57 protein-coding genes (1 of these 57 cut by a window edge) are annotated in these 57,202 nt (G+C 44.0%); 25 read left to right on the forward strand and 32 right to left on the reverse strand.

The window, feature by feature from the left end:
• Positions 1-314: 314 nt before the first annotated feature.
• On the reverse strand, positions 315-1,859 hold the full coding sequence (locus tag E2R66_RS21535; protein WP_133234647.1) for a Fic family protein: 1,545 nt from the start codon (positions 1,857-1,859) through the stop codon (positions 315-317).
• Positions 1,860-2,141: 282 nt separating this feature from the next.
• On the opposite strand from E2R66_RS21535, the gene E2R66_RS21540 reads away from it, so the two are divergent.
• From E2R66_RS21540 to E2R66_RS21555, 4 genes are all read left to right on the forward strand, one after another.
• The gene (locus E2R66_RS21540; RefSeq protein ID WP_133234649.1) at positions 2,142-3,572 is read left to right on the forward strand and encodes a DUF262 domain-containing protein; all 1,431 of its coding nucleotides are present in this window, start codon (positions 2,142-2,144) and stop codon (positions 3,570-3,572) included.
• The gene (locus E2R66_RS21545) at positions 3,565-5,517 is read left to right on the forward strand and encodes a DUF262 domain-containing protein (protein ID WP_133234651.1); all 1,953 of its coding nucleotides are present in this window, start codon (positions 3,565-3,567) and stop codon (positions 5,515-5,517) included. The genes E2R66_RS21540 and E2R66_RS21545 overlap by 8 nt, the downstream gene beginning before the upstream one ends.
• Positions 5,518-5,560: 43 nt before the next feature.
• Positions 5,561-6,034 (forward strand): hypothetical protein, encoded by a 474-nt coding sequence (locus tag E2R66_RS21550; protein WP_133234653.1) that lies wholly within the window; start codon positions 5,561-5,563, stop codon positions 6,032-6,034.
• A gap of 151 nt (positions 6,035-6,185) precedes the next feature.
• On the forward strand, positions 6,186-6,935 hold the full coding sequence (locus E2R66_RS21555) for a hypothetical protein (RefSeq protein ID WP_133234655.1): 750 nt from the start codon (positions 6,186-6,188) through the stop codon (positions 6,933-6,935).
• A 113-nt stretch (positions 6,936-7,048) separates the two neighbouring features.
• On the opposite strand, the gene E2R66_RS21560 is transcribed toward E2R66_RS21555, so the two are convergent.
• The 12 genes from E2R66_RS21560 to E2R66_RS21605 form a co-directional block, all read right to left on the reverse strand.
• Complete coding sequence (locus E2R66_RS21560; RefSeq protein ID WP_133234657.1) at positions 7,049-8,185, reverse strand: hypothetical protein; 1,137 nt, start codon at positions 8,183-8,185, stop codon at positions 7,049-7,051.
• Between the two features lie 143 nt (positions 8,186-8,328).
• Positions 8,329-8,502 (reverse strand): hypothetical protein, encoded by a 174-nt coding sequence (locus tag E2R66_RS28710; protein WP_192902000.1) that lies wholly within the window; start codon positions 8,500-8,502, stop codon positions 8,329-8,331.
• An 11-nt stretch (positions 8,503-8,513) separates the two neighbouring features.
• Positions 8,514-9,317 carry a PRTRC system ThiF family protein gene (locus E2R66_RS21565; RefSeq protein WP_133234659.1) on the reverse strand — a complete coding sequence of 268 codons (804 nt, stop codon included), beginning with the start codon at positions 9,315-9,317 and terminating at the stop codon, positions 8,514-8,516.
• Entirely contained in the window at positions 9,314-10,030 is a 717-nt protein-coding gene (locus E2R66_RS21570; protein WP_133234661.1) for a PRTRC system protein B, read from the reverse strand. Before E2R66_RS21570 ends, E2R66_RS21565 begins: the two co-directional genes overlap by 4 nt.
• Positions 10,027-11,118 carry a hypothetical protein gene (locus E2R66_RS21575; RefSeq protein ID WP_133234663.1) on the reverse strand — a complete coding sequence of 364 codons (1,092 nt, stop codon included), beginning with the start codon at positions 11,116-11,118 and terminating at the stop codon, positions 10,027-10,029. Before E2R66_RS21575 ends, E2R66_RS21570 begins: the two co-directional genes overlap by 4 nt.
• Positions 11,119-11,172: 54 nt before the next feature.
• Positions 11,173-11,388, reverse strand: a complete 216-nt coding sequence (locus tag E2R66_RS21580; protein ID WP_133234665.1) for a PRTRC system protein C — start codon at positions 11,386-11,388, stop codon at positions 11,173-11,175.
• 17 nt (positions 11,389-11,405) lie between these two features.
• Entirely contained in the window at positions 11,406-11,972 is a 567-nt protein-coding gene (locus tag E2R66_RS21585; RefSeq protein WP_133234667.1) for a PRTRC system protein E, read from the reverse strand.
• 11 nt (positions 11,973-11,983) lie between these two features.
• Positions 11,984-12,652, reverse strand: a complete 669-nt coding sequence (locus E2R66_RS21590; RefSeq protein WP_133234669.1) for a hypothetical protein — start codon at positions 12,650-12,652, stop codon at positions 11,984-11,986.
• A gap of 4 nt (positions 12,653-12,656) precedes the next feature.
• The gene (locus E2R66_RS21595; protein ID WP_240049416.1) at positions 12,657-13,004 is read right to left on the reverse strand and encodes a penicillin-binding protein; all 348 of its coding nucleotides are present in this window, start codon (positions 13,002-13,004) and stop codon (positions 12,657-12,659) included.
• A 41-nt stretch (positions 13,005-13,045) separates the two neighbouring features.
• On the reverse strand, positions 13,046-14,074 hold the full coding sequence (locus tag E2R66_RS21600) for a DUF932 domain-containing protein (RefSeq protein WP_133234671.1): 1,029 nt from the start codon (positions 14,072-14,074) through the stop codon (positions 13,046-13,048).
• Positions 14,075-14,119: 45 nt separating this feature from the next.
• Positions 14,120-14,290, reverse strand: coding sequence for a hypothetical protein (locus E2R66_RS28490; RefSeq protein ID WP_158288474.1), 171 nt, complete (start codon positions 14,288-14,290; stop codon positions 14,120-14,122).
• Positions 14,291-14,506 (reverse strand): single-stranded DNA-binding protein, encoded by a 216-nt coding sequence (locus tag E2R66_RS21605; RefSeq protein ID WP_133234673.1) that lies wholly within the window; start codon positions 14,504-14,506, stop codon positions 14,291-14,293. It lies immediately after the preceding gene.
• Between the two features lie 748 nt (positions 14,507-15,254).
• On the opposite strand from E2R66_RS21605, the gene E2R66_RS21610 reads away from it, so the two are divergent.
• Positions 15,255-15,443, forward strand: a complete 189-nt coding sequence (locus E2R66_RS21610) for a hypothetical protein (RefSeq protein WP_133234675.1) — start codon at positions 15,255-15,257, stop codon at positions 15,441-15,443.
• A gap of 138 nt (positions 15,444-15,581) precedes the next feature.
• Here E2R66_RS21610 and E2R66_RS21615 read toward each other — a convergent pair whose 3' ends face one another.
• Positions 15,582-16,370, reverse strand: a complete 789-nt coding sequence (locus E2R66_RS21615; protein WP_133234677.1) for a hypothetical protein — start codon at positions 16,368-16,370, stop codon at positions 15,582-15,584.
• Between the two features lie 377 nt (positions 16,371-16,747).
• Here E2R66_RS21615 and E2R66_RS21620 point away from each other — a divergent pair, with 377 nt between their 5' ends.
• The 9 genes from E2R66_RS21620 to E2R66_RS21660 all read left to right on the forward strand — a co-directional run bounded on the left by E2R66_RS21620 (position 16,748) and on the right by E2R66_RS21660 (position 27,161).
• A complete protein-coding gene (locus E2R66_RS21620; protein ID WP_133234679.1) occupies positions 16,748-17,494 on the forward strand; it encodes a hypothetical protein in 747 nt (248 codons plus the stop codon).
• Between the two features lie 28 nt (positions 17,495-17,522).
• Positions 17,523-19,970, forward strand: coding sequence for a hypothetical protein (locus tag E2R66_RS21625; protein ID WP_133234681.1), 2,448 nt, complete (start codon positions 17,523-17,525; stop codon positions 19,968-19,970).
• Positions 19,967-20,620, forward strand: coding sequence for a hypothetical protein (locus E2R66_RS21630; protein WP_133234683.1), 654 nt, complete (start codon positions 19,967-19,969; stop codon positions 20,618-20,620). The genes E2R66_RS21625 and E2R66_RS21630 overlap by 4 nt, the downstream gene beginning before the upstream one ends.
• Positions 20,621-20,805: 185 nt before the next feature.
• The gene (locus E2R66_RS21635; protein ID WP_133234685.1) at positions 20,806-21,510 is read left to right on the forward strand and encodes a hypothetical protein; all 705 of its coding nucleotides are present in this window, start codon (positions 20,806-20,808) and stop codon (positions 21,508-21,510) included.
• A 213-nt stretch (positions 21,511-21,723) separates the two neighbouring features.
• The gene (locus E2R66_RS21640; protein ID WP_133234687.1) at positions 21,724-22,176 is read left to right on the forward strand and encodes a hypothetical protein; all 453 of its coding nucleotides are present in this window, start codon (positions 21,724-21,726) and stop codon (positions 22,174-22,176) included.
• Between the two features lie 62 nt (positions 22,177-22,238).
• Positions 22,239-23,639, forward strand: coding sequence for a hypothetical protein (locus E2R66_RS21645; RefSeq protein ID WP_133234689.1), 1,401 nt, complete (start codon positions 22,239-22,241; stop codon positions 23,637-23,639).
• A gap of 54 nt (positions 23,640-23,693) precedes the next feature.
• The gene (locus E2R66_RS21650; RefSeq protein WP_134737953.1) at positions 23,694-24,527 is read left to right on the forward strand and encodes a hypothetical protein; all 834 of its coding nucleotides are present in this window, start codon (positions 23,694-23,696) and stop codon (positions 24,525-24,527) included.
• A 61-nt stretch (positions 24,528-24,588) separates the two neighbouring features.
• A complete protein-coding gene (locus tag E2R66_RS21655) occupies positions 24,589-26,568 on the forward strand; it encodes a hypothetical protein (RefSeq protein ID WP_133234693.1) in 1,980 nt (659 codons plus the stop codon).
• 35 nt (positions 26,569-26,603) lie between these two features.
• Positions 26,604-27,161: a hypothetical protein gene (locus E2R66_RS21660; RefSeq protein ID WP_133234695.1), complete on the forward strand. Its 558-nt coding sequence runs from the start codon at positions 26,604-26,606 to the stop codon at positions 27,159-27,161.
• 62 nt (positions 27,162-27,223) lie between these two features.
• On the opposite strand, the gene E2R66_RS21665 is transcribed toward E2R66_RS21660, so the two are convergent.
• Both E2R66_RS21665 and E2R66_RS21670 read right to left on the reverse strand, forming a co-directional pair.
• Complete coding sequence (locus E2R66_RS21665) at positions 27,224-27,475, reverse strand: hypothetical protein (RefSeq protein ID WP_133234697.1); 252 nt, start codon at positions 27,473-27,475, stop codon at positions 27,224-27,226.
• Positions 27,476-27,519: 44 nt separating this feature from the next.
• The gene (locus tag E2R66_RS21670; protein ID WP_133234699.1) at positions 27,520-27,759 is read right to left on the reverse strand and encodes a hypothetical protein; all 240 of its coding nucleotides are present in this window, start codon (positions 27,757-27,759) and stop codon (positions 27,520-27,522) included.
• Positions 27,760-27,882: 123 nt separating this feature from the next.
• Between E2R66_RS21670 and E2R66_RS21675 the strand changes: the two genes are divergently transcribed.
• From E2R66_RS21675 to E2R66_RS21695, 5 genes are read left to right on the forward strand one after another with little or no spacing between them, the layout of a single operon-like run.
• Positions 27,883-28,179: a hypothetical protein gene (locus E2R66_RS21675; RefSeq protein ID WP_133234701.1), complete on the forward strand. Its 297-nt coding sequence runs from the start codon at positions 27,883-27,885 to the stop codon at positions 28,177-28,179.
• A 10-nt stretch (positions 28,180-28,189) separates the two neighbouring features.
• A complete protein-coding gene (locus E2R66_RS21680) occupies positions 28,190-28,915 on the forward strand; it encodes an ImuA family protein (RefSeq protein ID WP_133234703.1) in 726 nt (241 codons plus the stop codon).
• The gene (locus E2R66_RS21685; protein WP_133234705.1) at positions 28,908-30,410 is read left to right on the forward strand and encodes a Y-family DNA polymerase; all 1,503 of its coding nucleotides are present in this window, start codon (positions 28,908-28,910) and stop codon (positions 30,408-30,410) included. Before E2R66_RS21680 ends, E2R66_RS21685 begins: the two co-directional genes overlap by 8 nt.
• Positions 30,411-30,418: 8 nt before the next feature.
• Positions 30,419-33,622, forward strand: coding sequence for an error-prone DNA polymerase (locus E2R66_RS21690; protein ID WP_133234707.1), 3,204 nt, complete (start codon positions 30,419-30,421; stop codon positions 33,620-33,622).
• Positions 33,623-33,677: 55 nt separating this feature from the next.
• Positions 33,678-34,532, forward strand: a complete 855-nt coding sequence (locus E2R66_RS21695) for a M43 family zinc metalloprotease (protein WP_133234709.1) — start codon at positions 33,678-33,680, stop codon at positions 34,530-34,532.
• 6 nt (positions 34,533-34,538) lie between these two features.
• Here E2R66_RS21695 and E2R66_RS21700 read toward each other — a convergent pair whose 3' ends face one another.
• Genes E2R66_RS21700 through E2R66_RS21710 form a run of 3 tightly spaced genes read right to left on the reverse strand, consistent with a single transcriptional unit; the run spans position 34,539 to position 36,111 of the window.
• Entirely contained in the window at positions 34,539-35,036 is a 498-nt protein-coding gene (locus E2R66_RS21700) for a hypothetical protein (RefSeq protein WP_133234711.1), read from the reverse strand.
• A gap of 2 nt (positions 35,037-35,038) precedes the next feature.
• The gene (locus tag E2R66_RS21705) at positions 35,039-35,860 is read right to left on the reverse strand and encodes an SOS response-associated peptidase (protein ID WP_133234713.1); all 822 of its coding nucleotides are present in this window, start codon (positions 35,858-35,860) and stop codon (positions 35,039-35,041) included.
• Positions 35,809-36,111: a hypothetical protein gene (locus E2R66_RS21710; protein ID WP_133234715.1), complete on the reverse strand. Its 303-nt coding sequence runs from the start codon at positions 36,109-36,111 to the stop codon at positions 35,809-35,811. Before E2R66_RS21710 ends, E2R66_RS21705 begins: the two co-directional genes overlap by 52 nt.
• A 306-nt stretch (positions 36,112-36,417) precedes the next feature.
• On the opposite strand from E2R66_RS21710, the gene E2R66_RS21715 reads away from it, so the two are divergent.
• From E2R66_RS21715 to E2R66_RS21725, 3 genes are read left to right on the forward strand one after another with little or no spacing between them, the layout of a single operon-like run.
• Entirely contained in the window at positions 36,418-37,554 is a 1,137-nt protein-coding gene (locus E2R66_RS21715; RefSeq protein WP_133234717.1) for a radical SAM/SPASM domain-containing protein, read from the forward strand.
• A gap of 8 nt (positions 37,555-37,562) precedes the next feature.
• A complete protein-coding gene (locus E2R66_RS21720; RefSeq protein ID WP_133234719.1) occupies positions 37,563-38,906 on the forward strand; it encodes a B12-binding domain-containing radical SAM protein in 1,344 nt (447 codons plus the stop codon).
• A 1-nt stretch (position 38,907) separates the two neighbouring features.
• Positions 38,908-39,939, forward strand: coding sequence for a Gfo/Idh/MocA family protein (locus E2R66_RS21725; protein ID WP_158288475.1), 1,032 nt, complete (start codon positions 38,908-38,910; stop codon positions 39,937-39,939).
• On the opposite strand, the gene E2R66_RS21730 is transcribed toward E2R66_RS21725, so the two are convergent.
• The 6 genes from E2R66_RS21730 to E2R66_RS21755 are packed head-to-tail and all read right to left on the reverse strand — an operon-like array spanning position 39,936 to position 44,271.
• Complete coding sequence (locus E2R66_RS21730) at positions 39,936-40,928, reverse strand: DUF6687 family protein (protein WP_133234723.1); 993 nt, start codon at positions 40,926-40,928, stop codon at positions 39,936-39,938. The genes E2R66_RS21725 and E2R66_RS21730 overlap by 4 nt on opposite strands.
• 7 nt (positions 40,929-40,935) lie before the next feature.
• On the reverse strand, positions 40,936-41,202 hold the full coding sequence (locus E2R66_RS21735) for an HPr-rel-A system PqqD family peptide chaperone (protein ID WP_133234725.1): 267 nt from the start codon (positions 41,200-41,202) through the stop codon (positions 40,936-40,938).
• A gap of 3 nt (positions 41,203-41,205) precedes the next feature.
• Positions 41,206-41,730, reverse strand: coding sequence for an ATP/GTP-binding protein (locus E2R66_RS21740; RefSeq protein ID WP_133234727.1), 525 nt, complete (start codon positions 41,728-41,730; stop codon positions 41,206-41,208).
• Entirely contained in the window at positions 41,727-42,338 is a 612-nt protein-coding gene (locus tag E2R66_RS21745) for a dTMP kinase (RefSeq protein WP_133234729.1), read from the reverse strand. Before E2R66_RS21745 ends, E2R66_RS21740 begins: the two co-directional genes overlap by 4 nt.
• Positions 42,322-43,581: a histidine--tRNA ligase gene (gene hisS, locus E2R66_RS21750; RefSeq protein WP_262710316.1), complete on the reverse strand. Its 1,260-nt coding sequence runs from the start codon at positions 43,579-43,581 to the stop codon at positions 42,322-42,324. The genes E2R66_RS21745 and hisS overlap by 17 nt, the downstream gene beginning before the upstream one ends.
• A gap of 3 nt (positions 43,582-43,584) precedes the next feature.
• Complete coding sequence (locus E2R66_RS21755; RefSeq protein ID WP_133234733.1) at positions 43,585-44,271, reverse strand: hypothetical protein; 687 nt, start codon at positions 44,269-44,271, stop codon at positions 43,585-43,587.
• Positions 44,272-45,031: 760 nt separating this feature from the next.
• Between E2R66_RS21755 and E2R66_RS21760 the strand changes: the two genes are divergently transcribed.
• Complete coding sequence (locus E2R66_RS21760; protein WP_133234735.1) at positions 45,032-45,295, forward strand: hypothetical protein; 264 nt, start codon at positions 45,032-45,034, stop codon at positions 45,293-45,295.
• 494 nt (positions 45,296-45,789) lie between these two features.
• The gene (locus E2R66_RS21765; RefSeq protein ID WP_133234737.1) at positions 45,790-47,163 is read left to right on the forward strand and encodes an aspartate kinase; all 1,374 of its coding nucleotides are present in this window, start codon (positions 45,790-45,792) and stop codon (positions 47,161-47,163) included.
• A gap of 93 nt (positions 47,164-47,256) precedes the next feature.
• Here the strand turns inward: E2R66_RS21765 and E2R66_RS21770 are convergent, their stop codons facing one another.
• Genes E2R66_RS21770 through E2R66_RS21785 form a run of 4 tightly spaced genes read right to left on the reverse strand, consistent with a single transcriptional unit; the run spans position 47,257 to position 53,380 of the window.
• Positions 47,257-47,841, reverse strand: a complete 585-nt coding sequence (locus tag E2R66_RS21770) for a TetR/AcrR family transcriptional regulator (RefSeq protein WP_133234739.1) — start codon at positions 47,839-47,841, stop codon at positions 47,257-47,259.
• Between the two features lie 56 nt (positions 47,842-47,897).
• Positions 47,898-49,190 (reverse strand): TolC family protein, encoded by a 1,293-nt coding sequence (locus tag E2R66_RS21775; RefSeq protein WP_133234741.1) that lies wholly within the window; start codon positions 49,188-49,190, stop codon positions 47,898-47,900.
• Positions 49,191-49,201: 11 nt separating this feature from the next.
• Positions 49,202-52,309, reverse strand: a complete 3,108-nt coding sequence (locus E2R66_RS21780) for an efflux RND transporter permease subunit (protein WP_133234743.1) — start codon at positions 52,307-52,309, stop codon at positions 49,202-49,204.
• A 9-nt stretch (positions 52,310-52,318) separates the two neighbouring features.
• On the reverse strand, positions 52,319-53,380 hold the full coding sequence (locus E2R66_RS21785) for an efflux RND transporter periplasmic adaptor subunit (protein WP_133234745.1): 1,062 nt from the start codon (positions 53,378-53,380) through the stop codon (positions 52,319-52,321).
• Between the two features lie 252 nt (positions 53,381-53,632).
• Here E2R66_RS21785 and E2R66_RS21790 point away from each other — a divergent pair, with 252 nt between their 5' ends.
• Positions 53,633-54,223: a TetR/AcrR family transcriptional regulator gene (locus E2R66_RS21790; RefSeq protein ID WP_133234747.1), complete on the forward strand. Its 591-nt coding sequence runs from the start codon at positions 53,633-53,635 to the stop codon at positions 54,221-54,223.
• A gap of 36 nt (positions 54,224-54,259) precedes the next feature.
• Here the strand turns inward: E2R66_RS21790 and queD are convergent, their stop codons facing one another.
• From queD to E2R66_RS21805, 3 genes are all read right to left on the reverse strand, one after another.
• The gene (gene queD / locus E2R66_RS21795) at positions 54,260-54,616 is read right to left on the reverse strand and encodes a 6-carboxytetrahydropterin synthase QueD (RefSeq protein WP_133234749.1); all 357 of its coding nucleotides are present in this window, start codon (positions 54,614-54,616) and stop codon (positions 54,260-54,262) included.
• Between the two features lie 244 nt (positions 54,617-54,860).
• On the reverse strand, positions 54,861-56,033 hold the full coding sequence (locus E2R66_RS21800) for a PepSY-associated TM helix domain-containing protein (protein ID WP_133234751.1): 1,173 nt from the start codon (positions 56,031-56,033) through the stop codon (positions 54,861-54,863).
• Between the two features lie 5 nt (positions 56,034-56,038).
• On the reverse strand, positions 56,039-57,202 hold the 3' end of the coding sequence (locus tag E2R66_RS21805; protein ID WP_133234754.1) for a TonB-dependent receptor. 1,305 nt of this gene lie beyond the right edge of the window; 1,164 of the gene's 2,469 nt are visible here — the last part of the coding sequence; its start codon lies beyond the right edge, outside the window; the stop codon is at positions 56,039-56,041.

Raw genomic sequence — 57,202 nt, forward strand, 5'->3', positions numbered from 1 at the left:
GCCTTGCAAATGAAAAACTAACGCTTATCTTTACCCTACCTAACGTTCTTTATAGCACCTCAAAAGTGCAAAACGGAAAACAGCCAAAAACATAAAAACTTTATGGCAGCCAATACGATTATGGCGCGAAGCGCCATAATCGCAGAGGGTATTTAGTACCTATGAGGGCATAAATGGCCGAAATTATCTTTGATGCGACCGGCTAAAAAAATTCCCGGATTTTCGTTAAAGTTAATTCCGGAATGATGTTTTTACCCATTTTAAAAAGGTTTTATTTTCCCCTTTATAATGAAAAATGACAAGTGCAGGCAGGGCTAAATATGTGCCTCCGGATGACCTTGCATACCAAGTTCAACGAGGTGCGCAAGGAATGTTACGAAAGGTTTAATATCCTGTTCTGCGCTTGCTTTTTCTAAAGCTTCCATATAAAGAGTTCGTTTCTCTACAGGAATAACCGTCCAGGGATACCCCCCTGAAGCCAGCATGGCATTCATTAAAAACCTGCCTATCCTTCCATTACCATCCATATATGGATGAATAAACACAAATATAAAATGTCCTAAAACTGCCCTGACTGAAGCTTCAGGTTCCTGCTCAAGCAATTCAAAAAATATTGGCATAACGTCACGCATCGCGTCAACACTTAGCGGCACATGTTTCGAACCACCTATATATACCTGGTTATTACGATAGCCCGCCAAATCGGATGCTCTTAATATACCTGCGGCAACGCTCGGATCAAATAGCTCCCGGTACCATTTACTATGATCTTTATAAAGCTGTTTGCCGGGGTTTGAACCATTCAGTATGGCATGTATCGTCGTTTTGACTTCCTGAAATGCCTGCCAGTACCCTCTCGCGGCCATAGCGTCCTTCTGTTGTTTATCCTCCTTATTCTCATCTTTATCCCACTCCCCGCTGCGCACCCGTTCTATCAGTTCAGGAGTTACCCGGTATCGTTCTATCGAAAGGGAATGATAAGCATCAGTGACATAGATATCATCAACTTTTTTAATATAAGCTGCGACCTCTTTTGGTAAACCGGGGGCCTTTGGGAAATTTGCAATGACCAACTCCCGCATTTCTTTCCAAATCAATTTGATCCTGTTTACTTGCGGTGAGCGTTCACGGGATGAAAGTTCAACGTCCAACTGATAACTGAAAGGGTCGCTCTCACGAGTATCAAATCCTGCGGATTTCATCGCATCTATGATGTCTTTACCAATCTGCTCACGGCCAATGTTCCGGAATGCTCCTGCTAAACGTCCTGCTATCCGGGTATGTCCGTTGTCCAGCAACAAAGGCAGTAATTCGGATGCATCTCTGATCATGGATAATGCCGTCCGTGCATCTATCGGGTTGCTCACAAAAATTGCGGGTGAGCTGTAAACCAATGCAGCCTGTGGCAGGTACATTCTGATCCCATTAATTACGGTCGTGGTATCCTCCGGAAATTCAGCCTTTAAATTAAATAGTGAACTGTGATGCGGCAATTGCATCGGCGTATTATTCGCTTTCGCGGAACGGACAATGAGTTGAGTTGGCACAGACCAATTACCCGCGTGAATTAACAAGGATTGTTCGGGAGAGATACTCCAATCGCTTCCATACCTGTTTTCTAAAAACTTGGCAAAAAATTCCCAGTATGAACTATACCAGGCCGTACTATCACCAGGATTTTGCTGAGGGTCGGCAGGAATGTACCAGCCTTTGGAAATCTCCTTTAAAAAACCCTGTTTGACCAATAACTTCCGATGTTCGTTTGGCAATTCACTGGTGTGCAATGCAACCTCACCGGTATCCTGTAATTTTTTAAGGCTGTGTAATGCCTCCGCTAATTTCTCTCTTGGAGTTGCCATTTCTCAATGATTTAAGGAGCTGTAGTAATTAGTCGCGTTTCGCAGGAATTTACGTTTACATCCGATCAATAACAATTATATACCGATGTACAAATACAATTATATTCAAATGTACAAATACAATTACTAATCATAGAATATTTTTTAATGCGGTACCCCAATTATCCTTTATAACAGCATTCTCCTATTTAAAAAAACATATTATTGGAGATAAAGCAGTAAAAATGTAAATTCATCAACTTATCCTAATTTACCGAAGCTTAATTATAAACCAACCTATAGATGCCTGTTAACGCCAAAGAGATTAGAGTTGATGTTGTTTCTTTTAATCAGCTGTTCAATGGCAAAAAGTCGGTCATCATCCCGGAATACCAGCGCCCTTATGAATGGGGTAAATCAAAAACCGCTGAATTATTAAGCGATCTGAAAGAGTATTTCCTCGACAGTGATCCGCAATCACCCTATTACATGGGTTCAGTGCTTTTTTATTACGATCAAAAAAATAAAAAATTCGAGATCATCGACGGACAGCAACGCATTACCACGCTGCTGATCTTAAAAAACATTATCCATAAATCAGTTGCAGAAAACGAGAACATCGTTTATAATTCGCATATGTCATTTGCGGCGATCCGGGAAACTACGGAGTACGCGAAAAGCGAAGAACCTCTGCTAAAGCGCCTGGCTACGAAGAACTTTTTAAACCAGCTTGAATTTACGCAAGTGATCACTTATTCGCAGGATGATTCCTTTGCATTTTTTGATACCCAAAACAATCGTGGGGTTTCATTAGGCGCGACTGATTTTTTAAAGGCTTATCATTTGCGAGAGATCAGCTCCGCAAAATTACAGGAGGCCAATGCGGTCAAATGGGAAAGCGCAGCAGTAAAGTGGGAAGATGGTGATTTTCTGAACTTTCTTTTTAATAAAGTGCTTTTCAGGGCCAGGGCATGGAAAAGCAAAAACACACCATTTGAAAATAAGGATGCCGTATTGGATGTGTTTCAAAAGAATACCATCAAGCCGGATCAGGACATGACCTACCCGCTCTTTTCAAATAACCAGAACCGGCAGGCAACATACCGAACCTATAATGAAGATGGCCAATTTACTACCGCCTTAAACGGGGAAAGGAAAACGGAACCAGCGCAATTCCCATTCAATCTCAGGCAGCCGGTTTACAAAGGCCTCAACTTCTTTCATTACACTGAAAAATACGCGGCCATCCACGAGCGCATCTTTGGAAGCAAGGAATCAAAATCAGGGGAACTCGCAGAAGTCCTTCGTTTTTACAATGAAGTTTATGACGATGACATGTCCGTTTATTTGAGGCATCTTTTCAAGCTGGCTATCATCATGTACTATGACGTATTTGAGGAAAACCAGTTATTGAAATTCGCTTATCATCTCGATTATTTATTGGGCAGCATCAGGATCGGCAAATCCCTGGTCAAAAAGGAATCCGCGCAAAAATGCTTTACAGAACCTGATTACAATTTGCTGGACATCATAGCCTATGCGTATGCACCGGAAGAAGTCACCCGGTTTTTGAAGGAATTGCCAAAACTTGAAGATATTTACAAGCGCATTTATAAAAAGGAACAGGAATTGCCAAAGGAGGGTGTACAAACCAGGTACAGGGAGCGGGTATTCAATTATTTTGAAAAAACAAAAAAGGATTTTAAATACCGTAAACAATGGTTAGATGAGTAATAGTGTCGCATCAGGGATCTTCTCGATAAACGATATTATAGCAACGGACACCATCTATAATATTCCAAGGTACCAGCGCTTATACGTCTGGACCAATGACCAGGTAACAACATTACTGGAAGATATCCAGCACGCCTGTTTTACCGAAAGGCCTTTATTTTATTTAGGCGGTGTGCTGATCGTGCGAACATCTGATACGCTCCCGCACTTTGACCTGATCGACGGACAGCAACGATTTACAACCCTATGGCTGCTCTGCCTTACGCTCGGACTGGAATTATCCGGGTTTTTAGAGGTTGAGGAAAAATCCCGTCTGACCTTTTCCATCAGGCAAGATGTTACCCGATATTTTGATGCGATCCGAAAAAACAAAGAATTTAAAGGAAAACTAAACGGGCAACTGGAAGCCGGTAGCCTGACTAAGATCATCAATGCAAAAAACCTGATCAGGGGCTTTGTCGCCACAGAATTTAAAGATCAGCCCGAACGGCTCGAAAAATTCAGAAACTATATTAGGTACCAGGTCAAAGTAATCATCAGCACGGTGCCGGTGAAAACGAACCTGAATAAGTTATTCGAGGTCATTAATAACCGTGGATTACAATTACAGCACCATGAGATCTTAAAGTCATTTATCCTTTCGAAAATCACAAGCGATAAAAAGGTAAGGATTCGGTACGGCAAGATCTGGAACGCCTGCGCCGATATGACCGACTATATCGAAAGGAACCTATATTATGAAGCCGGCCGAAGCGTTGTTGAATTTTATACGCTACATAATGGCAAATTTGACTTTACCGGGCTCCTTAAAATAATGGATGGTAAGGATACAGTTGCTTCCCCAATGACGTTATCTGCGATCATCGAATCCAGGCCTCCCAAAAATAACGAGTTTAAAACACCGAGGGAATTAGAGGAACATCCGGAAACCAAAGACGATGAATATGAAAGTGTAAGGAGTATCCTGACCTTTCCGCAATTATTGCAGCACACGCTCCGAATCGATCTGTTCAGATCGGGCAAAAAGGATATTCCCCAAATTATAGAAAAAGACTTGTTGGTTAGCTTCGCCGGGTTTTTAAAAGACCTTACCGAAAAAGAAGCGCTCGCTTTTATTGAACTGCTTTTTGAGATCAGGGTACGCTTTGATAAGCATGTGATCAAATGGGTAACCACATCGCCGAATACGGAAACACACCTGATCAAACCCTTGCAAAAGCAAAGAAAAAAGGCCTATAGCCAAACCTTTTACTTTCGCAGGGAGAAACCTTCCGGCAGTGATGCGTTTACCTTGCTGCAAAGTATGCTTTATCATTCGCAGCAAAAAACAACATTGCACTGGCTGACCCCATTTCTTTATAAAATGCTATCCACTGAAAACAGGGACGAACTGCTGATCTACTTGCAAAAGCTGGATAATGCTATGTTTTGTACCAAAGACCCTGACGAATTAATGAATAGGAGCTGGAAATACCTCGGCAAAGAAGTCAAGGTTGCCCCGGAGACTATTAATCTGGAAGATCTCAAAAAGTCTGACGGTACAGGTTTCTGGCATTACTGGTTCTATAAGTTGGAGTACGTATTATGGTTTATGGAACGACAACATCACCCTGACTGGCGAAACTTCAGGATGACCTCGAAAAATTCAATCGAGCATGTTTCACCTCAAACCCAAAAACGCCAGGATTTCAATACTGTAAGCAAGGCCTGCCTGAATACTTTCGGAAATTTAGCCTTAGTTACCCGGAATATCAACTCGGAATACGGGCATAATGAGTATAATGTGAAACAGCGCCAGTTCTTAAATAATAAAAAGGATAACCGCCTGGACTCGCTAAAACTGGACATTATCTATGTCAGCGATGAATGGAACGATGAACTTTGCAACGCACACAATTTGAAGATGCAGCTGCTGATGAAAGATTATGTCGAAAAATATATCTGATCAAAGCCTATCTGTATATTAGAGTAATATAAATGTTTCCAATATGAGGCCTTATTTCCTAATAATTACTATACTGTTTATTATTAGCGTAGTAAAAGAATCTTTCGCTCAAACTCCTTTATTTACAGATTATAAAACGAAATTATTTACATCAAGGCCCGCCAGACTTAAAATCAAAGGCAATGCATTGGCAGAAAGATATAAGACAGCAATTTCTAATTCATATTATGACGATCCATATATCAGAAAATACCATGGCAAGGGAGGCCAAAATTTCGCTGGTCATTATTGTTTCGTTTATTGGGGATGCGGCTCTGATTGTCAACACGGTGCTATAGTCGATCTGCAAACTGGGATCGTGTACGATGGGCCTACGGCTGCTCGTCAGTTTGAATATAAGAGCTGGAGTAGATTATTAATTGTAAATAGGCCAGGTGATAAAAGCGGTTGCGCGGTTTGTCAGCCAGAATATTGGACATTAAATGAAGAAACAAAACGTTTCGAAAAGATAAAATAATGCCTTGATTTTGGTATTAGCGCCCTCTATAAAATAATCCCGGACGATCTGGTCGACCCTGCCGGTTAAATGAATTTTCTTATCGTCCATAAATGTTTAGCTTTAGTGGTAAGAAACCGCGCTGAATCAAATTAGTATAAATCTATAATGTATGCATAAGGACCATTCAAGTTTGCCGGTAGAAGATGCCAGCACGACCATATTCAGGTATATGGATTTCGTATCCTTCTATTCTTTGCTCGTCAATCAATCATTGTTTTTTAAACGCCTGGATAAATATACTGACGTCCTCGAAGGCCAGCTATTTGATGAAACGGTTAATGAATATTTCGAGTTTCGGAAAAATATCGACCCATACGCTTCGGATGAGGAGGCCAAAACCTGGACTAATAACGAGGCAGAAAATATCAAACTATATAAGGCCTGGACTTTATCCAATTCATGGAATATTGCAGAAGATGAGAATTACGCTATGTGGAAAATATACCTGCGCGGTTATACCGAGGGTGTTGCCATCAGATCCACGGTTGGGAAATTAAAAGAACAATTGGACAACAATAAAGACTTTGAATTTTACTCCGGCCGTGTAAAATACGGGGCCGTACCCAAAAATGACGTGAATCAGTTTACGATCTCGACAAACAAAAGGCAGCCTTATATTTATGAAAATGAATACAGGGCTATCGTACTTCACCAGTTTGTGCCGGATGCTGATAGAAGGCACGCAAAATGGACCGTCGGTGCCGAAGTAAAGGTGGATGTAAAAGAGCTGATCGACCTGATCTATGTTTCTCCATTTTCAACTCCCTGGTTTCTGAACCTGCTCAATAGAGCACTAAGCGATCATCTGCCCGGATTTGACCACGACCATATCGTGTATTCCAAAATACAGGATTCATAATCTCTTTTAAAAACCTGTCATAAACAAGAGCGCCGCAGGTTTAAAACGTCCCTAACGGGAAATAAACCTGCGGCGCTGGGCCCCGGCTCTGCCGGGGCCACCCGGCATTTTACCTAATAGCTGTAATTTGAGCTAACCATCTCCTGGTACTTTTTTCCAAGTTCCTCATGGGTCATTCCTTTGCTGTTGGCTAACCCGACAAAAGATTTCACCTCATTTTCACGGATACGCCAGCCGAACGAATAAACGAGCGTTTGCTTGTTCAGCGTTACGGTTAAAGGGATGGGTAAACGATGGTCGTGCGCATTTTGCAGCATAACCATTTTGCAGCAGGTCTGGTGGTATTCCTGTTCATCGAGTGCGCCAGAGCGTAGTCGTGCAGACAGCTTTTCCAACTGGCAACGGCGCAGGTCGGTGATGGGTTTATGTTTTTTTCGCTTCTCCGTACGGGATTTGACCGCCAGATCATTTAGCAGCATTGCCTCGTTATAATCAGGATAACGCAGTTGTATTTCCTGCATCGCGAACAATGGGTTTTTATGATAGGTGCGCCTTACGAAATTCCTTCGGGTTCGCATTTGCGATTGCTCAACCTTGCGCTGGATATAGGCTTTATCGGGCCAAACTTTTTTATCCTCGCTTAGCGATTTGTTTTTTAGATACTGGCGCAATAATAAAAGAATAACCGGACGGTTCAATCCCTTTTGCTCGGCCTCCATCAGCCCGACAATTTCTTTTGCAGTCATTGACTTTGCCAATAAAGACAGTTCCCTGAAATATTTACTTTCAGCACTTTCGCACAGTTCAGGCTTCGGTGCGGACTGAGAGAAACAAGCAGAGCCGAGCGAATAACGCTGGCGAAAACCCAATAACTTGTTCAGGAACGTTGTACCCGTGCCGGGGTTCTCCTTATCCAATTCATCGGCCTCCTGCTGTTCTGCATAAAGCAGCTTATCCCAATCCTCATATTGGTGATAGCACAACCGCCAGTTGAAATGGTGGTATTCAATTTCTTCCTGGTTCATCGGGCGGGAAAGAAAGGGGAACGCCGTATGTAAACCCATCGGCCTGCGGTTTCTGTCACGCCATAACTCCGCATCCATAAACACGTAAATGCGTGGCGGGTATTTGGTTTGGGGTTTAAAGTAATAATCCACCCTCCCGGAAGTTTTACGGGGCAACGCGTTCATGCGGTCATATTCAGCCTTTTCACTGGCGGTCATCACATAACCTTCTTTTATTTTAACCATAGCAGTAATATTTGAAATATGCCTGTGTTTCGGTAAAGCAATCGTGGGCGAAGTCCCGCTTTGCTTTATGGAAAGTCAGGCGACCCAACACGCCGGACTGCCTGTTGCGGATAAAAGGAGCAAGTGGCAGAACGGCGCGCGATTTATATATCTTTCAGCCTGAGTAATTTTTGGTAAACATCATCCCAATAGGCCTGTAAGCCCTCATCCATTTTTTTGAATGAGGGGTCAGTATGGCGGTAATCGTCAGCTTTCATAATCGCCAGTTCCAAATCGGTTACGGTAATTTCCTTACCTTTTAAATCAATGATTTTCATAAGCGGAGTTTTTAGGCAACTTTTAAAGGGGTTGTCTTGAATTTCTTGATGTTCAGGAATATGCCACGGTATTCTATCATGCCATCCGATAGCAGTTGCCACAGTAACTCTGCACCGTTCACCGCCAAAGCGGTGTTGACAAACAAATCCTGCTTTTTCAACGCCTCGGCCTGTGAACAGCTTGGCTCATCGTGGTCGTCCACTTCTTCCAAAAGCTGTTTAAACTCATCCGTTATTTTTGGCAGGTTGGCTACCGTGCGGAAACGCTCCGAGTCAGGCTGTTTAATTTCGGTTAATGTGGCTAACAGCAACTGCCCTGTATAACGGCTGTTGCCTAAATCCATCCAGTAAAAAGGTTGCGCACGGTCGTTGCGGCTTTGATTGGTGATTTTTCGCAAAGCAGTGGCAATGTCAAAACGTGCGCTCACTGTATCTACGCAAGTGATGTAAATATTAGCCTTGCCTAACGAGGGCAGCAGGTGTAGCGTCTTGGTGCCGAATTTTTCGGGTACGGCTTTCCAGTTCGTACCGCTACTACGGTTAATTCGGTTTACCAAAATAACCGACTTGAAATGACCGATTTCGGAGGGGGCGAACATTTGCCGTCCCCTGTTGGCTTCCGTGATTATATCATCGTCAAATACGTTCACCTGCAGACCGGGGCGACCGAAAGCCTGTAAAGAAATGTGTATCCTGACGAGTTCAGTCAATATCCTGTGGCCTGTACCTCCTGCACCGATCAGGTTAACGGTTATGGGGTTGGTCGGGTCAATCAGGCAATTAGCAGTAAAATGTATATCGGGTAAATTTTTCATTTGATGAGATTTTTAAGGGTTAATTTGATAGGGGTTAATTTGTCGGTTGGAAACGGTATATCGGTATTAATCAGCTTCTTCCAAAGTTGTACGATGTTGCCTTTCACGGGGCTTTCACCGCCGAGTGTATGGCTGAAAAAGCTGTTAAAAAAGTAGATTTCCCATTGGCGCATAAATTCTTCCAGTCCGCAATCTTTAGGGATTTGTATGGTTACCGTACCGAGGCAGACCTTGCCATCGGGATAAATATTAAAGTAGGGGGCTTTGCAAAGCGGGGTGGCTAAGTTTACAGCCTCATCCGTGTTCAGCGCATAAACCGCAAGCGTGTTTCGGGTCGCTTTCCAAATCATAGGCGGTATATAGGCTTCCCCGTTGGGTATGTCCAAGCCCTCTTTAAACAGCAACCGTACTTTTTTGGCGGGGGTGTGCCAAACAGCATAGGCGTTCCGCCCCCTGTTGATGTACAATATATTTTGTGGCATCAGACCAACGGGGTCTAAAAACCCTGTCTGTAAATCTTCCGAGGTGTCAAGTGCTTTAGCTAATGATATGCTTTCCTGAACGGTTAAGGGATGCGCATTAATGGGCTTGCCGTTCCTGTCCATATCATAGGCTTCCACGTAGATATTTTTCTTTTCGTTATTGCTGTAAATCAGCAGGGCTTTTACAGGCTCGTATAGATGCCCGAATTGTTGGGTGATGTTCGTTCTCATGGCAGGTCAAATAAAATATTGCAGAGGTTTTCAATTATTTCAAAAAGGCGGTATTCAAATTCAAGGTTCTTTACTTCGTTATCCGTACCGTCAAATACCTGTGTGCGGGATGGTAACGCCATTTGGGAATAGTTGCCCAAATAGTCATTTACCGAACGCTCAATGTTTTCATAAACCCATCCCTTACCATCGCCGATAAAAGCGATGTAGGTTTCGGGTGTGGGTATATCGTCGTTATCATCATCTTCATCAGGCGGTGCGATATTTTGAAAAATGGAATTTTTGGAAAAATCACGGAATAGCTGTAAAGTATCTTGGGCGATTAGGTGGCATTCCTCCTGAAAGGGATTAGCAGGTTTAAATCTTGCTATGTTATCATCTAAATGCTTTAGATGATAAGGGTTAAACAGCTTGCGTTGCATGATGTCCCCGCATACATCGTTTCTCAGGATGTCGGAAATATCTTCCTCGTAGTCGTCCGGATTTTCACGGAGGCATTCTAAAAAGCACTCTTTATTCATATCATATTCATCGTACATAAACCAGCCCTCATCACGGTAATAGGGTACTCCCGCTTCCCGGTAGAGATAACTCATTACGGCAAGCAATAATGCACCGCAACGCCTGTTCTCTTTCTTCCGCAAAAAGCGGTAAAGAGGAATGACGGGGATATAATAGAGTTGGTTACCTACTTCGTAAACCTGTTCGGTAGCTAATGCCACCTGTTTATCATTGCCCGTTTTGGTAATCAGCAGTTCCGTTTCGTAGGGTTGCCTGTTTAGTTTGGTTCGTATTTCACGATGTGCAAGCAAGATGTTATAGGGATAGGCGTACCCGCTCACATCTGATAATGTCAGATTATGCAGTTTGGCTAAATGGCTTGCCGACCTAAAAAATCCAATTTCGGTTTCCGATTGCTCCGGCAATCGCTTGGCGGGTTCGCATACAGGTATAAAGGTGTGGTTTAAAAAACCATCGGTACTTGGTGTACCGGGGCTGATTTGGCTCTGTCCTTTAGTACGGCCTGCGCATCGGGTAGTTGATTGAGGCTTTGGGCGAATGTTCCTAATTGCTGATAGAGTTTGCATTGTCTTTTTGATTTAGGCAGGCTGATAAAGCCTGCCTGTGTTAATGTTTTCATACTATCCTTTTGTGCCTAATGTGGTTACAAACTGGTATTCTGCGGTGTCGTTCTTAAATTCCGGCCCGACAATTTTGGCAGTAGCCAGTATGGCGTAAAGCGCAGAATAGCTGTCGCATACTTCTTCGGGACTGAGGTTGCTGTCGGGGTCGGTCAGCCTGATTTCCTGCCCGTTTTCCTTATGGATAAATACCCTCGGTAATAATTCGCTGTACATGGTCGTATCGTTTAAGGTTATAATAATCTGAATTGTGCCATTTGTTCTTTTTTGCGGTTGAGGTCGCCCCGCAGGTTTTTCAATTCCTTTTCCTTGTCGGGATATTCTTCTAATGCAGGTATCAGGGCTATGGCTTCCTCGTATTTGCAATCTGCCTGCATATCATTGATGGTTTTGAGGGCGGTATCATAGGCCTTTTTCTTCTCGGCTTTTGGGTCGGGCATTTCTTGGTCGGGCGTTTTGGTAGCGATTGCCGTTGTGGGTTTAGCTGTGGTAGTAGCTGCTTTTGCACTGGCAACGGCTTTTGCCTTTTCCAAGCCCTTGCGGTAATCTTCCATATTATTGAAAAACCCTGCGGTTTCCTGTACAGGCTTTGCGATGGTATCAAAAAATTGGTTGTCCATTTCTTCGGCTGTACCACCCATCACAAAGGGCGGTACAACTTTGGATGCCTGCGTTCCGTTCTTAGGAATGTTATACATGCCGATGATTTTAACCTTGCCTTGTTCATCGGTGGTAATACTGAGATTCCAATGACCGGGAACATTTAAGGCGATGATATTTTGAAAAAAATTAGTTGTCATGATGTTGAATGTTAGTTGGTTTTACGTTTTGTTAATTGCTCCAGATGATTTGCAGACCTGCCATCGGCGGTAAAGAGGTATTCATTATTTAAAATGCTCTCTTTGATGGCGGTTTCACTTGATAGAAATTCGTATTGTTTTTCAAGGGTGTTGTACAGGTAGCGGTTCAGCCCCTCGGCTATCTTGCGTAGCCACTCTTCGAGTTTGTCGAGTTGCTCAAATACATGATCATGCTGTCTGTTTTCATTAATGACATATACCCCTAAATCTACTACCACACCGTATTGTCTGTGCCTGCCTATGATTTGCGGTTCATTCGGTAAAATGCCTTTTTCCAGTAGCTGTAATACCCTTTGGTCGGTGTCGGTTGCGATAAAGGGAAATTCCTGCATCGGGGCAAAATCTTTCCATGATTGATTGGCTACGGCAGTAATCAATTTGAGTATATCCACTTTAGCCGTAAAACAGCTACCATCACCCTGCGAATAGAATCCACGGAAGTAAATTTTGTCTTTCAGAACCGTTATGCCCATGTAAGAACACAGTTCTATAAAGTCCTCAAATTCATCGTCCCACCAATCAAAATTCACATTCAAATCACGGTAGGTTGTCAGGGCTTTACTTTTGGCTTCCTTATCCAGTTCGTTGAAATTGTACAGTTTTAATGTTATCTGTTTCATGGCTTCAAAGGGTTTTATTGGCTATCGCTGATAAGTAGGCGGTGTACCTGCGGGTGAGATTTTCGCCTTTGCGGAAAATGTCTGTCTTGTAGAAATATATCTCGTCAAAAAACGCTACTGCTTTGGTTTGGAGATTGATTTCATAGCGGTAGGTCGCATTGGTGCGCAGTTCATCCAGAGCGCAATGCTCTACTAATAAAGCCCGTTCCGCTTCTGCATCGTTAAGGGATAAAAGCGGGAGCAATAGGATTTCTACGATGTAGCCTTGCTCGGGTGAACTACTGCTGTCGGAAACGCAGATAACCGCTTCGCCATTGGACAGGGTGATATAAAGATTTGAACGTGTCATCATTTTTTGTTTTAAATGAGGGGGATTGCTCCCCCTTTGGATGATTAATTAAGTGCTAATACTTCTGCGCCGTTCTTGGCATAGCCGAGGCATAAATCAAATGCGGCTTGTGTGCGTAGCTGTCCCGTACCGCCGATGATTGATTTTACTTTGGCTTCATCGTCCTTGTATTCCTTGACATTTTGGAAGTACCCTGTGATGGCATTGTATGCGCCGAACAAAGTGCCTTTGGTGGTTTCGGTCTGTTGGGTGGGGCTTGCCATTGCGTATATAAATGCGTTATCGCAGATGTTCTTGAACACGGTGGATAATTCCTCGCCAGTTTGCAGGCTTTTGATTACTTCTCTGCTTGGCGCCATTGCCTGTTGTATCAGCTTCATTACATCCTTATCCGTGATGCGCACCTTTGCCCATTGGTTAAAGATGCCGTCCAGTTCATCGGCCATACTGTTTGATATGCCCATGACCTTATGTGCAACTTTCAGCCGTTCCTCCGCACTGGCGGTGTGGCGTATCTTGATCGTATTGGAGCTGTTACGCAATGCAGCACTTAGCGTATTCTGGCAGACAATTCTTATCGGGGTAAAAGCTGCGGTGATACTGCCTGAGCCATCGTGCGAGGTGGTCAGGAAAAGGTATTTTTCGATATAATCATCGTTACCTACTTTGATATAGCCAGGCAGTTTGGCGGTGATAAAAATCTTTTCGCCGTTGCCTAAAGCCCCTGCGGTTTCGTACTGCATTCCGTCCCCGCCAACGATAGCGTCAAAGAAACTGAATGCATCCCGGTTCTGAACGATGCTGTAATCTGTGCCTACTTTATCGCCTAATATTGCGCCGTTATCGGTACGGTATGTAAAAAATGAATTTTTGGATATGGTTTCTGTGCCATCCTGCAGGCGGTGGATATTCGGCATTTTAACTACATTGAAATCAAGCCCTGCGAACTGCAATGCTTCTTTACTGGTGGGGTATTCTTCGACTATCTGGCCTAACCCGTGCCATGCCTTTTCCTTTACGCTGAAAAAACTGTGCTGTCCTGTTTGCTCGTTGAAATTGATATTATGTGCCATGATGTTTAAATTTTGAATGGTTTTTAAATCGTGTCGGTTAGTGGATTAGAAAGGCAAATCATCGTCAGCCCCTGCGCCTGTGGTATAGGGTGCGGTTGCAGGTTCGGCTTTTGTTTCAGCTTTGGCGACAAGCGAAAACAGCTTGATGGTATCGCAGGTGCAAACCAATCTCCCTTTTAGGCCGTCTTTTTTGCTTTGATAGGCTTGCGCCTCCATCTATCCCGAAATTTCAACTACTGCGCCTTTGGTCAGGTATTCGGCAACGCCTGAATTGCGCCAGTAGGCGCAGTCTACGAATGCGGTCTTTTCCTGTTTTTCGCCCGCTTTGTTTTTCCATTTTTGGTTAATGGCTACGGTAAAGTTGATTACCGTTTTGTCCCCTTTTACCGCTTTAAGCTCTGCGTTTGCGGTTAATCTTCCTGTGAATAGCATAACATTTTTTGTTTTAAATGAATAATTTGTTGTTTGCTTTTCCTTTCGCCCGTCTGCCCTGATTGATTATTTTTAAAAGAAAAAGGGAAAAAAGAAAGCAAATCGTAAAGACCGGCAGGGGGCAAAAGGAAACGGAATAATTGGAGGGGACCCTCTGGGGAGGAAACCGTTTATGCCGTAGTCTTTTGCAAACCACACGACAACTCCGGTCTTGATTTTAGCTGCGCTTTTTACCCGTTTCGCCTAAAAATATTCATTGATTAAATAAAAAAATGCCAATGGAGCGTAGCGATAAGAAATCTCAAACTATTATAAAAAGAGAAAGCAAAGGCTGATAAAATGAACTCCTGGGAACTTGCAAAAAAGAAAACACCATTCACTTTTCGCATCAGGGATTGCAGCGGCATCCTTCGTAGAAGATATAGCGGAAAGCCCGGCCCGAAGGGGATGCCATTATTTTGAAATTGTTTGTAGGGGAAATTAATGAGAAACTGAATCGGCAAGATCTCAGCGTTTGAACCTGCGATAGGATGTTAATAGTATGTTAACCTTTGGCTCTTTATCTTTGGGCCACGAAGAAAAATGTATTGACCATTTTGATGGTATCTGTTACATTGATATTGATTTCGTGGGGAAGTGTAGGCAATAAGACAGTGGCCCCGATTGCGGAGGCTCATCTTAGCCCGGTAGCTAAAAAACTCGATTAAGGCCTTGCTTGGCGGCCTACAGTACGAAAACAATGGGTGAAATGCCCCTGGTTAATCTTGGCGCGGCCTATCTTGATCAGTTGCTGTCCCCGGTATTAAGAGAGGATGCTAAGGATAAATTCAAAGATCTGGAAGGTAAAGTAATCACTGTAACGGGAAAGGTAATCGACTACAAGGGAAAACCTGAAATTATCGTAACCGACGAACAGCAATTAAAGATAGACCTATAAGTATTCAGGTTCCCCGCTGATCGGTATGCACATTACTATCGGCAATGGAACTTTAAATAAAAAAAGCCCCTCACTATCAGTATGATGTTAGGGGCTTTTAATCTCTTTCTTATCAGAAAAGACACGGAATTGCTTATGCTAATTCATCTTGGTAATCATTTCATCTGCTTGCGCAGCCAAATTTGCGACGTGCGCAATCAAAAAATGTTCGAACATTGTCCCTAGTTGCTCACGATCAATGGGGAGCATTTCCTCATTCAAAAGATTATCCAAGAAATCTTCGGCATCCCAAAGTTTGCGGGTTGGCTCTGGATTGAGTGGCTCCATACGCTCTATGACGTAATCAAAGACACCGTTCGCCACCTCGATAAATTCGGCTCGATCATCATCACTTAACGGTAGTGATGTGATTTTCACACTTGTTTCAGGGTCACAGACTGTCGGAGGTTCGTCACTTTCACTATCAGTCATTTCCTCTAAACTTTTTTCTAAAAGATAAGTGGGATAAAATATGACAGATTCATCGTAATGACTAAGGCAATGTTTGTAGTAATCCAATTCATCATCAGGATCGAAAACCATATCATGTTCGCGCTCGACACCCGCTACTTGAATATCCCATTCCACTAAAGGAATTTTATTTTGATTGATGAATCGAAGCCTTGATAATTCTAATTCAGGCTTAGTGGCGTTTATTAAATCCGACCATTTATTAAATCGAAGCATTTTTGCTACGAGGTGTTGCGCGCTCATCAGACTGAAACCTTGCAGGTCGATTTCGTAGTCCTCGAAAATGGCGTCGATGTCAAAGAATTTGGGGTCATATTCCGAATATGATTCGCCGTCCTCATTTAAAACAGTTTTTTGGGTTTTGTAATCTCGGTAGAGATTTTTTGCTTGAAGCTTGAAAAAATCGATGTGGTTCATAATATATCCTTATGTTAACCAAGCCGATTATCTAAAAATTTGCGTCCGTAATCTGTGGTTCGATAATTAGCTTGGTATAAGTTTATATTATCTAAATGTTGGATGATGAGATCTTTGCACAGACGAGCAGGCTTACCAACAAGCACATCCAAAAGTAAATTGATTTTTTCTAAAAACCAATAGTAAATTTATTTAACGTTTAAAGATGGTTGGACTTGACGTGGGTCTTAATTGATAAAAACTCAAAAAAAAACCTCTACCCTGGAATCATGTATTTAAATATTTGATTATTAGGGTAATATTATTTTTTTTATTAATTTTATAGGGTGTTGATGGTGAGAAGAATTGGTTCCTGAACTTAATTTAATTCAGCTGTTATGAAAACCCAAACCGACCCTTATTACAAAAAATTCTTTAAAGTCAAAAAGTCCAACGCCAAACTGCTTTCAAAGGGCGAATTGGAATTGGCTGTTGAAGCTGACGTCCTTCCTGAAGATGCCGATTTATTACCGGGTGGCTGGATTCTTAAAGCAGCCTTTAACCAAATTCCGGCTCAACCGATTGAAGTTTTTCGCGTGACGTGGAGCGTACCGCAAATACCCGCTGATTTGACCGGCCAGCAAATTTTTCTTTTTATGGGTATCAACAATCGCGATATACTCATGCAATGTATGCTCAAATGGGGACGATTTCCTGGGAATGGCGAGTATCGGTGGATGGTCAGTTGTTGTCATGAAACCGGCGGGAATGATACAAAATGTACGCCATTACAGGTTGTCAATCCGGGTGCTATAATAACTGCGGAAATTATAGTGGGCAGAGTTGGAAACCTGTTTTATTATGAAATGAAGTTTTTAAACATCCCTAATACTTACTTAAAAAGTATCCCCGTTCCGTTTCTGCCAACCTGCTGTATGGTTCTCGAATCTTATAGCGTGGCCAGCCGTGGCGGCTATCCATCGGCGGGTACGGTGATGGAAGTGACTAATCTTAGGACGGCAGGCGGCCCTGTCCATCCAAATTGGCAGCCGCGCGATTTGATTAGCAATTACGGACAACATGCCAAAATGATTGGCCCCGACGAAGTATTGTTTGATTACGGACCGCAACAAATATTAGCTTAATTCGCAGACCCTTTATCACAAAAATATCATGATCACACAAATCCGTTTCAGGCTTCTATTTCTGATAATCCTTGCAGCGTCAGGTAATTCCTGGGCGTTTACGCGGGTTAAAAAAAATCCGCCCGGGGTAGCAGCGACGAAGCATTTAAAAAATAAAGTTGAACCTAAAAGATCCCGGGCAATGACAGATACACCTCTTACACGGCGTCCTGCCCCGCCAGCCAATCCTCTCGGTCGGTCTATAACTCTGCCCGCTGCCGATGTGATCATCCATTTTAATGATAAGGGTCAGCTGACAGGAGAATTGCCGCAGATACTTCCGGCCTCCAAAAAACTTGGATTCCAAGTGTCGGGACTCAAAGACCCGGCGGTAGCTTATGCCCAAATGCTGAAAGACCGGGCAACTGAGGCCGTTAAAACCTTAAATTTGATCATTGCAGATGCAAACAAGGAGGCATTTCTACAAAAACTTTATGAAATTTCTGATGCCCAGTTAAAGGCTGTCCGGGATGCTTGTATCGCGATTGCAGCAAACCCGACAATTGCACCGTCGGCACCAAACGATAAGTATACTTTAAATATAACACCCAATCCGAATTATTACACGGTCAAACTGTCTCCCAGTTCAGCCACTCCGGTTTCCATGCCAATGAACACTACAACGGGCACGCAGCCAAGTATGTTGACAAATGGAAACAGCATGACCATCACCCTTAGTCTTGAAAATGCGTATAAAAAAATGGTTTGGGACTGGTATTATAATAAGAAAGGTGATTTTAAACCGTTGGACCCCAGCGATCAGACCCTTTGGGCATCGCTTAAACAGGAGGAGAAAAAATTGCTGGCAGAGGTTAATGACCTGATGACGAATAAGCCTGCAAGAACCTATGAAAAGTTAAAAGCTTATCTCGAAACCATAAAAGCCGAACGTCAAAAGGTCCAGGGTCTGGTGGGCAGAATTGATGCCGCAGTTAGTTCGAAACTAAAAAATAACCAGGATTGGTTGTTGGAGTGGTTATGGTATCAAAACACCACTACCCCACAACTTAACCCTTTCAAGTTTGTAGCTACCAGCAGCCTCGGTCAAGAACCCGATACCTCGGATAATCCCGGTCTACGCTTAAAGATCCAAACGAGAGAAAACGTGATCAAAAACATGGATACGAAAAACCCAAATTTAACCGTTAGCGACCACTGGGTTTCGGACATTGATGGTTTCAGAAAAACACTGACGGCAAACACATTGGCCTATAAAAACTACCAAATCCTTTCTGCGGCTAATGAAAAAAGCAAAGCCGACTTCGCCCAAACCACAACAAATCTGAACGAGGCACTGTTTTTTGTAACGGTCGAGGCACCTGTTAAGAAAGTCATCTGGATGCGGCACCACGATGCTGCGGATGGCAATGAAATTATGAATGTAGACCAGGCGACTGAGTACCTGGAAGACGAAAAATTGGTCATCCTCACCCATAATCTGGCAACGGGTGAAAAATCGGAAGTAAGTTTATCCTATAGCGATATAAAAACCAATAACTCCTTTATAGGCGATCTATTTCTCGAAGCGACATCCATGATCAATACAAGCCAGTTTACGCATGGTGGCCGCGAGCAAGATCCAAGGATAAACGGGATTGCCGCATTGCTTGATGCGGAAATCGGGGGCTTGGGCGATGATGTCAAGAACCTAAAAGGACTGGATGTGTACTTAGATTATTTGCTTAAGCAAACGAATGTTGAGCAAGAAATACAACCGGTGACAGATCAAGCACCGGTTTATCATTCTGAAAAACAACAGGCACCACAGGTTTCGGGGAACAAAGCGGCTGCTTATACTGTAAAAACGGTTAAAACCGATGCCGGATCGAATGCGGGCGGAACGGCCCCTTCGGGTGTCACTACAACGACATCGACCAGTGCTGCAACCACTACAACGGTAACTGCGGCTGCTGCTGGAAAAAGCGCATCTACCATGCCGGTAGATACTTTTAAATTCCGTGTAAATAAAAAATACAGGATTTTTCCGATGGCGGGTATTGCGTTTAACACGTCAAATTTCACTAACGTAGCCCCAGGTTCGGATGGAAACTCGCCTGGAAAGCAAACATCTGAGTCAATATCTCACTTTTTCGTCGGCATTAAGGTGTTCATTGAAAAGACAGATATCCGGAATACACGATTTTTTTTGAATTCCGATGCAGAAGGTAACTCGTTGTTCTGGTCGAGAACCCATTTCGATGCTGCTTTTGAGATCGGATCTCCTTTGAATAATCTCTATTTTGGCGGTGGTTTTGATCTATGGCCTGGCTTTGGGCTAAACGTTGGCTGCGTATTGAATAAATACAATTATAACCTTTATGCCAACGGCCAGAATACAGTTAGTCAGTCTTTATACCGGCCCGGCGTTTACTTAGGAGTATCTACTGATGTAGCAGTAGTAGCCGAATTATTTAAACTATTAAACATTGGAAAATGAAAATGATAAAAAATCTATACTGTTTAGGGTTTTTGGTGCTGTTTTTTTCCTGTAACAAGTATGCAAACATCAATCCGGATAAAACAATTAATGGGTATGTTTATCTGCAAGACCCTTTTAAAACGAATTTTCCGGTTCCTCTTGCAGGCAAAACCATTTATTTCAATCGCGGGTCCGATACCTCTTCCTACCTTCTTCAGACAACAACAGATTCAGGCGGGCATTTTTCGATGACCTATATTGGAGATGATAATGCAATCCTTTTCTCAAGCTTCGTGAAGGATGGGGTTGTCTATAAAGGTGATACTATCGTAACCGCGGCCCAATTAGGAAAAGCGGTTCAATTGAATGTACTTCCGGTATACCATAATGGCGTTCAGCTTAATTTCAAGGACAATTCAGGCGGCTTAGTATCCGGTTTAAAGTTCCGAATTTACACCAGTACAATAGCTGCAAGCGTAGATTCTGTGAAGTATTCCTACCTAAACAGCAAAGCGGATAATAGCGGCCACTATACTCTTTTTAACCTAAATGCTGGTGATTATTTTGTGGTGGCTAAAGATAATATAGGTGGTGTTGCGCTATCGGCAAACCAGAAAATCACGGTAGCAAAAACCGGTTTGTCGTCACCCGATATTATTATTAAATAAAGTACCTATAAGTGTATTTTGCCTGCCTATTATTGCCTTAGATTAGTGATGACTACAATAATCCGATTAAGGCAGTATGTGATTAATGCTTCAAAAATATTGATCGGCGGGGCCTAACCGCATTAGTATTGGTTATCTTCAACGCTTTGTTCGCGTAATTCAGAACGAGAGCATAACATATAGGTATGACAGATAAAGCCATTCAAAAGATTATTGATCACTTTAACCGGAAAAATTCTCAGACATATATCGCCTCACACTCCATAGGGGGAAATGTTGAATATGGTGTGGTATGGCATGATATTGACTTCCATAAATTGGGTGACGTGTCCCCTTACAAGTTCTATTTCATAAAAAACGCCAAAGGAAAATGTATAGGAGCCGTTCTCGATATGAATATGGACCTCCATTGGTACATCGATCCAATCGCACGGAAAAAAGGCTTTTTGACGAATGCTTTGTTAAAACTGATTTTGCCGCACCTGGCGAGGATCAGGAAAGAACAGCGCATCACCATTAACCGCAATGATATTGGAGATGAAAATTTTGAAGCATCGTTAAAAACGGCAAATAAGACCGGCTTCAAAATGGTTGGGGAAATGGTATCGAAAATTGAATGCATTCAAAAACTCACCAAATACAGGAAAGTGCCGATTAAAGAAAATTTTCCCGGCATAACCTATGAAAAAATGGTAAAACAGCGGGAGAAAATGAATGTCGTTATTGGCAAACTATGGCAAATCAAATCGGAAGTAGAAATGAAATTAGGCGCATCGAAACTCACCCGAGAATTGGACCGTTATATCGATAAGCTCGAATTATTTCGGGGCATGAAACTGGATGACGCGGTTTACGATTTTGAGGAAGAGATGAAACGAAAACTGAGGTAGTTTTCAGGTTGCTTCATGGTTGCATCAGGGAATGGAGCGACACCTTCCAATAAAAGATGTAGCGGAAGCCCGACCAGAAGTAGAAAACAATATTGTCCGGGAAGGTAATGAGATGTACAATCAATCCGTGTAGGTTATTTAACAATTAACAGGAATACTTTTTAATTATTAGCTTTAAGGACCGCGTTTGGATACTTACTCAAGAAAAAATAAATGAAAAAATTAGCAAAATACGAGGAGAAATTATTGGCTTGCGTGCCGGAAAAATGGGCAAGGTTTTATAAAAACGCCCCAAAAGAATTTAAGCAGGATTATATCGACAAGCAGGGATACACAAGGGAAGAATTTCTCGAACTTGCAAAGGCAACGAAATTATTTGATCATGGCTTTTATGAGCAAAATCCGAGCGACTTTGTTTACAAAGAATTCGAGTATGTACCGGGGGACTGTGAAAGCTGGTTACTGAACGAAAAGGAAATGGAGTTGTACAATGCGATGCCTGAAAAATTTACGCAAGACGAATTCCGGGCTAAAAGATTGGAAATGAGAATGCCGGTTAGTTCACAAGATAAGATGGCCGGGGGGACACTTTTTAAACATATTCCGGTCGCAGGCGAACGGTATTATGATTTAGAAAAAGGAATTATTAAGCCCACATTGAAATAATGAAAAATCCCATTCCCTCATATGATTTAGAAAAATAAATCATTGGCTCTGAATAGTAGATCATGGTAACTAAACGCCGTAAAAACCAAGTGAGATTCAGATCGACTGTATTTGGAGAATACATGATGGATCAATACTTTTTCAAAGTAGCCACCCACGAGCGGAAGCTTGTTAAATTGGAGGATCTTGATCTCCGGAAACTACAGCATGACCACATTGTAACCATCGCACATGAATACCTGCATCATCTTCATGAAGTAAGCACCCATATCGGCACATTTTTTCTAAGTTATGCTGTATCGATCAGGGCAATCCTTTCCCGTTATGCCGATAAAGATCTTTCCACTTCAGATTTTAATTTCAGTAATATCTCACTGGAAGATGCCACTATGATTTTACGGCTATCCGAAACAATCAATCTTTTGATTGGTGATGCGGCACTGGAGACAGAAGTAAAAAACATTCTCGATTATGACGTGGTGGAATCGACAATTTTCGTCCCCTATGGAACCACGTTAGTAGAACGAGAGCATGGTACCCCCGAATTACGAATAGCAAATGGTAATGAGATCCTAACTTTGCAATTTGGCAAATTTTACCTTTATGAAGGGTTAGCTTACGAACTGGAACGGGTTTTCGCGCAAACCATTGGCAGAAAGCATGATGATGAAGAGAATGGAACTGAATATACTGTACTCCGCTATTTTTCAATGCATATTGTTCCATCGATCACTAGGAAAACAATGCTGACGTTGGCTTCCCTTTCTTTGGCATACGTGAATTGCGGCGTAATGTATGTTTCGATGCTCGAGCGATTGGCTATCGAATTAAGAGAAGGGCGTTCTGAAGCTGACCTCATACGGATGGTTAAAGCGAATGTGAGCCAGGAATATTCAGAAAGAGAACATATATTGGAGGGAGTATTAAAAGAAATTGAAGATGCTTTTAAATGGCGTTCTTCTTTAAAAATAGCGCTGGCAGACTTAAAAGAAAACTATATCAACGCAACCAGGCAGCGTGTTATTAATCCCTCTTTTGAGGTCGATATGATCTATAATGGTCAGTTTGAGGATCTGCTTTATCTTGTTCCCCCTTGTGACTTTATGTATGTTTTTACTAATAAGGCAACTTTCAAACGGGATTTTTATGGCACTACAAAAACCTCCGCGGAATTGGCGATCAATCATAACATTTTTATTGCCAATGTTCATTACGCTAACACGTTATTTTTTAAGTTGAGCGGAGAGTTTGATAAATTTAAACCAGGAGACAACGAATTAACCTGCCCCTTTTTTACCTCTTGTGATTTCCAATTTCGAAAGGACAATCCTTCAATTTGTTCAGGATCTCCCTGGAAGATTTATGATATAGCCTATGCGGAAGGTAATGGTTATTGCTGGTATGGTAACGGCGTGGGCTTATTGAAAGGCATTGATATTCCTCCTGACGACCAACTTGAATGAATCTGTTAAATGGAAACTAAATGACCGGTTATGATGCCTCGATCAAATGACACATTGAATTTTTTATATGAATATGGCAGCCGCATTTGGGAGCGGATGCGATTCGCCAGGGTTAGAAACCAACGTATCAGTGAAACTACGATAACAGAAAATTTAATATTTGATTTTTGGTACCAGGCCAAAAAGGTCCAATTGCCGGTGGAAATTTATGAAGCCAAAGCGGAAAAGCAGAACGGAAATGATCTCGAAGTGTTTATAGAAACCAGCAAAGGTTATTTGCTGACGGCTTTCCAGGCTAAAATTCTCAGTAAAAAAGGAAAATACCCTAATATCAGCCATAAGGTTGGTGATGCCTATCAAATAGACCTGTTGATTGATTATGCCAAACGAAAAGGCGGGCAAGCCTGCTATCTTTTTTATAATTATCCTGTAGATCCAGGGTATTACGAAAAATTGGAGGAAACCGGTAAATATCAATACCGGGAATTTGGGCTGACAGCCTGTAATGCTGAATTGGTAAAGCTGAAGTTTTTTAAAGCTGTTGCGACAGGAAAAACCAGGGTAAAGATACCTGCTTTTGAAAGTCTGCATCCCTTGCACGCATTTCCGCTATCGGAAATGATCAGGATATTAACCGACGAATCGGCCATGGAAATTTTTGAAGAGTTGGCGGAAATGGTCAATTTGCCCATCATCTATTATTCGCGGGAAGACATCGATGGAACATACGGCTGGAATGAAATGGAGCCAAGGGGGAAAATCAGCGGGATACCGATGAGAGAATTCGCCGATATTCCGAAGCACGACCTTCAGCAAGGATTCAATCCTAAGTACCGGATCATCCTGTCAAAGGAACCCGTTGCAGGAGGGCTGTATGTGCTTTCCTGAATTTAAAATTGTACGTTCAACCCGACTGAACTAACTTGCAGCATCCAAACTTGACTATGCAATGCCAGACCTTCGACAGCAACTTTTAACAAACAAAAAATTTAATCCTTTCAACCAGGCATTTAATGTAATTGGCTTGCAAAACGCGCTGAAGGCCTGGGCTGAAGGGCTGGCACCAGAACAGAAGGCCGACGTCATGCCGATGGTTGATACCTGCCGCGTGATCACTTTGCTCAGTGCCATATTCAAAAACATTTTAGAACAAATCGAAACCAATCTGCTTGATTCGGGTCTTTCCTATCAGGCGGTATTAGAATGCCTGGTCGCTCAGCACAACGGCACTTACATTGATATTACAAATGCGTACCGAAAGGGACAAGCCGGGCAAGGACTTGAATTGACTGAGATGTTCGCTCACCGGTCAAGCTCTACAGATCCAAGTATCGGAAACATTAATACATCCGGAGGATTGGTGGCAACGATAGATGTTATGAATGCCCTGATGGGCAGTGTTGGATACTTTAAAGACAAAATGAAATCTGTTAGTGACCAGTCTGATTCGCTTTCCATTTTTTATTTGAACAAACTTGATCTGATTTCCAATGTTTATTTTGGCTTTAAAACCTCCTATGACTCCTTGGTGTGTAATGATGGATTTTATAAAGTGACCGGTAAAAATAAATATACAGTTTGGTTCAAAGACCATGAAAAATTGGTATTTGAAGAAATCGGGAGGTTCAGGACGCAACAGGATAGTCTTGCCCACTACCTGCAGATGAGTGAATATTTTAGCAAGCACCCGGATAGTACTTTATATCCAAAGGAATGGAGTAAAAGAAAGATTGAGGACGTGCAGATCAGGGAAGTTTCCTATACCGCGAACGGTTATATTGAATATGTTTTGGCCCCCGGAACAGATTCCACTGAAAAAGGCGATGAGTTATCATTTTTCGGGTCAATACAGGCCTTTTATGGCTTTTTAGAAAATGCGGAGTTGCCAAAGCTAAACCCACTACGGTTATGGGATGTGTTATGCCTTTTCAGCATGATTCAACATTTGTTTGAGAAAGTGGCTTCAGTGGCGGTAGAACAAGGAGATTGTTATACCATTGCCGAGGTGCAGCATATTCCATTCAGAATAGTAAGAAAAAATTTAGTTGATTATTTGCTGGCCAGAACAACCTATACAGCCGCTGAAGTAGAGAACTTTGTCAATTTATTAAGCAACCGGCCAGATGACCGCGTTAATTTTTGGCAGCGGCCCTTCCTGCCTGCGGGGGATGATTTATTGGTACCGTTTCTTACTACGGTTGCGCCTGTAACCTATTACCTAATCGATTACTGGTTGGAGTCAGCAGGTTACCAGCTGGAAAAACGGGGAAAGACTTTGGAAAAACATGTGAAAGCCAATCTCAGCAGGCACCTAAGCAGGAAAGGTTTTACATTTAATATACCCACCGCCAGCCGGTTTAGAATACCGTCGGGTGCATACGAGGAAATTGATCTGGTTTTAGTGCTTAAGGATATTGTGTTGGTTGCAGAAGTCAAGTGCATCCGGTATCCGATGGAGCCATTTGATTATCATTTCAGTTACAACCGGCTAAGTGAAGGCGCTGCGCAGGTGAACACAAAAACAAATTTCCTGTTAGCCCATGCGGAGGAATTGAAGCCATTAACCGGTGATATCAGCAGTAAAAAAATTGTACGTGCAGTGATTACCAATTATCCGATTTTTACCGGGCGTATCATTGAGGACGTACCGGTAATTGACTTCTACCTTTTGGAGGCGTATATTGCCCAAAGTCAAATCGTTCATTATGCAAGCTATTCCGAGAACAACAAAATTATTAATAAGCCGGAAAAATCAACCGCACTATATCAGACAGAAGCTGAATTTTGTGCCAACCTCGATGATCACTTGCGTAACAATAGGCTATTGGAAATTTATAAGCCAAAAGTGAAAATTCACGACCAAAAAATGACCGTTAACGAATTTCCGGTGGAGGTTTATTTGCAAATGGCGGCTTTTCAGGAAGCCTAAGTTCAACCTGTCTTTATATCATTATCTTCGTTAAAATGAGCCCTGTTAGAAAACCACATAATTTAATTACGGAATATTGGGACGACATGGAATATTTTTTAGCCGAGGCAGAGAAGGTTGAAAAATGGCGTAAAGAAACCGATGCGCCTATTTTCCCTAAAAGATATATCCGACACTGTATTTTATCAGCCTTCCTTTTTCTGGAAGCGTTCATTAATGGTGAATATTTCGAGCAAATGAATTTTGCTGACGGCATCGCAGGCCTGAAGCCCATTCAAAAAAGAGACCTGGAAACGATGATTATTAAAACGTCTTTTGATGAAAAGTGGTCATCCTGGGTGGCGGACTTTATGGAACAATCTAAACCCAATTTACAAAATGAGGTGCCATATAAAAACCTGCTCAAATTAAAGTCTTGGCGAAATCAGTTAACGCATTATAAACTTCACGAACTGTTTATCGTGGCACACAACATTCAAACCATTTCAAATGCAAGAGAAGCCCGAAAATTTTCGCAGCAGGCGATCAGATGGTACTATGACAAAACAAAATTTGAGGTGCCGGAATGGATCGCGCGCGATATCATGAACTAGCTATAACCCTTATTTCTTATTCAGGAATGTATTAATTTTGCGTTCAAACGCACACTTGCCCACTATTTTAAAATTTTAAAATCCCGTTCCTGGTTAGGCGACCATACTTTGAAGTCCAGGTCCATTTCTCTCTTGCGGATTCTGCCTGTACAAGTCGACACAGCCGTATGGACATCTTCATAGTAAGGCTGGAAAACCATTCCAGCCGGTAAGATAAAAACGAACTGCGCCGTTTTTAGCAACAGATCATTCTTGTATTTGGGCATTTCCCGGTGCAGGTAGATTAGTACCCTGTTCAAATATTTCTCATTCATAAAATAAAAATCGCTGCATTAATGCCCCGGAGGGGGGTACCACTTCAATGCTTGTCGTTTGTTAGCGACTTTAATAATTGTTCCATTTCCTTTTGATGGCCGTTGATCGCACCCGCCAGTTCTTCCTGTTCATCCACGGATAGCAAATGGTCATCATATATCCAATTGTCTGCGACGTCGAATAATATCCGGCCCAATTCTGCTTCGGCTATAGGATCATACAATCGGTAGCCCACTCCACTATCCGGAAAGATATGCACCCACTTACCAGTGCTTAATTTCACCGATTTAGGTAGGTCATCAAATAGCTTATTTTTCATTAAAACAAAAGTGGAAAAAAAATGTAAAAAAGATATAGATTTTGCTAAAAATATTAGCATAACTTTATAGTCCTCAAAATTGGCAACATGGTACCATTTAATTTACAACTCGAACTCACAAACAGGCTGACGACAATTGCTATTGAGCAGCTTGATCAACTCGCTGATGCAGCAGGTTTTATGCGGTATCAGATCAGGACATTCAACGATAATTCGGTGATTTATGTGAATATAGAAGATGGGCCGCTGCCGATGGAAGAAATTATTGGCTTCAGTGAAGAGGAAGTTTTTTTACTGGATGAGGTAAAAGCTATTGCCGCAGCCATCCGGCAGTATAACAGCAGCCGCAATCTGAATTTTGATCAGATGGCTTTTGACTTTTAAAAACTGTACCATGCTCCAAACGAAAGAAGAAATTATCAGCAGGCTTCGCCAGGATATGATGCGTTGGGAGGGCTTCCGCCCGCCGCAACCCGGCGCGAACAATGATTTGGGCCTTGGCGTTGTTGCTGCCGCCTTTCCCGATGGGATATTTCCCACTGGCGCAATTCACGAGTTCATTAGCAGTAGCCCCGAGGATACTGCTGCCAGCGGTGGCTTTATTGCCGGCCTGATTCAAAAACTTTTGAGCGACGGCGGAGCCTGTTTATGGATCAGCTATACCCGCCGTATTTACCCTCCAGCGCTTAAACTGTTTGGGGTTGATCCCGACCGTGTGATATTCGTAGATGTACCGCTGCAAAAAGATGTGCTTTGGGTAACCGAAGAAGCGCTGAAATGCGAAGGTGTTGCTACGGTGGTCTGCGAAACAAAAGATCTCAGCTTTACGGAATCCCAACGTCTACAATTAGCCGTTGAGAAAAGCCATGTAACCGGTTTTGTACTGCGGAAGGATGTGAAAAAAGCCAATACGACAGCCTGTGTTACGCGCTGGAAAATTCGTCCGGTACGCAGCCAGTTACGATCCGGTATGCCTGGCGTCGGCTATCCGCGCTGGCAGGTGGAATTACTTAAAGTACGGAATGGCAAACCTGGAAATTGGACTGTAGAATGGAAAAAGCAAAATTTCCAGACCGTAATTGCGCCTCGGATTATCGAACCAAATCGTCAGTATGCCTAAGCGTTTCGCGTCCATATGGTTCCGGCACTTACTCACAGACCAAAAGGCGATCCGCCAAAAGGGCCTGAAAGGGAAAGCTTATGTCTTTGCCGAACCGGAACATGGCCGTATGCTAATTACCGCATTGACCGAAGAGGCCCGCAAATACGGGGTAACGGAAGGCATGACCGTAGCAGATGCGCGGGTTATTGCACCTGACCTCTTGGTGTTCGATGGCAAACCGGACCGTAACCTCAAATTACTGACCGGTCTTGCAGAATGGTTCCTGCGTTATACTCCGCTCGTGCAACTGGACCCGCCAGACGGATTATTACTGGATGTCACCGGGTGTACGCATTTAAAAGGCGGTGAAAAAGCGTATTTACAGGAAATCGTTTCGCGCCTAAAAACGATAGGTTATGACGTTCGGCCTGCGATTGCCGATACCATCGGTGCTGCATGGGGCGTGGCTCGCTGCGCGGCATCCGGTCTGATCGTACCCGAAGGCGCGCACCGCAATGCCCTTATGCCCTTACCACCATCGGCACTACGTTTACCTACCGATGTACTGCTAAAACTGCGTAACCTGGGATTGTACCAGATCAGCAGTTTTGTTTACATGCCTAACTCGGTTTTGCGCCGTCGATTTGGGAAAAATATGGTACTGCGTTTGCATCAGGCGCTTGGCCAGGAAGTGGAATTTTTATTTCCGCTCAAAGAACCAGTACCTTACAGTGAACGGATGGAATGCCTTGAAGCTATCAGTACCCGACCTTCCATCGAGATCGCCCTGAATAGCCTGCTCGAAAAACTTTGTAAAAGGCTATACGGGGAAGGAATGGGCCTGCGTTCTGCTGTGCTGACCTGGTACCGGGTAGATGGAAAGAACGGCAATATTACTATTGGCACCAACCATGCCAGTAACCGGGTGAACCATCTGTTCAAACTTTTTTTTATTAAGCTCGAATCGATTGAACCCGGATTGGGTATTGAGTTGTTTGTCTTAGATGCACTCAAAACTGAACCTACCAGCGATAAACAAAGTGAACTATGGTCGGCCAAAGGCGGGACTGACAGTGAAGAAGTTGCCGAACTGCTTGACCGGGTGGCAGGCAGGATAGGCAACACGCATATTCATCGTTACCTCCCTGGTGAACATTACTGGCCGGAACGTACCCCGGAACCTAATAGCGATATAAAAAAAGCACCAGAAAGCGAGTGGCGAACGGATAAACCACGGCCCATGCAAATACTGGATCAGCCCGAACGCGTAGAAGCGATGGCACTGACACCTGACTACCCGCCCAAGCTTTTTATCTGGAAAGGCGAACAGCATGTGATCGTAGGTGCCGACGGCCCCGAGCGTATTGAGCGGGAATGGTGGCTTGAACCGGGGGAACACCGGGATTACTATGTTGCGGAGGATGAGGACGGGCGGCGTTACTGGCTATTCCGCTCCGGCCATTATAACGCGGAAAACAATCAGCACTGGTATTTACATGGATTTTTTGCTTAACACCCTATATGAGTTACGTCGAATTACAGGTGACCAGCAATTTCAGCTTTCGGCGCGGTGGCAGCCATCCGGAAGAACTTGTCGACCACGCGGCCGACCTGGGTTATGATGCCATTGCATTGACCGACCGCAATACTTTTGCTGGTGTCGTCCGTGCTTACCAGGTAGCTACAGACCGGAACATTCGACTGATCCCCGGTGTGCGCCTTGACCTGCTCGATGGTCCAAGTTTGCTGGCCTACCCAACGAATAAAGCAGCCTACGCCCGATTATCCGCGCTGCTCACGCTTGGCAACCTCCGTGCTGAAAAAGAAAAATGCTATATCAGTAAGAAGGACGTTTACGGCCATGCTAAGGGCAGCTATTTTATCATTATTCCACCCGACAAGATCACGCAGGATTTTGAATTTGAACTCGTTTTCACCCACCACGTTAAAGATTACCGGGCCAATCTGCCCAATCTCTATATAGCGGCCACCAAATACTATACGGGCGATGATGCCAAACGCTTGTTCCTTTTAGCGGAGTTGAACATTCCGCTCGTTGCCACCAACGATGTACATTATCACCACGCGTCCAGGCGTGAGCTGCAAGATATTTTGACCTGTATCAGAGAAAAATGCACCATTTTCAATGCAGGTTATAAGCTGCATCAAAATGCCGAACGCCACCTGAAGGAAAAAGTGGAGATGGAGCGCCTGTTTCGCATTTACCCTGAAGCGATCACTAACGCCAGGGTCATTGCGGACGCCTGCAGGTTCGATCTGAAATCACTGAAGTACAAATATCCCAGTGAGTTGACCACGGACGGCCGTACACCTCAGCAGCAGTTGGAATATCTGACCTGGAAGGGTGCAAACGCTTACTATATAGATCATGTTCCGGAAAAGGTGATTAATGCGTTAAGGGAAGAACTGGCGATCATTGCAGAACTGGATGTTGCTGATTATTTCTTAACTGTAGAAGATTATGTGACCTGGGCACGGAAACAAAACATCCTTTGCCAGGGGCGCGGTTCAGCCGCCAATTCCGCGGTATGCTTTGTATTGGGAATCACCTCGGTGCCTCCGGATAAATCCAACTTACTTTTTGCCCGTTTCCTGTCGAAAGAACGCAACGAACCACCGGATATTGATGTAGACTTTGAGCACGAGCGGCGCGAAGAAGTCATCCAGTATATTTATAACCGCTTTGGCCGTGACCGTGCTGCTATTCTGCCAACCGTTTTTACGCTGCACTATAAGGGAGCGGTAAACGATGTAGGCCGGGCCATGGGCCTCTCAGTCGATGTAGTTAAACAGCTTTCGGATGCTTACGGAGATATGTCGGATGAAGAAATTACTGCCGAGCAGGTTGGCACTTTAGGGCTGAATCATAAAGATCCGCATTTGATTAAAGTGATAGAACTAGCCTCGCTGCTGATCGGTTTTCCCCGTCAGCTCGGCCAACATACCGGAGGCTTTGTCATTACCGATGGTAAACTCAGCGACTTGTGCCCGATTTTTCACGCCCGTATGGAAAACCGCACAAATATCGAATGGAACAAAGATGATATCGATGCGCTCGGTTTTATGAAAGTGGATGTGCTGGCTTTGGGTATGCTGACTTGTATCCGCAAGGCTTTTGATCTGGTGCAAAGCCATTATGGTATTACACTGACCCTGGCCAATATTCCGCAGGATGATCCCAAGGTTTATGATATGATCACTGCCGCTGATACGCTGGGTGTATTTCAGATCGAAAGCCGAGCGCAAATGTCCATGCTGCCGCGCATGAAACCTACTTGTTTTTATGACCTGGTGATAGAAGTGGCCATAGTGAGGCCTGGCCCGATACAGGGTGATATGGTACATCCTTATATTCGGAGAAGGAACGGTGAAGAAGCGGTGGATTATCCTTCGGAAGAAATTCGTTCAATCCTCGAACGCACGCTCGGGGTACCGCTTTTTCAGGAACAAGCGATGGAACTGGCCATCGTGGCCGCCGGATTCACCCCCGGTGAAGCCGACCTGCTCCGCCGCACAATGGCTACCTTTAAGTTCAACGGCATGGTCAGCAAGTTTGAGCATAAGCTGATCAACGGCATGACCTCGCGGGGTTATACTGAAGAATACGCGCGCCGCATCTTTAAACAGCTCGAAGGCTTCGGCAGTTATGGTTTCCCTGAAAGTCATGCGGCCAGTTTTGCCTTATTGGTTTATGTTTCCTGCTGGCTTAAATTTTACTATCCAGAAATATTCTGCGCGGCACTGCTCAACAGCCAGCCAATGGGCTTTTACCAACCCGCGCAAATCGTCCGTAATGCCCGCGAGCACGGCGTTAAAGTGCTGCATCCCGATGTGAACCATTCCCAATGGGACAGCATACTGGAGCCCAAACAAGATCAGTATTTTACGATACGTCTGGGCTTCAGAGAGATCAACGGTATTCGCAAGGAAGAAATGGATAAGCTGCTCGCCGGCAGGATAAATCCTTACACTGAACCACATCAGATCTGCGATGCCGGGGTCACCGTAGCCGCGATGGAAAAATTAGCCAACGCCGATGCTTTTCGCTCAATGGCCCTCGACCGCCGACGCGCGCTCTGGGAAGTTGCTGCCTTGCATGATCGTCCAGTGCAGTTAATGCAGGGCCAACCCTCAGAAAGCCTTCGTGAACCGGAAGTTAATCTGCCGACGTTAAGGCTTTCCGAACATGTGGTGCAGGATTATGCTACCATCGGCCTGTCAGTCAAAGGCCATCCGCTCAACTTTATCCGGCACACGCTTGACTTACTGCATATCAAAACGGCCAAAGATGCGAATCAGACCGAAAATAAAACGGTCATTAAAACGGCCGGCCTGATCCTTGTCCGCCAACGGCCCGGTACGGCAAAAGGTGTTTGCTTCATCACGCTTGAAGACGAAACGGGTACGACCAACCTTGTTGTTTTCCCTAAGTTATTTGACAAATATCGAAAAGAGATCCTGCATGCGAGGCTCCTCATGGTCGAAGGCGTTGTCGAACAGACTCAGGTCACCCACATTATTGTTAAAAGAGTATTTGATATCACGAAACTCTTGGGGGATCTGACCGCTATCCGCAATGAAAAACAGCCCGTGCTCACCCTATCCAGGGCTGACGAAAAAGCCTCGCCATTCATTCCTATGGAAAAACCCCTCAAAACACAAGAGCCAGCCGACACTTTTTATAAAGGGAGGAATTTCAAGTAAGCGTAAGTTTGGGAAAAGCATTATCTTAGTTATCAAAATAACCCTTACTCATCCTATGCGTACAATATTGACTACGCTGGTGCTGCTTCTGAGCGTGGCCGCATTCGCACAAAATGATGATAACCGTACGCTTACTATTCCTGTTATCTTTCATATCGTTTACACCGATACCATACCGGATAACGGGATTAGTGACGAAGTGAGGGACAATGGCAACAGTACAACCCGGTTAACCAGAGAGAAGCTATTAGCTGAATTGAAAGATCTCGACCAGGACTTTCAGCGAACCAACCCGGATATCGGGGACGTTATCCCTGAATTCCAATCGGTCATCGGAAACCCAAATATCCATTTCATCTTGCAGGATGTACGGTATGTTAAAACTACGTTGGCAGATATCCGCCAGTCCACAAATTCCACCAAGCTACACGAGTTGAGCCCTGCCGAGCATCCGGAAAGGTTTCTTAACGTCTACATCAGTACCCTGCGTTTTCACGGCGGCGGATCAGAGGGCTATACAAATGTTCCGGTCAATACACTACCTGCTAACGACGATTATGTAAATCTGAATTATATGTGGGTCGGCTTGCATTATCGCTTATTGAGCCATGAAGTGGGGCATTGGCTGGGATTATACCACATGAACGACGAGCATCAGCTCAACACCTGCAATATTACGGATATCCCGGTGCAAAACAAATTAACAGATATTCCTTGTGTAGTTTGTACCAAACCCAGTGTCAGGGTTATCCATAGCCAGCGAAACCAATTTGCCAAACCCAATACCAACAACTACATGGATTATTCAGGCTGCCGCAGAATGTTCTCATTGCAGCAAGCCGCATATGTGCGCAACCTTATTTTCAGATTAAGACCGGCTATTTGGAATGACCAAACAGTTCAAAATTAAATGTCGTTAATTTCCAGCCCAGTAGGGATCTATGTCTGGCTTAGTAAATTCCTTTGCCACAAGCCTGGCTGCTTTTAAATAAAGTTCGTGGTCTTTCCCAATATCATTGATCGGCTTAGCCAGTCTTGAGAGTTTTAATGATCCCTCCTCACCAAAATTGATCACCTCAACAATGCTTAACCGATCCGGAGGTATCAGGCTGCGCATAATGACAAACTGATATACCATAGCTTTTTCATTATTGGTCTGATTATCCCGGTATATTTCTTCGGTTGTAAACTGATTGCTTTCCTGCGGTAGCTTAACGACAATGTATCCCTCAGACCGGTGAATTTCCGGTATCTGTTCTTCGGCGATAGCGGCCATTATGCATTCCACTGCCTCATTGGAAACAAATATTTTACCTCCGCGCCCAAATAAACCCTGGGCCTGAATGCTGTCAAGATTCTGTAGCGGTGAAACGTGATAGAAGGCAGCTCCTTCTTCCAAAAGAAAGTTTTTCATTATTAAGCCGCTGGATACAGTAAGGATTCGGTTGTATCGAGATAACTCATATCAATCGGTTTTAACTCCGCGTATTCCAATGGTGTCGCTTCGCGGGTACTCAGGTAATCTTTTGATATCGTACAAAACTCCATATCCTTTGACGGCACCTGTGCCAGCGCCAACTGCGATAAGCGCTCCTGGTTCGGGTCGCCCAGTAACCACTCGTAGGCCTGGTCGTCATTCAGGATACTTGGCATTCGTTCTTTTGAATTATGGATCTGTTTCATCACCGAATTTGCTGGGGTCGTTCCCAGTGCTGCGCAATACACAAGTTCACCGGTTTCCGGGTCAAGCCACTGGTTGTACAGTCCTGGGAACCAAAAATATTCCTGCTCTTTAAGTGTAACCATGTAGGGGTATTTTACTTTCGCTGCGAGCGGCTGGCCTTTTTTGCCCAATTTTTCAACGTGGCGGCTTTCCACGATGCCCGTCGACAGTACCAGACAACGACGCCCTTTTTTCACCGCATCTGCCCACATGGAGGTCTTCCCTTGGTCGTTCGTGAACAAGTTCTCACCTTTGAAATTCATTGTCAGGTAGCTGCGCATAAACTTCATAGCTTCCTCGCGACTGCGGATATATGCGGGTACGTAGCCCCAAAATGATTGTACGATCTCAAAATCGGTTTTATCATCATTCGCGATAGCGATAGCCATCGGCTGGAACATAAAACCATTATGCACACCGACGTTCAGGAAATTGTAATTCCTGACGGCCTTTTCTAAGTTTTTTAATCGAATAAACTCGGTGCGGGTAACTTTTTGTCCGTTGTAGTAGCACATAACTGGTTCCTTCTGTATTCACGAATATACGCAGCAATAACCTTGCCTGCAAATTCTGCTTCCTCCTGACGTCCTTCGGGAAGGGAAGTCCAAAAATTTAGCCCGTCAGCATCTTCAGCTATTGTAATATTTAAAGGCGGTTTGGAATTAGGATAGACAACATGGTAGACCCGAGCCGATTTGACCGTATGACCGCTCACCTGGACAATCTGCCCGTTTAGCTCTACCTCAAATTTCTTTGGATCATCCATAAGTCAAATATACTAACATATTTAGTAATTCAAAAATACAAAGTGAGCAACTCGTATATCAATATTTTTTATGAGTTTACAAGAAGAACTCAAAAGCACCTCAATATTAACAGGCAAATCTTCTAAATCAAAATGTACTACCAATGATATTATTTCCCATTTCCAAAAACGAAAGGACATGTTTTGCCGAGTCATAATAGATTGAAAATAAATCGAATACCCATTTGAATTTCTTATACAAATAGGTATTTTTATTTCTTGGTATCATATCTATTCTTCCAACCATATACGCTAATCCTTATTGCTATGAATTTGCTCCAACCTGAAGAATTCCAATTGACGGACAATCCGATCCCAATCCTTGTCCAACTCGGTCTGACCTATAAATGCAATCTCAAATGTGATCATTGCTATGCATTGTATCACCGGGATCTCAACGAACTTTCATATGATGAATTGAAGGATCTTATGACCCAACTTTACAATGCAGGCAGCTGCTCTGTGGTTTATTCACATGGTGAGAATTTGATCAGGAAGGACTTTCACGAGATCGCGAAAATGATAAGCGGTTTTGATATTTACCAAACGTTGATGACGAATGGCTTTTATCTACAGACCGAAGAAGAGGTCTCCCGACTAAAGGAAACCGGTATCAATCGCGTGCTTGTCTCCATTGATAGCCCAAGAAAAGAGGTGCATGATCGGGTCAGGGGAGTCGAAGGGGCCTTTGAAAAAGCGGTGTCCTCTTTGCGTATGCTTCAGCAGGGTGGCATACCTACCGTGGGGTTTTCTACTACGATAGACGTGCATAACTATAATACCGTACGTGAGCTTGTCGAAATGGCCAAGTCAATGGGGTTAGGTGCCATTAGCCTTATGCAGAACAGATATAATAAACCTGGGATCTTTATGCACGATCTCTGGATCGATTACGTCGATACATGCAAGTCGATATACGAACTGATCCTGGAAAACGAGGGAATTATTGACATTTATACGCACGATCCTTTTATGCTCACCCTCCTTGATCAGAGAATGACAAACAATGATAAACGCGCAGCATTTATTGGTTCGAATTTGTGTAACGTCGCCACGAGTATGGTTTCTATTGATCCTGTAGGTAATATATCTGGTTGTAATTTTATAGAAGAGATCATTGGCAATGTAAGGAATGAACCTTTTATTAGTATTTGGGATAGGCTCGTGAAAAGGTATAATGACAAGGATGCTCCGCCAGACGGACCATGTTCCGGTTGCAACGCGGTACGTGCCTGTGTCGGCGGTTGTAAAGCGTTTCACTATAATGGTAAATACGATGAACGATGCGGCAAGAGACGATTCGGGGAAGATAGCGTGCATGAAGTGACTGAGCTTTCATTGCCGAATTACCCAACGGCACCGAGTTTTAAAACAGCCGCAAAATATAATCCCAGAATCAAATAAAGAAGCCGATGAAAGTACTTTTTGTAAACCCGCATTATTCTTTTGATCCGTTTACTTTACTGCTGCATCCGCCGCTCGCTTTCGGTTATTTGAGTAATTTTCTAAAAAAAGACGGCCATGAAGTTTATCATGCCGACCTTCCTTTTCATGGTAACCGACCGGAAGCTGTTTTATCGTTTATAGAAACGATCCAGCCTGATGTTATTGGCCTGACCGCGGTCGCACAAAGTTTTTATCATACCCTTGAGATCACAACACTGATCAAACAACACTATCCTGCGATTCCGATCGTCGCAGGCGGACCGTTGGTTACATTCGTTCCGGAGGATGTGCTTACCCGGCACCCAAGTTTGGATTATCTCATCCTTTATGATGGTGAAGAGTCCTTTGTCGCCTTGGTCAACGCCTTACAAGCGCGGGCGACTTCGCAGCAAATGAAATCGATCCCGGGTATCGCTTTTAGGGATTCGCACGGATCAGTAATTGTTACGCCTCCAGCCCCTACGGTCTCCGATTTGGATTATTACGGAATCCCAGACAGAAGTATATTTGAACTCAAAAACTACCTGGCCTATGACTATGAAACTGTGTTGGTTACTTCAAGAGGGTGTCCCAGCCGTTGTACTTTCTGTTCAACAACTTTGATGGGCCGAAATTTCAGGTATAATTCGCCGAAACATGTGTGTGACGAGATCGAACAGGTCCTGAACATGGGATTTTCTTCGATATTTTTTGGTGATGATACATTTTCCGGCAATTCCAAACGGACCATAGATATTTGTACAGAGATTAATGCGAGAAGCCTTAAATTCAATTGGACCAGCAATATGAGAGCAATAGATGCTAAACCAGATGTCCTGGAGGCAATGCGCGGGGCGGGCGCCTACCGGGTATTTGTTGGATTTGAGTCGATCCAGAATTCCACCTTAAAATTGATCAAGAAAGGCACCACCCCTGAAAGGTTATTTCAAAAAGCTAACCTTATCAAATCGTACGATATCGAGCTGCATTCCGCATTCATTATCGGAGCACCAGGCGATTCTGATGTGTCGCTCAGAGAGACAATGGATTTTATAAGGATCATTAATCCGACTGTTGCAACATTCAACTGCATGGAGCCAAGGCCCGGTACTGATGTTTACAACCATCCGGAAAGATATGGACTGATTATGCCTGACAAGTATTGGTACGAGAAGCTTGATTGGATGGAGGAGCCGGTATCATATACAGCCGACCTCAGTCGATCAGAGATCAAGCAATGGATCAACCGCTGCTATGATGAATTCTGTTCGCCGACTTTTCTGGATACCCACACGAACGATTTGGAAATGGTTAAAGCGGCTTGGGCCTAAGATGGGACAGGCAAGGAAAAAGATACACATCGGATGTATTGGGGCAGGCATCGCAGGCAGGTCGCATATTTTCGACATTATTTCAAACGGAGACCTTCAACTCGACGCATTGGCGGTCAAAACCTTGAAGACACGCAACAAGGTTCAACGCGAATTCACAGTCACGAATTGCTCCACGGATTATAGGGGATTATTGAAGATGGAACAAATCGAGTATATCGTTTTAGCGGTACCCAACGATATTGCGCCGGAATTTGCGTTCAAAATACTTCAAGCTGGAAAGCATTTACTCGCTGAGAAACCATTGCTAATCTTTGGTTCCGATTTTTTCAAATTCGCATTGCTCCAGAGAATTTCTGAGCGAAAGATTTCTGTTCTGTATTCAAGGCGATTAAGAAAATCGTGGCGTTATGTCCGTGAGTTGGTAAGAGAGGAAAAAATGGGTGATATTTTATCGATTGAATTTCACTGCAACGGGCCTTACCGCCAACGCTTTTCAAAACAGGGGCATACTTTCAGGTCCGACGCCAGACAAAGTATGGGCGGGGTCGTAATTGATACTGTATCGCACCTTCTGGACCTAATGGTTTTTCTTTTTGGTAGGATAGGAACTGTTGTATCTGCCCAACTGGTTACCGAGCAGTCGACAGGCTTAGAATACATGGGTACCATCGTTATCGATCATTTCAATCTATTCAGGGTCACTGTGCATGTATCAAATGAAGACGATGCAGACGAAAAAAAAACCGCCTTGATTCGGACAAACGACGGCGAGATCTGGGTAGATGAAAAGCAGTTTGCTATGAAAACTGCCAATGTTGACCACCGTTTTGCCGACGGTTATCTCTGCCGGCCTGTTGACGTAGCTGCGGGAGAGCCCAAAGAAGAGCATATTCTGCTAACGGACCTTTTGGAGGCTAAGCAGATATGCACTTGTATCCAGTCTATTTATGCGGAGGCCGGGATCAACTTAAAAAAAAAATGGATATTTCCAAGAGCTAAGGTCCTGGCCAAGCGCAGTGGGGCCTGTTAGAGGGAGTGCTCAAACCTTGATAATTCAGCAATAAGCATCAAAATCAGTTGGCTGGGTTCGATCTTGCTGTCAACTTTTTCGGATTTATAATAGGCGAAACCCGGATCTGTCATTCTGCTCTCTGCATTAATGAAAAACAGCGCTGGCGACCATTTCGTTCTGCTCCACTTACCATTAGGGTTGGCTTCCAACTCATCAAGCTTGTCTATTAAATCAAACAGATTGGGCTTAGGTAACGTCGGCCGTTTTACAATGTCATACCATAAATATTCCCGGTGATACAGCGCATATCGGTAACCGTCCGACGTGGCGACCACTTCTAATATCCGGAGTCCTTTGCAAAATAGGTTCCTGGCAAAATTATCGAGTTGAACAGGTGTGAAAATTACGCTCAAACTGGTCTCGATATATTCCTGAACGCTGATCTGACTGCTATTCAACAGATCAATCTTCGATTGTAGCTCATTAAGCGGCCCTTCCCACAATTCTTTGTGACTGTCCGTCTTATAAAGCAAATCAGGCAACTTTTCAAGGACATATCTTGTGGCAGCTGTCTCCCTTTCAGCCTCTGATTTGCCATTTAGTGCTTCTTTTATAGGTGAGCATTCAGGATCAGGCAGCGCGCGTATAATACAATCAAACTTGAAAGCCTCAAGCGTTGTCCATTCATAAAAATCCGAGGTCTCCGCATAGTTGATGATTGTAGCAGCATGGGCCAGTGCTTTCTCTTTATTCATTAGAGCCCAGATCGCCAGGACACCATCTGTATCATAATGATCGTTGGTCACCAATTCGTATGCCCGTTGCTGCTGCAGATTGCTCTTTGTTAAAAAATTCAATACGATTTCGACACTCAGGTCTGCCTTTAGCTCATGTGGGGTCAAGTTTCCCGGCCAGTGGCTCAAATGCAAGCCTTCACCACAGTCAAAGCCATCGACAATGATTTTGGGAACACCCGAAATGGATGGATCATATTGAATATATTCCATAAATGCTTTACTCGATCAAACCCGACTTAGCAAAATCATCAAGAAATTCAACCACTTGGGCTTCGATCACGGAGGGGTCTTCATCATAATCAGCAGCAAGCACAGCCGAAATTTCACGGGCACTTGATGGTTTATCTCGGAGGATCGCGATCAAGCTGGACGCGGTCTCGTTCAATTCATACATGACCCCCTTTTCACGGTCAAAAAGCATGATCAGGTTAAGGTTTGTGGGGCGACAGGTAATATTCGGCCTGATTTGAAATTGTTGTTCCATATGCTAATTCAGAGAATTTAAAATAAAATCAACCCGGGCTGTCAGTACGCCCGGCATTACGTCTATTATTGAATAACCAAGTTCCTCATACGCTTTCCGGACAGCTGCACCGATTTCTACAGACTTTCGGATCTCCGGCTCGTCCATTAAGCCTACACCGTAGTCCTTCGCCGAATGAAAGAAGAACACCTTGTCATATTTTATGCGTTCCGCTTTGGTAACCAATGATGGATTGATATCCCAGTTGTAAAGTTTTCCATAGGCAACACAATCCACCCAGCCACGGTCTAAAAACACCCGGCCATCTGCAACAACGGCTGCTTCTCGAAGCAACTGAAACTCCAGTATCCTTTCCTCAAAATCACGGTCCTCATAAGGAAAAATATTGCCCAGCGCGCGTTGTATCCTGATATAATCACTTGCCGTTTCGCGCACGATAGTTGCTCCGGTCAGTCCTAAATAAAGAAGTGCGGATGTTTTGCCGACACCCTCGCCGCCTGTAAACACTATCCGCTGCGTTCCTTTCATAGTTGCATAATAAAATTTAAACTCTGTTCAATGCAAACTTCAGTTGTAGACCAGCTCGTATTGATCTGTATTTTCCGTCCGTTAAGCTTTCGGAAACATGCATCAAAACCTTTTTTCATGCGGTCATGATGTGCTAAGCCCTCCCTAATAGGGTGCGTCGCATGGTCTTTTTCAAATCGCCGACGAAAATCATCGGTCTCCACGTCAAGAAAAATATAAGCGTCCGGCAGTACATTCCCAACGGCCATTTGCGCAATCCTGCTCACCTCCTGCAAAGGTAACCCACGTAAATGATGTCCCAATACGATCAAAGAAACATCAAACCTATCCAACAACAGAATTGGCTGATTTATGCCGTATTCAGAAACCCGCTTCGCCTTATTTGCCAGTCTGGCTGCAAAAAGCATGATTTCTTCCTCCGGACTCAGTGTTTGGCCATATTCATGGATCACTTGTCTAACGCTATCGTCAAATCCGTGCACGCCATTCGCAACTGTTGTAAACATCAGCTCACCGCCATGAGCACAAAGGCTATCGATCAGCGTGCTTTTGCCGCTATATGAAACTCCTTCGATAGCAACGATCATATCTTCATCGAAGGCTTTCAACAAGGGCTTCGAAGCCTAATTGTTGCTGCGTTTCTTTATGGAGATCCTTAACGGTAAAATAATGGTTATCGAGTTCTTCGTCACCTATGATAATCACAAAGTCGGCGCTCAATTTTACAGCCCGGCCAATCTGCCGCTTCACTTTCGTATCAAATGTCGGATCGATATCACAGCTGATACCCATATCCCGGAGCCGGTTGATCAATTCGATCGCCGCATCTTTTGCCGTTTCGGCCGCCGTAACGATGTAGGTTTTCTTTTTCTGCTCACCGGTTAGGTCTATTTCGTGTTTTTCCAGTGCAAAAAGCAACCTTTCCATTCCCGCGCCAAAACCGAATGCGGCTGTCGCTTTTCCCCCGATCTGCTCAATTAGCCCGTCATAACGGCCACCGCCAGCAATAGCATCCTGGGCACCTAATTTATTGGATACTACCTCAAAAACGGTGTCATTGTAATAATCCAGACCGCGCACAAGCCTATTATTGATATTGTATGGAATTCCGAATTTCGTAAGGTAATTTAACAACTGGTCAAAATGCCGCTGACTTTTTCCAGACAAGAAATCTATGACCTTTGGTGCGTGTTCCACAATCTCTTTTAGGCTCTCCTCTTTAGTGTCCAAAATGCGAAGCGGGTTTTTCTGCAGCTTGTTTTGATATTCTTCATTAAAGTCACTTGCATACCTGTTAAAATACTCAACCAGGCTATTGCGGTAAGCTTGCCGTGACTCCTTATCGCCCAGGCTATTGATTTGAATTTTGAGCCCTTCGAATCCGATTTTCTTATAAAACGAAAACGCCATATTGATCACCTCGGCATCTGTATAATAAGATGGTGACCCAATCACCTCCACACCATATTGTGTATGCTGCCGGTAGCGCCCCGCCTGCGGCCTTTCGTATCTGAACATCGGCATCAAATAGAATAATTTGACCGGCTGTGGCAGATTGCTCATATTATTCTCCAAATAAGCGCGAACTACCGGTGAGGTACCTTCCGGTCTTAATGAAAGAGACCGGCCGCCACGATCCATGAATGTATATAGCTCTTTCGAGACGATGTCCGATGTTTCGCCCGCAGTGCGGGTAAAAAGTTCGGTATGTTCAAACATCGGGGTCTGGATCTCATTGAATCCAAAATCATATACGGTTTCGCGCCATATTTTTTCAATAGCTTTCCATTTTTTAAAATAGTCGGGGAGGTAGTCCATGGTACCTCTGGGGATCTGAAATTTGTTGCTCACTTTTTATTTGTTTCTACTGTAAATCGCCACAAACGAAAACCGTTCGTTATCCGCTTTGATTTGTGTTACACCGTGGGCCAAGCCCTGCGCAATCTTGATCAAGAGACAGGAATTGAATTTCGGCGTATGCATTTTGAAATTATTATATAACACTTTTTTAGTTAGTTGGAACGGCACCTCGGGAGGGGTATAAATATCTTCCTCCCTTTTGACATTCCCTACGATTGTATTCCCGCCATATGCCCTCTTCCAACCTTTGGAAAAGTTAAATACAACCGCGCAGCTATGGGTTTCATCAGAAAGATCGTCGTGTAAGCAGATCTTGTCGCCCTTTCCCATCAAATACGGGGTTCCCGGTCTAACGAAAATAATCTCTTCTCCAAAAACACCTGACAAAAAATCGACAAAGCATTGGCTTTGCATCAGCTTCATCAACTCTCCGAGATGAACGCTTCCTTTACCTTCCTGATTTATTAATTCCCCGAAATAGGCATCACCTAATTCTCGTTCTCCACGCCGTAACCGTGTCACCCCGCCAAAATCGACCTCCTCATAAATAATATTATTACGGAGCTCGGATTCCACGGCCTCGGCAAAACCGGGATCAAAAAAGTCGTTTAGCACCAAGGAATTATCAAGGCCGATCTTTAAATCCGAATGAACCCATTTATCTTGCAGCAAAGTTACCATAGCTGGTCAATAATAAAACAAAAAAATCCCATAAGTAAGATCGATCTTACCATGGGAAGCCTTTAAGTGCGATTTGCTGTGAATTAACAGTGTGTCCTGATATTCCTTGCCCTGGATTGTGGTTTTCGCCACTCTTTTTTTGGAGCTTTTTTATTATCAAAGCCTTTTTTTTCCTGTTCTGCGTCGGCAACGTTACTTTTTTTAGCCAGGTCAACGTTTCCCATGGATGGTGATGACTGATTCATGATCGTTTATTTTAGGTTAATTACTATAAGTTATCAGATCAAATGCCTTATTATAACATCCAAGCGGTTGATTACATTTTGTATGGACCACGCCGCGAGCATACAAAAATGAGCTAACCGTGCTGAAAGACAAGGCTTAGTACTGGTTTATTATAAAACACCGTAATTTATTCATATTTTTTTTTATAAACAACTTTCAGCGTAAAAATTATTAAAATCACGTCTGGACAAAAGATTTGAAATCGTTTGGGGGCTCTTTAAGAACAGAAAAGAGGCCTGAGCGGTGGTAGAAGAAGATAAAGCGGATTATTAATTATCCCTAACATTTTTACAGTAAGTTAAAGTTTGTTTAGGACAACAGAGTAAAATTACAGCTTAGGCGTACTAAATAAAAAATCCCAAGCACTTGCTGCCAGGGATCTTTAACCTAAACCTTATCATATAGTTAAATGTTGATTTGACTGTAAATAGTTTTCTAATTTACGTTAAATAACTAATTATCAAATACTATTAATATGGGAAATTTACCTTATTCTGTTGTTTATCAATCACCTGATGGTTTTTTCGTCTGCAGAACCGACTTTAATAAGTTGGAAAATGCTGAGGAGTTTATAACGTCCAAAATCTTTATTTATAATGGCGCAAAATTTCATTTTATACTTAAGGATGGCAAAGAACTCATTAAGGGTGACCCAATCCAACGCACCGGAAAATTCTATTCAGATTCAATGAAATTTGCGGTGGAGATACCGTTGTCGAGTTTCGCCAAATCTTCATAAAAAAGATGGCACTTGGTTTCACTGTTATGTCCTTTGCAACTCGATAGATTATAACTTCATCGTTATAAAAAATGCGCGCCAAATTATTTTTGAATTAGATATTGGTATTGTTATATTTGAATTGGGATTACCGAACGATTCTTATATCGTCCCAATCCGTGTCAAAATAACTGGTGCCCAAAATGGTGCCCTGTTTTGATTTAAAATTAAGAAAAGTGCTTTTCAAGCATCTAAAGACATATTTTTCAGTTCTCAGCAGGATCACATAATATCCCAGCGGGATCACAAAGACCACCCAACAGGTCGCAAGTTAAAAAAAAAAGAAAGCCTCTTGAAAAAGAGGCTTTTCTTTTTTTAGCGCTGTTTTAGCAATTAGTAATCCGGGAGGAGGGGGGATCTTTTTACACCAGCCCTGCGACCCCGATCTCAGCGCTTTGGTTTCCTTGTTTCGTTTAATGTTTCCGGGTCAGCTGCAAAACGGTTAAATTCGCCACATGTTAACCGTGGAAAAGATTGGCGGCACTTCTATGAGTGCCCTGAAAGAAGTTATCGATAATATCATCCTTTACGACCGCAGCGGCGAGACGCTGTATAACCGGGTATTCGTGGTTTCCGCCTTTTCCGGCGTGACCAACCTGCTGCTCGAAAACAAAAAAAGCAAAGCACCTGGCGTGTACCAGAAACTCGCCCGCCGCGAAGACTTCCGCAGCGAACTGGCGAGCGTAGCTGAATACCTCAAAACGCTCAACCAGCAATACGAATACCTGGGGTTGGACAGGAACGAAGCAGACCAGGTAGTAGACGCGGAAATGAAAACCGCGCTCACCTACCTCGACAGTGCCGTGACTATGCTTGCCTCCGGTTACCTCAATGAAGGTATCTTGTTGGCAGCACGGGAAATATTAGCCTCGCTAGGCGAAAGCCATTCGGCCTACGTGCTGGCCAGTATCCTGCAGGCCCGCGGGCTGAACGCGCGCCTGGTAGACCTGGCTGGCACCAGCGACTCGCGCCCGCTAAGCATTACTGAGCGGATCAAAGACGCTTTTCAGGACATTGACCTGAAGAGCTGTATCGTAATTGCCACCGGCTACACTAAGGGCACCGAAGGTATCATGCGCGAATTCGACCGCGGGTATTCTGAGGTGACATTCAGCCGCATTGCGGAGATATTGAAACCGGAAGAAGCCATCATCCATAAAGAATACCACCTGTCTACCGCAGACCCCGGCCTGGTAGGCCTAGACAATGTGAAACCCGTTGGCAATACCAATTACGATATCGCCGACCAACTGGCCGACGTTGGTATGGAAGCCATACACCCTAAAGCCTCTAAGCCGCTGGAAATGGCCGGTATCCACCTGCGCATCAAAAACACCTTCCAACCGGAACATCCCGGCACGCTAATCACCAAAGATTATATTTCCAAGCTGAAACGCATCGAAGTGATCACCGGTACCGACCAGCAATTGCTCATCGATATCTACGATCCGCTAATGACCGGCAACGTCGGCTCAGATTTGGCGATTATGCAGTGTTTTGCCGATTACGGCATCAGCTATACCTTTAAAGCAACCAGTGCCAACAGCATCAGTATCGTGATATGGGAGAGTGACCTGGACGAAGCGCTGATTGCGGCACTCCGTAAAAAATTCGAGCGCGTAACCACTCACCCGATAGCCATGGTTTGCCTGCTCGGTAGCAATATGGACCAGCCCGGCCTGCTGGCCAACGCAACAGCTGCCCTCGCCAGGGCCGAGGTCTCCGTCATCGCTATCGGTATGGCTAGTGGGCGGGTCAATATCCAGTTCGCCGTAGACCGCGAACAGTTCAAAGCGGCGATCACGGCGCTTAATAAGGCGGTGGGCTAAGTTTTGTGGATTGGTTTGTACTCATCAACTTCTTGTAGTTTTAAGTTAAGCGCAATCTAATTAACAAGGGTTTGCCAACTGGTTCGTGTACTTTTATTTGTTGTACTTTGTGAGCAGGCGGCGCCCGTCATCGGTAATGATGCCGTTGATAAATAACCGGAGTGCTTCAAATATATCAGCCTTGGTCCTTACCGTACTATTAAACAGGTAAAAATCTGCTACTGATATATAGATGGCTGCTGTGCCCGGCACGGACAACTCAGTGCGGTATAATCCGAGGGAAATACCATCTGCTAAATTTGATTCGATAACCGCCTTCAGGAAGTTGTTTTTAAATTCTTGGAATGCTTTCATGGCCCTGGGGTACCTTTTTAACATCATATGGTTAAAAAGGTACCGCAAAGCGATCAAATGTTTGAAAAGACCTTGCTGAAGCACTAACTCCTGTACCGGGTTATCTGCAGCATCTATATTTGAGCTGACGATGTTTTTAGATTGCCCTATCAGTTCGTCAACAACAGCTTCAACAAGGATACCTTTATTGGCAAAACATTGGTAAACGGTTTTCTTGGACATACCGGCCGCTTTCGCCAGTTCATCCATGGTTACACTGATGATACCATGATTGATAAACAGCTGAATGGCGATATCAATCAGGCGTTTTCTTTTAACTTGCATTCCGGTTGCTTTGGTTGTCGTCTGCTAATGTTTGAATGGGGGATATTAAACTAGCATTAGGGTTGATTCCCGGTTTTCGCAGTAACGTAATTATATATTGCTGCGCGTACATAAAAGTCTGCAAATGCGGTAGCCACCGTACTGGAAGCCTGCTGATAAGCGCTTTGTGCATCCAGCACTTCAGAGATTGTAGTTAAGCCGGCTTTGTAGTTATCCTGGTTAACTTTCAGGTTTTCGGTAGCCTGTTCCAGGTTGTCTTTGGCATAACGGATCTGTGTAAGTTGGTCCTGCATATCATACCAGTAGCGTATAATGCCTACCCGCAGCTGGTTTTGCCCATCGCGATAATCATTTCGGGCAATCTCCTCATTTATCCTGCGCTGGCTCACTTTCTGTTTTCCGCGGCCCCATAAACCATTTGAAATAGGTATGCTGAGGGTTACAAAGCTGGCCGGCGAAAAGGTGCTGCCAATGCTATTGCGGAATGAGCCGACCTGTGAAGCACTCACACCCACGGCCAGGCTGGGCAGGTTATCACCGTTGGATAAACGGGTTTGCAGCTTTTCACCCAGCACGCGTTTGGTTAACAACTGGTAATTTGCATTTCTGCCCAAAGAGGTGTCGGGTTCTAAGGCGGGCAATACAGGGGTGCTGTTTTTATTCAGGGTATCCTGCATCACCATCAGCGAATCGAAAGGGATGCCCGTGTATACGGCGAAATCGAGCAAGGCTACCCGTCGGCCGTTCTGCAACTTGCTTTTGTTAACCAGTAACTGGCTCAACTGAACTTTTACTTTTAGCAGGTCATTACGGGCAATGAGACCAGAAGCAAGCATATCCTTTTGCATCTTTAGCACGCTGTTCAGCAGCGTTTCGTTAACAGCAAGTGTTTTTTGCTGCTCCTGTATGTTCACCAGGTTCCAGTATTTTTGCTCGGTAAGCAATAGTACCGAATCTGCCGATTGCTTTTTGCGTATCTCGCTCACCTGCAATTGCAGTGCTGCTAACTCATTGCCTGTTTTTACTTTGCCACCGGCATAAAGTGTTTGCGTGCCGGTAACGCCTAATATATACAGGTTGTTAATGCCTTTGCTTAATACATCTGGTATGGCCGGGACAAAATCCTTAAAGCCAAACAGGCCTATGCCCGTGCCGCTAACGGATGGCAGATAATCAGATTTGGCAGCGGCGACATCTGCTTTTGCCGAATTAACGCGCAATTGGCCATTTTTAAGCGCATAACTATAGGCAATCGCCGCCTGCTTACTTTCTTGCAGGGATATGGTATGCTGCTGGGCACTGGCTTGCAGGCCGGTTAATAGAATAATGGATATGATGAATGATTTCATGATTTGTAAACTTAAACAGTTGCTGTTTCCGGTGTTTCATTTGCCGGGTTAGTGTTGTCTTCTTTGCGGAAGAACAGCCAGTATAGTGTTGGCAGCACGAATAGGGTAAGCAGCATAGATAACAGTAATCCAAAACAGATAACGGTACCCAGCGGGCCCCATAAAGATGACCTGCTGATCACCATCGGTATCACGCCAACAGCCGCTGCCGAGGAGGTTAAAAAGATCGGCCGCATCCTGCGTTCGGCAGAAAGTTTTGCCGCTTCAAAAACAGATTTACCCTCGTGCAACCGTAATTCTTCCGCAAAATCTATCAGGATGATACCGTTACGCACCACGATGCCGCAAAGTGCCAATAAACCAAGGAAAGAGGTGAAGCCAAACGGATAGCCCATGATGAACAGGCCGAAGGCGGCACCCAATAAACTCAAAGGCATAGTAGTAATACTTAGCAGGGCATGTTTAAGATGTTTAAAGTGCCACAGTAAGATCAGGAATATCAGGATGATACTTACGCCCAGCGCAGTTCCCATCGGGCCTTGGTTCTCTCCCTGTAATTCCAGTTCGCCGCCGTAATTCAATTCAACACCGGCAGGAAGTTTTATTTTTTCGATAGCCGGTTGCATATCCTGCAATACGGCATTGGCCACTGCATCCTGGGTAACATCCATGCGTACCGTTAGTGTACGCACACTGTTCCTGCGGGTAATCTGGCCGTCATTCCATTCTGCATTAACGTCTGCCACCTGCCGTAGCGGTATCAGCGATTGGGTTTGTGGGGCCACGATATTCAGGTCGCGCAGGGCCGATAAGTCACTACGTGAGGCTTTAGGCGATTTGATCTTTACATCTACCGCGTAGTTATTTTCCCAAACCTGTGTGGCTGTAATGCCTTCTGAATGCAGGGCTACCGCATTGGCAATATCACTCTTGCTTAAGCCAAGTCGTGCAGCTTCTGCTGTTTTTACATCTATTTTAAGGGTTGGCTGTATCTCGTTATAATCTGTACGGGTCCAGATAACTTGTTTGTGCGTTTTACCAACGGCTATAACCTGGTTAGCTACCTGTTTTAAGGTAGCAATGTCATTTCCGCTAATCCTCACTTCTATAGGTGCCAGGGCGTTTACCATGTTCAACTGTTTCATGCGCACATAAGCAGCCGGAAAGCTATTGCTGTATTTATGCTGATAGTCCACGATCACCTCCGCTGTGGCGTCTTCAGATACGGTTTTGACCAGGATCTGCGCGTAATTTTTTGACGCAAGATTTGGCGCATATACCGAGTGGAAACGCGGTGAACTGCTGCCGATAAAGCTGGTGTAATTCACAATACGTTTATCCTGCTTTAATATCTTTTCCATTCCCTTCACCACGCTGTCTGTTTGCGAAAGCCGGTAGCCCGATGGTAGGTATATCTCCATGGCAAATTGGTTTCGCTCTACTTTTGGAAACAGCTGCTGCGGCAGTACCCCCATAATCCCTATACCGATCGCTACTGACAGTACCGCAAAAAACACGGTTAGCTTGTAGTGTTTCATGGAATTGCCGATATGGTTATTAAAGAAGTCCTGCAAGCGGTCCAGGAAAGATCGCTTTTCTTCCTTTTTGTTATGTAGTAAGCCTTTTTTAATGAACAGCGTATTGAAGAATGGCACGACCATCATAGAGATAATCAGGGACAGCGTTAGGGCGATCATGATGGTTACCGGAAACAAGCTGATAAAATCTTTTGCGGTACCCGTCATAAAAAATGCCAGCGGTAAAAAAGTTGCTGATATGGCCAGCGTAGCGGTAAACACCGATGGAAACAGCTCCTTGGCGCTGCTAATGGCGGCATCCCAAACAGACATGCCGTGGTCCAGCTTTTCTACGTGGTTATCAATAACCACAATAGGGTCATCAACCACTATACCCAGCACTACAATAAGGGCGGCAAGCGTAACTGTGTCCAGTTCTATACCGGCCATATACATAATACCCAGCGTTGCGGCTATGGTAATAGGTATAGTTGCTGCGGCAACCGCAGCAACCCTGAAAGGAAGTAACAGCAGGGCTACGCATACCACGCCAATCAGCGCGAAAGCAAATTCTTTCATAAAATGGCTGATCGAATCATTTACTACTTCGGGCTGATCGGCCAGTTTTACCAGCTGAATATCGGGTGGGAGGTGTTGCTTTACTTTTTCGATATGTTCTTCCAGTTCTTTACCAAACTGCACAATGTTTTTACCCGTGGTCATTTCCAGGGATATTACGATGGATTTGGTGCCATTGGAGGTTACATAGCTGTCCGGCTCGTCATATTCACGTTTCAGGGTAGCCACATCACGCAGCCGCACCGAATTACCGTTAGCATCCTGCCTGATGATCTGCTCAGCCAATTCGGCCTCGGTTTTATAATAGGTGCTTAAATGAATGGGTTCATCTACCACCTTTCCTTCTACCTTGCCGGTGGCGTTAATAGCGCCTTCAGTTTGCAGTACCTGCATCACATTAGTTACCGATACACCTTTTTGCAGCAATTTATTATTATCTACATAAATGGTGATCTGCTCATTAAGATTGCCCGTATGCGATATTTTGGCCACATCCTGTACCTGCCTTAATTCGGCTTCGATATCTTCTACGTTCCTGAGTAATTCTTTGTAAGGCCTTGTTTTTGACTCTACCGACAAAAGCATGGCTGAGGTATTACCGAAATCACTATCGATATAGAAGCCTTTAACTTCTTTAGGAAGCTGGCTTTGCAGTATCAGCATGCCGTTTTTAATTTTGTTCCAAAAGGCCTTGGTTTGGATAGCATTTTGGTTATCCGCCACCTCCACAAAGATGTACATCACCCCATCCCGCGAAAAGGAGTAAGTTTTTTTCTTGTTAACCTCGTTGTTACTGAAAAGGTATTCTTCTACTTTTTTAGTCAACTGCTCTTCTACCTGTTTGGAGGAAGCACCGGGGTATTGGCCTACGATCACTCCCTGCCTGATGGTGAAATCGGGAAATTCGTTTCGGGGCATGTTGAATAACCCGGATAAACCAAGCAGCACCAATATGGCCGAAAGCGCCAGCGGGAATACGTGGTACTCCATCGCCCATTCAATTAAATTTGCGTTCTTTTTCATGATAGGGGCTTATTTACTGACGATGACAGGGGTTTGATCGGCAAGTTTTTGGTAACCTGAGGTAATCACCTGCTCGTTACCCGCTAGCCCGGCTGTAATGGTGATACCGTTGCTGTAAAGCTGCCCGGTAACTACTTCCTTCCGCACCGCCTTATTTTGAGCATTCATGATATACAAGAAATTGTTTCCTTTCTCATCTACCTGTACGGCCTGTACCGGTACGATAATTTCTTTGGCATCGGCAGATATCATGTGCTTATCATCGGCCTTATCAAATGATACTTTACAAAGCATCCCAGGCCTTAACTGTAAGCCGGTATTGGGGAGGGCTATCTTCAGGTTATAATTGGCGCTGCCGTTCAACGCGATCACGCCCACTTCGGTTACTTTTCCCTGTAAAGGCTGATTGTTGAGCGCATCGATTCTTATCGTCGCAATGGTGCCTGCTTTATAACGGTTGATCTCGCTTTCGGGCACGGCTACCAACACTTTTACCGAACGGGTATCTAATAACTGTAATACCGGCTGGCCGGGATTGGCTACTGCGCCGGCTTCTGCCATTTTGTTGCCAACGTAGCCGCTAACCGGGGCGTACAGATGTGTATGCGCAATATTTTGGTAGGTTGCGCGTGCAGCAGAAGTAGCTTGTTCATAGTTGGATTTGGCCTCTAGCATTTTGATCTCGGCTACACTACCTTTTTTAAATACCTCGTTAATGCGGGTGTAGTTTTCATTGGCCAGTTTGGCCTGTGCCAGTTGCGCGTTGTATTGGTTGCGGTAAGTGGTTTCGTCTACCGATGCCACCAATTGGCCTTTTTCTACATAATCACCGGTTTTTACCGGGAAAGACAAAATAGTACCCGAAACCTGGAAGCTCAGGTCAATCGTTTTTTCTGCCTCCAGTGTTCCGTCGTAAACAATCCGATCATTAATTGCCGAATCGTTGGCCGATAAATTAAATACTTTTACAGCCAGGGTATCCGGTCCGGGCTTCAGTTTGGTGTTGTTAGAGCAGCCGGTGATCCATAGGGCAGTTAATACTGCTCCGGCCAGTGTGAGCGTTGTTTTCATTGAGTTAATTGGACGTTTAGTGTATTATTGTCGACTATTTTTGCACAGGAAACATCAGATCCCATGTGCGTGCCACCATCTTGGGTGAGCTAGCCGAATTCATATAAATAGTTTTTTATTTTCGACAAATATACATTTTTTGTATTGTGATATTTTTTAATTTAATTGTCATAAATATACCCAGTAAGGTTTTTCAAATCAAAATCATTAAAGATGATGTTTGGATAAACAAATAATGTATTTTTGTCGATTATGAAAAGAATGGAAAATGATCAGGTGCGGGAGGAAATAGTTTTAGCGTCAGACGCAGTTTTTGAGCGTTATGGTTTCCTCAGAGTTTCTATGCAGGATATTTCTAACGAGTGTAAGAAAGGCAGGAGCACACTTTACCATTATTTTAAAAATAAGGAAGAAGTTTTCGATGCCGTTTGCGAGCGGCTTTTTCTGAATTGTTTGGCAGAAAGTAAAGGCACTATCAGTAAACGGCGCTCATTTTCGGCCAATATCGAATCGTTCAATGTTAACAAATTAAAGGATCTCCGTCATATTGTGTCGAAGTATAAACTGGTTATCGACGACCTGCGTTTAGATCCATCGGGCTTTATACTCAAATTCAGAAAATTTGCCGAAGAAGAGGTCGCCGTGTTCAAACAGATCATTCAATGGGGAATCGAAAACAAAGATATCGGCGAACTTTCAGAAGAAGATATCGATTTTTTGTCTGAAACATTGAATGCTGCTTTCAAAAGTTTCGAGCAGGAGGTAATCGTTTTCGGAAAATTTCCCCAAAGCGACAGCAAGGTTGCCTGGCTGGCCCAAATGCTACAGAAAGGCCTTAAATAAAAGCTTGCACATCACTCAACCATAAGCCGGGGTCAATTAGTTGCCTTCGTACATCACACCCGTCCCGGGTGTTTCCTTCAGCTCAATTTTTTGCAGACCGGAAAGCAGCGGCCTTGTTTTGTCCCATATCCATTTAGCTAGCAATTCTGCTGTTGGGTTTTCCAGGCCGGGCACTTCATTTAAGAGATGATGGTCAAGTACGCTGATGATAGGTGCCAGTGTGGCTTTAACATCCGAGAAATCAATGATCCAGCCTTCCTTTTCCAGCAGTTCGCCGGCAATATATATGGTGAGGTGATAGGTATGACCATGCAGGTTTTTGCATTTGTGCCCGGCGGGTACGTGAGGCAAAAAGTGTGCGGCATCAAAGGTAAAGTGCTGGTAAATAGTCATGATATTTTTGTAAGAATTTTGCCGCAAGCATAGCAAACAGCACCCCGGTTAAATGTGACGTGGGTTACTTTTGCACAGGATCTTTGTCATTCTTTTAAAATGGCAAAACATTAACATAAGGCCAAAGATCATCTTGAGGTATCTTCACCTGCTTGTTAAACGGGCCAATTACCAGTAACATTAGTTTTACAGTCCTCTTGCCGAACTATGCCGAATGCTGGCCAAACAAATAGGGGCGGATTTTTTAAATGGAGTTCCCCCGTACTTTTTTCTTTTTACGCTTTCCCCACCAAATCAGGAAACCTGTTATCGGAAGAGATGCGCAAACAAGTGATGCTAATAGCGCCAGTAACTGCGTTGGTAACCCGTAAATTCGCCCGGTATGGATATCCTTATTAGAGTTGCGCCATTTTAAGCCCAGTGGTTTTTTAGCATGTTCCAGTTGATCAAATAACTTACCTGTTCGGGCATCAAAATAGTAATAGCTTAAATTGCGCCAGCCGTCTGTGCGGTTTTTCAGGTAAACAAAGGCCATCATCGTGTGCTCGCCTTTATCGGGCAGGTTAAGGCCTATCACCCGGTAGTTTCCCTCAAGTTTGTGCTGTAGCGTTGTCACCATCATGTTCAGGTGGTTTCCGGTGGTGTCGGCCGTGTTAACCGGCGGTGCCTTACGAATAAGCACCACCGGTTTCTTAGAACCAAGCATTTGATAGATACCTTTTTCCCACCATTTAAAAGACCAGGCAAGCCCGGTAACCGCTATAACCATGGCTATGGGCAACACATAAAAGCCAAGGCTATTATGCATATCGTAGTTTACCCGTTTCCATTTAGCCCCCCATTTAATGCTGATGCTTTTTTTTAGTTGTTTTAAGTTTTTAGGCAGCCATAAAATAAAGCCGGTGATCAACATGAGCAGGAAGATCAAAACGCAGCAACCGATGACTACGCTGCCAACCGGTTTAACCAGCAGCAGTTGCCTGTGTAATTGCTCGGTAACGTTAAAAAAATCATAACGCACGTCTATCACCCCAAGCACTTTCCCATTATAAGGGTTTACGTATACATCGTCCCGGTATTTAAACTGGCTAAAATAGCTCAGCGTAATATCTTTTCGCTTATTGACTTTGCTCGCCGAAAATACATAACTGCGGCCGTCCTCATTTATCCTGATATCGGTAATGGGTTTACCTTTACCTAAGGTTTGCTGCGCAATGGCCATTAACTCAGCAACAGCTTTTGGCGTGCCTGTTTGTTTAACTTCTACCAGATCCCGATGAAAAAAATCAAACAATTCGTCATCAAAAACAAGCACGCAACCGGTTACAGATACAATTACGATGACGATACCGGTAGCCAGGCCCAGCCACAAATGTAGCCAGGCCGCAACTGCTTTAAACCGTTTCCAAAATTGCATAGCTCTTAGTTGAAAGTATAAGTTAAGGTTAGCAGGTAGTTGGACGGCGCGCCGGGGAACAACCGGATATAATCATACCCACCCACCCAATATTTTTTGCCGGTTAGGTTATTGGCATTAAACTGCAATTGCACCTTGCCGATGTTGTAGAACAAGGCTGCATCAACCAATATATAAGCAGGTATGCTTTGCGTTACATTGATGGATAGCATCCGCCTGTCTACATAATTGGCTCCTAAGCCCAGGCCCAGCCCGCTTAGTGCACCTTTGGTGATGTTATACCTGGTCCAGATATTGGCCATATTTTTCGGTGCGTTTGGTTTTTGCTGGCCTACTTCGGTGGCAACGCCGCTTTCTGTTATTTTTGCATCATTGTAAGCATAGGATGCCAGTACGCTCCAGTATGGGGTGATGCGTCCGGTAATATCAAATTCAAACCCTCTCGAGCGTTCTTTCCCTACAGGCCTTAACAAGTCGGGCTGGCCGGCTACATTGGCATTATAAAGGGTGTTCTTCTGTTCAATCTGGTAGATAGATGTGGTGATAGAAAGCCTGTCGTCCAGCCAGCTGCTTTTGGCCCCAAGCTCTATCATATTACTGGTCACCGGGTCAAATGGCCCGCCGGCGTTAGGATTGGCTAAGGTTGCTGCCGTTTGGGGATTATATCCCATGACATAGGTGCTGTAGATGTTAACGTTTTTAGATGCTGTATATACCAGGCCAAAGCGGGGCAACCAGGCACTCGAATGTGTTTTCTCCTGTGTTGGCGAAGCATAGTTTACAAAATCGGTATAGTACTCGTAACGTATGCCAACCAGGGCCTGCAAACGGCCAAGCTTTAACTGGTCCTGCGCATAACCTGCATGGAGATAATAATAGGTTGGCGAAAGTGTAGTAGGCGCGAAAAACGATTTGCTGTCGTCCTGCAGGCGCTGGGAGTTTAAAATATCATTTAAGTTAAACGAAGCCACATTGGGCACCGGGTTGCCTTTGGTATCCCTGAGATACTTAAGGCTGTCTTTGGCCACGTAATTGGTGATTGTACCGGTATTAGATGCATTGCGATAGCCCGATGCAGTAAGTTGAGAGGCGCCGACCGGCATTTTCTCGCTGCCGTAATCGTAGCCTATTACTATTTTATGCGCAATAGGGCCGGTCTTTTCATTGTA

Origin of the sequence: Mucilaginibacter psychrotolerans (assembly GCF_004519315.1) — a bacterium.
Taxonomy (GTDB): Bacteria; Bacteroidota; Bacteroidia; order Sphingobacteriales; family Sphingobacteriaceae; genus Mucilaginibacter; species Mucilaginibacter psychrotolerans.

What these genes read in the sequence shown, in the direction of transcription:
- E2R66_RS21535 (WP_133234647.1), bottom strand. Translation starts at nt 1,859, where the DNA reads ATGGCAACTCCAAGAGAGAAATTAGCGGAGGCATTACACAGCCTTAAA.
- E2R66_RS21540 (WP_133234649.1), top strand. Translation starts at nt 2,142, where the DNA reads ATGCCTGTTAACGCCAAAGAGATTAGAGTTGATGTTGTTTCTTTTAAT.
- E2R66_RS21545 (WP_133234651.1), top strand. Translation starts at nt 3,565, where the DNA reads ATGAGTAATAGTGTCGCATCAGGGATCTTCTCGATAAACGATATTATA.
- E2R66_RS21550 (WP_133234653.1), top strand. Translation starts at nt 5,561, where the DNA reads ATGAGGCCTTATTTCCTAATAATTACTATACTGTTTATTATTAGCGTA.
- E2R66_RS21555 (WP_133234655.1), top strand. Translation starts at nt 6,186, where the DNA reads ATGCATAAGGACCATTCAAGTTTGCCGGTAGAAGATGCCAGCACGACC.
- E2R66_RS21560 (WP_133234657.1), bottom strand. Translation starts at nt 8,185, where the DNA reads ATGGTTAAAATAAAAGAAGGTTATGTGATGACCGCCAGTGAAAAGGCT.
- E2R66_RS28710 (WP_192902000.1), bottom strand. Translation starts at nt 8,502, where the DNA reads ATGAAAATCATTGATTTAAAAGGTAAGGAAATTACCGTAACCGATTTG.
- E2R66_RS21565 (WP_133234659.1), bottom strand. Translation starts at nt 9,317, where the DNA reads ATGAAAAATTTACCCGATATACATTTTACTGCTAATTGCCTGATTGAC.
- E2R66_RS21570 (WP_133234661.1), bottom strand. Translation starts at nt 10,030, where the DNA reads ATGAGAACGAACATCACCCAACAATTCGGGCATCTATACGAGCCTGTA.
- E2R66_RS21575 (WP_133234663.1), bottom strand. Translation starts at nt 11,118, where the DNA reads ATGCAAACTCTATCAGCAATTAGGAACATTCGCCCAAAGCCTCAATCA.
- E2R66_RS21580 (WP_133234665.1), bottom strand. Translation starts at nt 11,388, where the DNA reads ATGTACAGCGAATTATTACCGAGGGTATTTATCCATAAGGAAAACGGG.
- E2R66_RS21585 (WP_133234667.1), bottom strand. Translation starts at nt 11,972, where the DNA reads ATGACAACTAATTTTTTTCAAAATATCATCGCCTTAAATGTTCCCGGT.
- E2R66_RS21590 (WP_133234669.1), bottom strand. Translation starts at nt 12,652, where the DNA reads ATGAAACAGATAACATTAAAACTGTACAATTTCAACGAACTGGATAAG.
- E2R66_RS21595 (WP_240049416.1), bottom strand. Translation starts at nt 13,004, where the DNA reads ATGATGACACGTTCAAATCTTTATATCACCCTGTCCAATGGCGAAGCG.
- E2R66_RS21600 (WP_133234671.1), bottom strand. Translation starts at nt 14,074, where the DNA reads ATGGCACATAATATCAATTTCAACGAGCAAACAGGACAGCACAGTTTT.
- E2R66_RS28490 (WP_158288474.1), bottom strand. Translation starts at nt 14,290, where the DNA reads ATGGAGGCGCAAGCCTATCAAAGCAAAAAAGACGGCCTAAAAGGGAGA.
- E2R66_RS21605 (WP_133234673.1), bottom strand. Translation starts at nt 14,506, where the DNA reads ATGCTATTCACAGGAAGATTAACCGCAAACGCAGAGCTTAAAGCGGTA.
- E2R66_RS21610 (WP_133234675.1), top strand. Translation starts at nt 15,255, where the DNA reads ATGCCCCTGGTTAATCTTGGCGCGGCCTATCTTGATCAGTTGCTGTCC.
- E2R66_RS21615 (WP_133234677.1), bottom strand. Translation starts at nt 16,370, where the DNA reads ATGAACCACATCGATTTTTTCAAGCTTCAAGCAAAAAATCTCTACCGA.
- E2R66_RS21620 (WP_133234679.1), top strand. Translation starts at nt 16,748, where the DNA reads ATGAAAACCCAAACCGACCCTTATTACAAAAAATTCTTTAAAGTCAAA.
- E2R66_RS21625 (WP_133234681.1), top strand. Translation starts at nt 17,523, where the DNA reads ATGATCACACAAATCCGTTTCAGGCTTCTATTTCTGATAATCCTTGCA.
- E2R66_RS21630 (WP_133234683.1), top strand. Translation starts at nt 19,967, where the DNA reads ATGAAAATGATAAAAAATCTATACTGTTTAGGGTTTTTGGTGCTGTTT.
- E2R66_RS21635 (WP_133234685.1), top strand. Translation starts at nt 20,806, where the DNA reads ATGACAGATAAAGCCATTCAAAAGATTATTGATCACTTTAACCGGAAA.
- E2R66_RS21640 (WP_133234687.1), top strand. Translation starts at nt 21,724, where the DNA reads ATGAAAAAATTAGCAAAATACGAGGAGAAATTATTGGCTTGCGTGCCG.
- E2R66_RS21645 (WP_133234689.1), top strand. Translation starts at nt 22,239, where the DNA reads ATGGTAACTAAACGCCGTAAAAACCAAGTGAGATTCAGATCGACTGTA.
- E2R66_RS21655 (WP_133234693.1), top strand. Translation starts at nt 24,589, where the DNA reads ATGCCAGACCTTCGACAGCAACTTTTAACAAACAAAAAATTTAATCCT.
- E2R66_RS21660 (WP_133234695.1), top strand. Translation starts at nt 26,604, where the DNA reads ATGAGCCCTGTTAGAAAACCACATAATTTAATTACGGAATATTGGGAC.
- E2R66_RS21665 (WP_133234697.1), bottom strand. Translation starts at nt 27,475, where the DNA reads ATGAATGAGAAATATTTGAACAGGGTACTAATCTACCTGCACCGGGAA.
- E2R66_RS21675 (WP_133234701.1), top strand. Translation starts at nt 27,883, where the DNA reads ATGGTACCATTTAATTTACAACTCGAACTCACAAACAGGCTGACGACA.
- E2R66_RS21680 (WP_133234703.1), top strand. Translation starts at nt 28,190, where the DNA reads ATGCTCCAAACGAAAGAAGAAATTATCAGCAGGCTTCGCCAGGATATG.
- E2R66_RS21685 (WP_133234705.1), top strand. Translation starts at nt 28,908, where the DNA reads ATGCCTAAGCGTTTCGCGTCCATATGGTTCCGGCACTTACTCACAGAC.
- E2R66_RS21690 (WP_133234707.1), top strand. Translation starts at nt 30,419, where the DNA reads ATGAGTTACGTCGAATTACAGGTGACCAGCAATTTCAGCTTTCGGCGC.
- E2R66_RS21695 (WP_133234709.1), top strand. Translation starts at nt 33,678, where the DNA reads ATGCGTACAATATTGACTACGCTGGTGCTGCTTCTGAGCGTGGCCGCA.
- E2R66_RS21700 (WP_133234711.1), bottom strand. Translation starts at nt 35,036, where the DNA reads ATGAAAAACTTTCTTTTGGAAGAAGGAGCTGCCTTCTATCACGTTTCA.
- E2R66_RS21705 (WP_133234713.1), bottom strand. Translation starts at nt 35,860, where the DNA reads ATGTGCTACTACAACGGACAAAAAGTTACCCGCACCGAGTTTATTCGA.
- E2R66_RS21710 (WP_133234715.1), bottom strand. Translation starts at nt 36,111, where the DNA reads ATGGATGATCCAAAGAAATTTGAGGTAGAGCTAAACGGGCAGATTGTC.
- E2R66_RS21715 (WP_133234717.1), top strand. Translation starts at nt 36,418, where the DNA reads ATGAATTTGCTCCAACCTGAAGAATTCCAATTGACGGACAATCCGATC.
- E2R66_RS21720 (WP_133234719.1), top strand. Translation starts at nt 37,563, where the DNA reads ATGAAAGTACTTTTTGTAAACCCGCATTATTCTTTTGATCCGTTTACT.
- E2R66_RS21725 (WP_158288475.1), top strand. Translation starts at nt 38,908, where the DNA reads ATGGGACAGGCAAGGAAAAAGATACACATCGGATGTATTGGGGCAGGC.
- E2R66_RS21730 (WP_133234723.1), bottom strand. Translation starts at nt 40,928, where the DNA reads ATGGAATATATTCAATATGATCCATCCATTTCGGGTGTTCCCAAAATC.
- E2R66_RS21735 (WP_133234725.1), bottom strand. Translation starts at nt 41,202, where the DNA reads ATGGAACAACAATTTCAAATCAGGCCGAATATTACCTGTCGCCCCACA.
- E2R66_RS21740 (WP_133234727.1), bottom strand. Translation starts at nt 41,730, where the DNA reads ATGAAAGGAACGCAGCGGATAGTGTTTACAGGCGGCGAGGGTGTCGGC.
- E2R66_RS21755 (WP_133234733.1), bottom strand. Translation starts at nt 44,271, where the DNA reads ATGGTAACTTTGCTGCAAGATAAATGGGTTCATTCGGATTTAAAGATC.
- E2R66_RS21760 (WP_133234735.1), top strand. Translation starts at nt 45,032, where the DNA reads ATGGGAAATTTACCTTATTCTGTTGTTTATCAATCACCTGATGGTTTT.
- E2R66_RS21765 (WP_133234737.1), top strand. Translation starts at nt 45,790, where the DNA reads ATGTTAACCGTGGAAAAGATTGGCGGCACTTCTATGAGTGCCCTGAAA.
- E2R66_RS21770 (WP_133234739.1), bottom strand. Translation starts at nt 47,841, where the DNA reads ATGCAAGTTAAAAGAAAACGCCTGATTGATATCGCCATTCAGCTGTTT.
- E2R66_RS21775 (WP_133234741.1), bottom strand. Translation starts at nt 49,190, where the DNA reads ATGAAATCATTCATCATATCCATTATTCTATTAACCGGCCTGCAAGCC.
- E2R66_RS21780 (WP_133234743.1), bottom strand. Translation starts at nt 52,309, where the DNA reads ATGAAAAAGAACGCAAATTTAATTGAATGGGCGATGGAGTACCACGTA.
- E2R66_RS21785 (WP_133234745.1), bottom strand. Translation starts at nt 53,380, where the DNA reads ATGAAAACAACGCTCACACTGGCCGGAGCAGTATTAACTGCCCTATGG.
- E2R66_RS21790 (WP_133234747.1), top strand. Translation starts at nt 53,633, where the DNA reads ATGAAAAGAATGGAAAATGATCAGGTGCGGGAGGAAATAGTTTTAGCG.
- queD (WP_133234749.1), bottom strand. Translation starts at nt 54,616, where the DNA reads ATGACTATTTACCAGCACTTTACCTTTGATGCCGCACACTTTTTGCCT.
- E2R66_RS21800 (WP_133234751.1), bottom strand. Translation starts at nt 56,033, where the DNA reads ATGCAATTTTGGAAACGGTTTAAAGCAGTTGCGGCCTGGCTACATTTG.